The sequence below is a fragment of the Winogradskyella echinorum genome, from assembly GCF_014297365.1.
GTDB classification, from domain to species: domain Bacteria; phylum Bacteroidota; class Bacteroidia; order Flavobacteriales; family Flavobacteriaceae; genus Winogradskyella; species Winogradskyella echinorum.
Genome location: NZ_JACOQD010000001.1, coordinates 1,557,129 through 1,614,799, shown reverse-complemented (window position 1 = coordinate 1,614,799; position 57,671 = coordinate 1,557,129). Strand labels below are relative to the sequence as shown.

Annotated in this window: 42 protein-coding genes and 1 tRNA gene (2 of these 43 cut by a window edge); 5 read left to right on the top strand and 38 right to left on the bottom strand. The window is 33.4% G+C overall.

Annotated features, from left to right (window positions below):
- The 20 genes from H8K90_RS07130 to H8K90_RS07035 form a co-directional block, all read right to left on the bottom strand.
- Positions 1–300, bottom strand: partial view of an efflux RND transporter periplasmic adaptor subunit gene (locus tag H8K90_RS07130; RefSeq protein WP_186845221.1) — the start only. The gene continues 858 nt to the left of window position 1, outside the view; the window shows 300 of its 1,158 coding nt (coding positions 1–300); it begins with the start codon at positions 298–300; the stop codon falls past the left edge of the window.
- Between the two features lie 23 nt (positions 301–323).
- Entirely contained in the window at positions 324–1,583 is a 1,260-nt protein-coding gene (locus H8K90_RS07125; RefSeq protein WP_186845220.1) for an ABC transporter permease, read from the bottom strand.
- Positions 1,584–1,585: 2 nt separating this feature from the next.
- The gene (locus H8K90_RS07120; RefSeq protein ID WP_186845219.1) at positions 1,586–2,830 is read right to left on the bottom strand and encodes an ABC transporter permease; all 1,245 of its coding nucleotides are present in this window, start codon (positions 2,828–2,830) and stop codon (positions 1,586–1,588) included.
- On the bottom strand, positions 2,823–3,524 hold the full coding sequence (locus H8K90_RS07115) for an ABC transporter ATP-binding protein (protein ID WP_186845218.1): 702 nt from the start codon (positions 3,522–3,524) through the stop codon (positions 2,823–2,825). The genes H8K90_RS07120 and H8K90_RS07115 overlap by 8 nt, the downstream gene beginning before the upstream one ends.
- A gap of 126 nt (positions 3,525–3,650) precedes the next feature.
- Entirely contained in the window at positions 3,651–3,878 is a 228-nt protein-coding gene (locus H8K90_RS07110; RefSeq protein ID WP_186845217.1) for a hypothetical protein, read from the bottom strand.
- Between the two features lie 3 nt (positions 3,879–3,881).
- On the bottom strand, positions 3,882–4,430 hold the full coding sequence (locus tag H8K90_RS07105) for a DUF420 domain-containing protein (RefSeq protein WP_186845216.1): 549 nt from the start codon (positions 4,428–4,430) through the stop codon (positions 3,882–3,884).
- Positions 4,431–4,475: 45 nt separating this feature from the next.
- On the bottom strand, positions 4,476–5,231 hold the full coding sequence (locus H8K90_RS07100; RefSeq protein ID WP_186845215.1) for an SCO family protein: 756 nt from the start codon (positions 5,229–5,231) through the stop codon (positions 4,476–4,478).
- Positions 5,224–5,946: a hypothetical protein gene (locus tag H8K90_RS07095; protein WP_186845214.1), complete on the bottom strand. Its 723-nt coding sequence runs from the start codon at positions 5,944–5,946 to the stop codon at positions 5,224–5,226. The genes H8K90_RS07100 and H8K90_RS07095 overlap by 8 nt, the downstream gene beginning before the upstream one ends.
- Positions 5,947–6,036: 90 nt before the next feature.
- Complete coding sequence (locus tag H8K90_RS07090) at positions 6,037–6,486, bottom strand: cytochrome C oxidase subunit IV family protein (protein WP_186845213.1); 450 nt, start codon at positions 6,484–6,486, stop codon at positions 6,037–6,039.
- Between the two features lie 21 nt (positions 6,487–6,507).
- Positions 6,508–7,509 carry a cytochrome c oxidase subunit 3 gene (locus H8K90_RS07085; protein WP_186845212.1) on the bottom strand — a complete coding sequence of 334 codons (1,002 nt, stop codon included), beginning with the start codon at positions 7,507–7,509 and terminating at the stop codon, positions 6,508–6,510.
- A 36-nt stretch (positions 7,510–7,545) separates the two neighbouring features.
- The gene (locus tag H8K90_RS07080) at positions 7,546–8,136 is read right to left on the bottom strand and encodes a cytochrome c oxidase subunit 3 (protein WP_186845211.1); all 591 of its coding nucleotides are present in this window, start codon (positions 8,134–8,136) and stop codon (positions 7,546–7,548) included.
- Entirely contained in the window at positions 8,137–9,030 is an 894-nt protein-coding gene (gene cyoE / locus H8K90_RS07075; protein ID WP_186845210.1) for a heme o synthase, read from the bottom strand. It lies immediately after the preceding gene.
- Positions 9,031–9,174: 144 nt separating this feature from the next.
- The gene (locus tag H8K90_RS07070; RefSeq protein WP_186845209.1) at positions 9,175–11,286 is read right to left on the bottom strand and encodes a gliding motility protein RemB; all 2,112 of its coding nucleotides are present in this window, start codon (positions 11,284–11,286) and stop codon (positions 9,175–9,177) included.
- 124 nt (positions 11,287–11,410) lie between these two features.
- Complete coding sequence (locus tag H8K90_RS07065) at positions 11,411–12,208, bottom strand: energy transducer TonB (RefSeq protein ID WP_186845208.1); 798 nt, start codon at positions 12,206–12,208, stop codon at positions 11,411–11,413.
- Positions 12,209–12,321: 113 nt separating this feature from the next.
- Positions 12,322–13,050 (bottom strand): energy transducer TonB, encoded by a 729-nt coding sequence (locus H8K90_RS07060; protein WP_186845207.1) that lies wholly within the window; start codon positions 13,048–13,050, stop codon positions 12,322–12,324.
- A gap of 65 nt (positions 13,051–13,115) precedes the next feature.
- Positions 13,116–13,478, bottom strand: a complete 363-nt coding sequence (locus H8K90_RS07055) for a VanZ family protein (protein ID WP_186845206.1) — start codon at positions 13,476–13,478, stop codon at positions 13,116–13,118.
- Complete coding sequence (gene gcvH, locus H8K90_RS07050; protein WP_186845205.1) at positions 13,471–13,851, bottom strand: glycine cleavage system protein GcvH; 381 nt, start codon at positions 13,849–13,851, stop codon at positions 13,471–13,473. Before gcvH ends, H8K90_RS07055 begins: the two co-directional genes overlap by 8 nt.
- Before the next feature lie 60 nt (positions 13,852–13,911).
- On the bottom strand, positions 13,912–21,318 hold the full coding sequence (gene sov, locus H8K90_RS07045; RefSeq protein WP_456294440.1) for a T9SS outer membrane translocon Sov/SprA: 7,407 nt from the start codon (positions 21,316–21,318) through the stop codon (positions 13,912–13,914).
- Positions 21,319–21,323: 5 nt separating this feature from the next.
- On the bottom strand, positions 21,324–21,905 hold the full coding sequence (gene ruvA, locus H8K90_RS07040) for a Holliday junction branch migration protein RuvA (RefSeq protein WP_186845203.1): 582 nt from the start codon (positions 21,903–21,905) through the stop codon (positions 21,324–21,326).
- Positions 21,906–21,982: 77 nt separating this feature from the next.
- Positions 21,983–24,265, bottom strand: coding sequence for an NADP-dependent malic enzyme (locus tag H8K90_RS07035; RefSeq protein WP_186845202.1), 2,283 nt, complete (start codon positions 24,263–24,265; stop codon positions 21,983–21,985).
- Between the two features lie 107 nt (positions 24,266–24,372).
- Between H8K90_RS07035 and H8K90_RS07030 the strand changes: the two genes are divergently transcribed.
- Positions 24,373–26,739, top strand: coding sequence for a DUF5686 family protein (locus tag H8K90_RS07030; protein ID WP_186845201.1), 2,367 nt, complete (start codon positions 24,373–24,375; stop codon positions 26,737–26,739).
- Between the two features lie 2 nt (positions 26,740–26,741).
- Here the strand turns inward: H8K90_RS07030 and H8K90_RS07025 are convergent, their stop codons facing one another.
- The 4 genes from H8K90_RS07025 to H8K90_RS07010 all read right to left on the bottom strand — a co-directional run bounded on the left by H8K90_RS07025 (position 26,742) and on the right by H8K90_RS07010 (position 33,553).
- Positions 26,742–28,460, bottom strand: a complete 1,719-nt coding sequence (locus tag H8K90_RS07025) for an alpha-amylase family protein (protein WP_246457546.1) — start codon at positions 28,458–28,460, stop codon at positions 26,742–26,744.
- Between the two features lie 34 nt (positions 28,461–28,494).
- Positions 28,495–29,421, bottom strand: a complete 927-nt coding sequence (locus tag H8K90_RS07020; protein ID WP_186845199.1) for a carbohydrate kinase family protein — start codon at positions 29,419–29,421, stop codon at positions 28,495–28,497.
- Positions 29,422–29,441: 20 nt separating this feature from the next.
- Positions 29,442–30,770 (bottom strand): MFS transporter, encoded by a 1,329-nt coding sequence (locus H8K90_RS07015; protein ID WP_186845198.1) that lies wholly within the window; start codon positions 30,768–30,770, stop codon positions 29,442–29,444.
- 152 nt (positions 30,771–30,922) lie between these two features.
- Positions 30,923–33,553 (bottom strand): TonB-dependent receptor, encoded by a 2,631-nt coding sequence (locus tag H8K90_RS07010; RefSeq protein WP_186845197.1) that lies wholly within the window; start codon positions 33,551–33,553, stop codon positions 30,923–30,925.
- A gap of 154 nt (positions 33,554–33,707) precedes the next feature.
- Between H8K90_RS07010 and H8K90_RS07005 the strand changes: the two genes are divergently transcribed.
- Positions 33,708–34,736 (top strand): LacI family DNA-binding transcriptional regulator, encoded by a 1,029-nt coding sequence (locus tag H8K90_RS07005; RefSeq protein WP_186845196.1) that lies wholly within the window; start codon positions 33,708–33,710, stop codon positions 34,734–34,736.
- Here the strand turns inward: H8K90_RS07005 and queG are convergent.
- The 10 genes from queG to H8K90_RS06955 all read right to left on the bottom strand — a co-directional run bounded on the left by queG (position 34,733) and on the right by H8K90_RS06955 (position 48,528).
- Entirely contained in the window at positions 34,733–35,659 is a 927-nt protein-coding gene (queG, locus tag H8K90_RS07000) for a tRNA epoxyqueuosine(34) reductase QueG (protein WP_222611320.1), read from the bottom strand. The two genes, H8K90_RS07005 and queG, sit on opposite strands and share 4 nt — an antisense overlap.
- A 38-nt stretch (positions 35,660–35,697) precedes the next feature.
- On the bottom strand, positions 35,698–36,720 hold the full coding sequence (gene ruvB / locus H8K90_RS06995; RefSeq protein ID WP_186845195.1) for a Holliday junction branch migration DNA helicase RuvB: 1,023 nt from the start codon (positions 36,718–36,720) through the stop codon (positions 35,698–35,700).
- 135 nt (positions 36,721–36,855) lie between these two features.
- Positions 36,856–38,649 carry a cytochrome c oxidase subunit I gene (locus H8K90_RS06990; RefSeq protein WP_186845194.1) on the bottom strand — a complete coding sequence of 598 codons (1,794 nt, stop codon included), beginning with the start codon at positions 38,647–38,649 and terminating at the stop codon, positions 36,856–36,858.
- A 32-nt stretch (positions 38,650–38,681) separates the two neighbouring features.
- Positions 38,682–39,749 carry a cytochrome c oxidase subunit II gene (locus H8K90_RS06985; RefSeq protein ID WP_186845193.1) on the bottom strand — a complete coding sequence of 356 codons (1,068 nt, stop codon included), beginning with the start codon at positions 39,747–39,749 and terminating at the stop codon, positions 38,682–38,684.
- 25 nt (positions 39,750–39,774) lie between these two features.
- Positions 39,775–41,151: a quinol:cytochrome C oxidoreductase gene (locus H8K90_RS06980; RefSeq protein WP_186845192.1), complete on the bottom strand. Its 1,377-nt coding sequence runs from the start codon at positions 41,149–41,151 to the stop codon at positions 39,775–39,777.
- Between the two features lie 22 nt (positions 41,152–41,173).
- Complete coding sequence (locus H8K90_RS06975; RefSeq protein ID WP_246457544.1) at positions 41,174–41,725, bottom strand: c-type cytochrome; 552 nt, start codon at positions 41,723–41,725, stop codon at positions 41,174–41,176.
- 1 nt (position 41,726) lies between these two features.
- The gene (locus tag H8K90_RS06970) at positions 41,727–42,266 is read right to left on the bottom strand and encodes a DUF3341 domain-containing protein (protein WP_186845191.1); all 540 of its coding nucleotides are present in this window, start codon (positions 42,264–42,266) and stop codon (positions 41,727–41,729) included.
- 8 nt (positions 42,267–42,274) lie between these two features.
- The gene (nrfD, locus tag H8K90_RS06965; RefSeq protein WP_186845190.1) at positions 42,275–44,023 is read right to left on the bottom strand and encodes an NrfD/PsrC family molybdoenzyme membrane anchor subunit; all 1,749 of its coding nucleotides are present in this window, start codon (positions 44,021–44,023) and stop codon (positions 42,275–42,277) included.
- Positions 44,024–44,052: 29 nt separating this feature from the next.
- A complete protein-coding gene (locus tag H8K90_RS06960) occupies positions 44,053–47,172 on the bottom strand; it encodes a TAT-variant-translocated molybdopterin oxidoreductase (RefSeq protein ID WP_186845189.1) in 3,120 nt (1,039 codons plus the stop codon).
- Positions 47,173–47,196: 24 nt separating this feature from the next.
- The gene (locus tag H8K90_RS06955; RefSeq protein ID WP_246457541.1) at positions 47,197–48,528 is read right to left on the bottom strand and encodes a cytochrome c3 family protein; all 1,332 of its coding nucleotides are present in this window, start codon (positions 48,526–48,528) and stop codon (positions 47,197–47,199) included.
- Positions 48,529–48,696: 168 nt separating this feature from the next.
- Between H8K90_RS06955 and H8K90_RS06950 the strand changes: the two genes are divergently transcribed.
- Entirely contained in the window at positions 48,697–49,077 is a 381-nt protein-coding gene (locus H8K90_RS06950) for an SPOR domain-containing protein (RefSeq protein ID WP_186845188.1), read from the top strand.
- Between the two features lie 71 nt (positions 49,078–49,148).
- Here H8K90_RS06950 and infB read toward each other — a convergent pair whose 3' ends face one another.
- The 3 genes from infB to rimP form a co-directional block, all read right to left on the bottom strand.
- Entirely contained in the window at positions 49,149–51,860 is a 2,712-nt protein-coding gene (infB, locus tag H8K90_RS06945) for a translation initiation factor IF-2 (RefSeq protein ID WP_186845187.1), read from the bottom strand.
- Between the two features lie 87 nt (positions 51,861–51,947).
- The gene (nusA, locus tag H8K90_RS06940) at positions 51,948–53,180 is read right to left on the bottom strand and encodes a transcription termination factor NusA (protein WP_186845186.1); all 1,233 of its coding nucleotides are present in this window, start codon (positions 53,178–53,180) and stop codon (positions 51,948–51,950) included.
- Between the two features lie 12 nt (positions 53,181–53,192).
- Positions 53,193–53,657, bottom strand: coding sequence for a ribosome assembly cofactor RimP (gene rimP / locus H8K90_RS06935; protein WP_186845185.1), 465 nt, complete (start codon positions 53,655–53,657; stop codon positions 53,193–53,195).
- Between the two features lie 154 nt (positions 53,658–53,811).
- Between rimP and H8K90_RS06930 the strand changes: the two genes are divergently transcribed.
- On the top strand, positions 53,812–54,636 hold the full coding sequence (locus H8K90_RS06930) for a universal stress protein (RefSeq protein ID WP_186845184.1): 825 nt from the start codon (positions 53,812–53,814) through the stop codon (positions 54,634–54,636).
- Positions 54,637–54,812: 176 nt separating this feature from the next.
- On the opposite strand, the gene H8K90_RS06925 is transcribed toward H8K90_RS06930, so the two are convergent.
- Positions 54,813–54,886, bottom strand: a tRNA-Gln gene (locus tag H8K90_RS06925).
- A gap of 148 nt (positions 54,887–55,034) precedes the next feature.
- Between H8K90_RS06925 and H8K90_RS06920 the strand changes: the two genes are divergently transcribed.
- Positions 55,035–57,671 carry the 5' portion of a glycosyltransferase family 117 protein gene (locus H8K90_RS06920; protein ID WP_186845183.1) on the top strand. The gene runs 774 nt beyond the window's last position, so only the first 2,637 of its 3,411 coding nucleotides appear in the window; it begins with the start codon at positions 55,035–55,037; the stop codon falls past the right edge of the window.

Here is a 57,671-nt window from a genome sequence, read left to right as displayed (position 1 = left end):
TAAATTAGATACATTTGGTATTACTTTAATCTGAGCAATTAAATCACCTTGTTTAACGTATTCGCCAGCTTCAATAAAAATCTCTTCAATAACACCAGAAATATTAGGCTTTATTAAAATTTCTTCTTTTGGAACAATGCTACCAGTCGCTACAGTTTTAACTATAATAGTTTCTTCTGTTGGTAACTCTGAAGTATAAGTAATGGGATTTTCTTGATTTTTTTGCCATAAATAATATAATGCTGCGCCAAAGACAACAACAATTAATATTAGTGCGATTACGGTTTTAGTTCTTTTCATGGTTATGTATGATTGATATAAATTTATTCTATTCTTAAAGCGTCAACAGGTTTCATTTTGGTAGCACTATTTGCAGGAATTAAACCTGCTAATACACCTGAAACAATTAATATAATTAAAGCGGTAAATACAACTTGCATACTTACACTTGGATTTGCAAAATTATCTACAGGACCAGCATTGTCTAAAATGGTATTCATTACCCAAATAACCAGTGCCGAAAAGGAAATACCAACCATACCAGATAGTATGGTTAAAATTAAACTCTCTTGCAAAATTTGAGATTTTATAGTCCATGGACTAGCACCTAAAGCACGTCTTACACCGATTTCTTTGGTTCGTTCTTTTACTACTATAAGCATTATATTACTTATACCTATTATCCCAGACATCAACACAAGCGCACCAACAAAATAACCTACAAGTGAAAGTATTGTAAAGAGACCATTTACACGCCCAAATTGTTCTGATAAATCGAAATGACCAATTGCACGTTCGTCTGTTGGATCTATTTTATGTCTTGATTTCATTAAATCAAAAACTTGCTGTTTTAAGGATGTTATAGTGACACCATCTACTGCAGTAATCGCCATCCAACCTACATTTTCACCTCTATTAAAGGCTTGCCCAAATGTTGTAAAAGGCATATAAATGGTACTAGCATCTTGCTCTCCATCTCCTTGACTATTACTCATTTTAAATGTACCAACTACCAAAAAGTTAACGCCATTAACTTTTATATATGTACCTAAAACTTCTTCATCTTTATCGTACATACCTTTAACAACTCCTGTACCAATAACACAGACTTTTCTTTTGGCTTCAATATCTGAATAACTGATAAATCTCCCCTGAAGAATATCCATAGGTTGTTGCTTAATATATTCTGGATAATCTCCATAAATTTCAAACGCACCAGTTTTAGTACCTCTAGTTACATTGTTTGCTCCTCTAAAGCCACCTAATTGATTTCTAGGAGACACATATTTTATATTGGGAATTTCGGACTTAATTGCGGCAACATCGCTTATTTTGTAATTAAATCGACGTCCTTTAGGTAATCCCTTGTACGGTTTTGACGTGCTTTGAGCCCACATAAACATAGAGTTAGTGGCAAAGTCACCAAAATCTGCAGTAACACCATTTTTTAACCCATTTGTTAGCGCCAATAGCAATACTAAAATTGTGATGCCCCAAAAGACACCAAATGCTGTTAAAAACGTTCTAAATTTATTAGCGTTTAAAGCTTCGAGTATCTCATCCCAACGGTCTTTACTAAACATAATTATTCGTCTCTAAGTGCTACAATTGGTTTAATCTTCGCTGCTCTGTATGCTGGAATAAATCCGGCTAATGCACCTGCTATTACTAATAAAAATACCGTCGTTATTGCTATATTGAAATCTACTTGTGGGTATTTTATAAAGTCACTCTCTATTTGCGGTCCTACGAGTTCTAATAACCCAAGCCCGAGAATTAACCCAAACAAACCTGCTAACATAGTTACAAAAACTGCTTCTTGTAAAATCATTCCAACGATAGACATTGGTAGTGCACCCAAAGCCTTTCTTATACCAATTTCTTTTGTACGCTCTTTTACTATAATAAGCATAATGTTGCCAACACCAACGATACCAGCGATAATGGTTCCAATACCTACAAACCAAAAAACCGCCTTTATAGTGGCAATTAATGAATAGATTTTTTGCGCTTCTTCAAGTGTATTATTCACTCTAACTGCACTGACATCATCTGGCGCGACTGTATGAATTTCTTTTATTTTCTTCTCTATACCAAGAGCAATAGCATTTGAGATGGCTACAGCTTCATCAAAATTATCTGCCATTTTTACGGTAAATGCCATATTTCTGATGTTCTCTCCTGCATTAAATACTTTTTGAGCTGTTGACACAGGAATATAAACTTGGCCTTCTTCACGGTCTCCACCTGGATCAAAAAAGACACCAATAACCTTAAAGTTCATTCCATATATCTGAATGTTTTTATTTATTGGATCTTTACCTTTAAAGAGGTCTGTTTTAATTTTGTTACCTATTACAGCTACTTTTTTGCTCTCGTTAATATCGGACTGACTAATAAAGCGCCCAGAACCCATATCTGCATTTTCAATAAATTGGTTATCTGGTAGTGTACCTCTAACACGATAATTTCCTGTTTCGTTATTGTATGTAACCATTCCTCCCCAAATAGCGTAATCTTTTGTGCGATATTCAAAGTAGTCATCGTATTCGTTTTCAACGGCATCGAAAGTTGAATTTTTGAGTTGAATATAGCGTCCCGGATTTAAGCCTTTATAACCTTTGGTTGTTACACCTGTCCATACTGAGACTCTATTGGTTGCATCTTGTTCAAACTGTGATTTTACACCATTGGCTATACCTTCACTAAAACCCAAAAGTATAACTAATATAAATATACCAGAAGCTACCGAGAGCCCTGTTAAAAAAGTACGCAGCCTGTTTTTACGTAAAGTTTCAAATATTTCTTGCCAACGTTCTATATCAAACATGCTCCGAAGCTCTAACTTGTTTTACAGTACTATCGTCTATAATTAATCCGTCTTTAAGATTAACTATACGCTTTGTCATATGTGCTATATCATCTTCGTGCGTTACAACTAGGATGGTTTTTCCCTCGTCATTAATTCCTTGAATAAGCTCCATAACTTCGTAAGAAGTTTTAGTATCTAAAGCACCTGTTGGCTCATCTGCCAGTAATACTTTAGGATCACTTGCTAATGCTCTAGCAATCGCGACACGCTGTTTTTGACCACCAGAAAGTTCGCTTGGTAAATGGTGAGACCATTCTGCCAAACCTACTTTTTCTAAATAATGCATCGCTCTTTCTGTACGTTCTTTCCTCTTTATGCCCTTGTAATACAATGGCATCGACACATTATCTAATGCGCTTTTATAATTGATTAGGTTGAAAGATTGAAAAATGAATCCGAGAAATTCATTTCTATATTTAGCTGCTATTTTTTCATTAAGATTTTTAATAGGAACATTATCAAGAATGTATTGTCCCTCGTCAGCCTCATCTAACATTCCTAAAATATTCAATAATGTAGATTTACCAGAACCTGAAGATCCCATAATAGATACGAGTTCTCCTTCTTTTACATCAAAGTTAATGCCCTTGAGTACGTGAAGCGAATTGCTTCCCATATGGTAAGATTTGTGTAAATCTTTTATTTGAATCATAATGCAGTTGGTTAACGAATGCAATTTTAACGAAATTCGAAGGTTTTTTATGCCAACAAATTGTTAATACCTTATAAACAGATACCATTAAGACTTTGTGATTAAGAAAATGTTACACCCTTGCGCTTATTTTTTTAAGCTTTTAGATTTACTGTATTTTAAATAGATAAAATATGCTATTGCTGCTACCAAAATGTATGGTATAGCCATTAAAAAAATAATACCATCATTAATACCTTCTGCGGCTGATTGGTCTTCACCACTTTCTAGAACAGCCCTACACATTGCACATTGTGCATTTATCTTTAGAATAAAGAAAAAAGAGAAGAAAAAAAAGACTGCTTTTTGTTTCATTAGTTAAACATAATAGGGAGAAATCATTAAATACACAACGACTCCTGTTACTGCAACATATAGCCATAATGGAAATGTGATTTTAGCAATTTTTTTATGGCGTTCTATACTATTGGTTATTGCTCTTACATAGGTAATCAGGACAAATGGAATAATAACAATAGATAATAAAATATGTGTTATTAAAATAAAGTAGTAGATATATTTAATAAATCCTTCTCCTCCAAATTTGGTAGAATCGCTTGTCATATGATATGCTATATACATAAGCAAGAACGCTAAGGATAATAGTATGGCAAACTTCATTAAACGCTCATGCAGTTTTCTGTTTTTATTTTTAATCGCCATTACAGCTATAACTAAAACTACTGCTGTTACACCGTTTACTGTAGCATATATTGGAGGCAAGAATGTTAATGGTTCTACATCGAAGCCTAAACTACGCAGGTTAACTCCAAATAAGGCTGCTACTGCAACCGGAATAATAATTGAAAGTGCAACAATCCACTTATTATATTTCTTTTCTTGTTCTAAATCTTTATTTGTATTCATAAGTTTTTACAATAAACCTTTTGACTTGTCTCTAGGCGATAAAATTTACTCTTGCAATAATTTAGTAATGTCTTCTTTTAAAATTGTTATTTCTTGCGAAATTCCATCTTCATCTACACCAACAGCTTCTGGTACTAATCCGTTATAAAAAATTAAAGGATTTCCGAAATCATCTTTTCGAGAACGAATAAAACCTTCTTTATCTATTAAGGCAAAATTCCCAGAATGTTCAAAACCACCTTCTACCGTTTCGTCTTTTGCTGTGTATAAATTAAAACCTTCGTTAGCTAATTTATAAATAGCTTCTTCATTACCTGTCATTAGGTGCCAATTAGGATTCGTAATTCCGTACTTCTCTGCATAGGCTTTCAATACTTCTGGAGTGTCAACCTCTGGAGTTATAGTAAATGAAGCCACCCCAAAATTTTCAAAACCTAGAAACTGGTTTTGTACTTCTACTAAATTACGATTCATAATTGGGCAAATGGTTGGGCAGGTTGTAAAAAAGAATTCTACTACATAAACTTTACCTAAGTAATCTTTGTTAGTAATTGTTTCACCTTCTTGGTTTGTAAAACTAAATGCTGGTACTTTTTTAGGTTTACCATTAATCTCTAGATACGCTAAATCACTTTTATTTGATTTTTCTATACTAGTTGTAGATACATCTTCACTTCTACTTCCATTTCTAGTAATATCGTCTTTATTGATACGATCAATTATTTTAGGAATAAAAATAATTCCAAAAACCAAAATAATAAATGCTATACCTACGTATGAATAGTTTGTTTTTTTACTCATTAGTTTGTTTTAAATCTTTTGTTCTTCTCGTATTTGAATCATCGAATTTGCCTTTGCGTTTTTGACGGTATTCTGTAAACAGAATTCGCATATCATCACTCATCATATTCTTAATTTCGGCAACTTGAATAGTATTATAAGAATAGACACTAAAAGTCGGTTTATTGGCTTCTATTTCCTTTTCATCTCTACCATCAATACGTCCTCGTTGGCTTAAGTCTTTATCAATAATAAAGACATTATCCGTTGATAAATCTTGTTTTAGGTTTTCTTGAGTTTTTAGACTATTGTAAAGCATTTTTATTTCACCTTCTGTACCGAACACATAATGCCAAAACTTTAAATCTTCATAAGTATTAATTTCTTTCTTAAGTTCTTTAACATCATCCTCTGTTCCTTCTGGCACCACAATTACTATCTGAAATTTTTTAAAGCCCTTAAATTTGTCATATACCAGTTCTTTTAAATTAGAAGCTGCTATGGCATTTTGCAATGGCGTTTTACCTAAAAATCCTAAAACCGTGATATGGTCTTTAAACACAATGCTGTCAGTACGGTCTGAATAAAAGTTATCAATATCAGCAACAGTAAGATTTACAACGTTTAAGGGTTCGTAGTTGTGCTTAGCAGGATATAACATAAGCAAAAAAGCAACTGGTAAAAAGAATAAAATACCTAGAACAATATTACGTTTTGTGTTGCTTGTTTTCTTCATATTGCAAAAATAAAAAAGGTGGTTTAGAAAAACCACCTTTTAATATCATTTAACACGTTTTACTTCTCTCAGAGAAAGTAATTTTTATGTTTAAAAATCTCTTTTGATTAATGGATGCTCACCTGTAAAGTATACATCAAATACATAACCACCTTCTTGTAAAAGAATGAATATTAAATAGCAGATTAAGAAAACTCCTGTCCAAACAACCATTTTTCTCATACTGCCTGTTTCATCTCTCATGTGCATAAAGTCCCAAGTAATGTAATATGCTTTTACAATTGTTAATACGATGAATATTAAATTTAATGGCTTCATATATACAATAGGTGAAAAAAGAATATTACCTAAAGTAGCTAAAAAACCACCTTCAAATGGATCCATCCATGTATGCATAAACATATCTGGTTTGTATATACCTAATACCACTTCTACTGCTGTTACAATAGTAAGGAATATTAGTACTCCCCAAATTTTACTTGTGTTAGACTTAAATTTTACTAAGCCTCTAAATATTTCTAATTTATGTTCGTGTGCCATAACTTATTCTTATAAAATCTTTTAAACTAGGTAGAAGAAAGTAAATACAAATACCCAAACTAAATCGACAAAGTGCCAGTATAAACCAACTTTTTCTACCATTTCGTAACTTCCTCTACGCTCATATGTTCCTAGAATAACATTAAAGAAAATAATAATGTTAATCACAACACCAGAAAATACGTGGAATCCGTGAAATCCTGTAATGAAGAAAAAGAAATCTGCAAAAAGTGTAGTACCATATTCATTTACATGAAGGTTGGCACCCTTTACAACTAATTTACCATTATCTTTTATTTGCTTTAATGATTCTGCTCTAGACAACACCGTCTTATGACCTTCATCATTAATTTCTTGAGTTCTTACTAAGATGTTATCATTCGCTGCTAAACCAGTGTATATTTCATTTACTGAATAAGGCGGCAAAGTCTCTTCAGTTACAAACCAAAGGCCGTTTTTACGCTCGTGCTGAACTCTATCTCCTGCCTGAACTGCCGCAAAGTCATCTATAGAAATTCGCTTAAATTTTTCTTCACCATCAACGGTTACGTACTCACCAAACTGTAGAATATTTCCTCCTTTAGTTTGTACAGCTCCATAATCTCCTTGAATAAATGTTGCCCATTCCCAAGCCTGAGACCCAACGAATATTGCTCCACCAATAATGGTTAAGAACATATACAAAGTTACTTTGGCTTTGTTCATATGATGACCAGCATCTACAGCTAGTACCATTGTTACAGACGACATAATAAGAATAAACGTCATAAATGCTACATAGATCATTGGCAGCTCCTGACCATGTAAAAATGGTACGTGAGTAAACACCTCATCTGCAATTGGCCATTCCTTTATAAACTTGAATCTTGAAAAACCATAGGCTGCCAAGAAGCCCGAAAATGTTAATGCATCCGATACGATGAAGAACCACATCATCATTTTTCCGTAACTTGCTCTTAAAGGCTTATTGCCTCCTCCCCAAGTTTTTCCTTCTGTACCAGTACTTTCTACTGTAGAATCCATAGAATTTATTTAAATTTTAAGATTGGACAAAAATAATCAAATTATATATCTAAAAAAATATAAAAACAAAAAGAGCACAAGCCAAAGTACATCTACAAAATGCCAGAAATTAACTGCGAGTTCAAAACCCAACATATTGTTGGAGTTATACTTTTGTTTAAAATGATTATAAATTACGACAACTATACATATTAACCCAGCAATAACGTGAGCTATGTGCACAATTGCTATTAAATAGATGAACGAAATTGTAACATTACTTGTTGGCCCAGTAAAATTATAACCAGCTTCAATAATCTGACCAAATCCTACAAATTGATTGTATACAAATGCAACACCTAACACTAAGGTTGCTAATAACCAGACCGTTACCATTTGCCTATTATTTTGTCTAAGTGCACGTTTTGCTAATATAAATGTGAAGCTACTTACTAAAATAACTACAACACTTATTATAAAAGCATTTGGCAATTGAAAATCGTTTAACCAATCTTCACGCTTTCTACTTACTATAAAGGCACTAATTAAACCTGCAAAGGACATAATTAATGAGCCAATACCAAACCAAAGCATCATCTTTTTAGATCTCGCTCTTTTCTCTTCTTGAGTTCCTTGTGTTAAATCCATTTATCTTAAAAATTTATCAGCCACATATATAATCTGCAACATTGTAATATAAAATACACTAGACAACATTAACTGTTTCGCAACTTTTACTGTTCGCACTTTAAATAATTTAAAGGCATAAAACAACATCACCATTCCTAGAACAAACACCAAAACGGCACCAATTATAGACAGTTTTAAATCACCTGTAAATCCGAATACAGGAATTATAGATGCAATAATTGTCCATACACTATACATAATAATCTGTACTGCAGTGCCTTTATCTGGCTTACCTGTAGGCAGCATAAAGAAGCCTCCTTTTTTGTAGTCTTCAAATAAAAACCAACCTATGGACCAAAAATGCGGAAACTGCCAAAAAAACTGAATTGCAAATAAAGTACCAGGTTCAATACCAAAACCATTACGAGCTGCCACCCAACCTAACATAAAAGGAATAGCACCTGGTAATGCTCCAACAAAAACCGATAATGATGTTTTAGTTTTTAATGGAGTGTAAACACTTGTGTATAAAAAAATAGATATCGCTCCCCACATTGCTGTTTTTGGGTTAATAACATATAGAGTAATTATACCTAAAATGGTAAAAGTCGTTGCGATGATAAATGCTGTATTTACAGTCATTCGACCAGCTGGTATAGGTCTATTTTTAGTGCGATCCATTAATGCATCTAAATCGCGCTCAATAATTTGATTATAAGCATTTGACGCTCCAACCATAAAATAGCCACCTAAAGCCAATAAAAAAAGTGTTGTAAAGCTTATGGTTTCTGCACCAAGAAGATATCCAGCAATAGAAGAAAACACCACACTAATGGATAAACCCATCTTAGTGATTTCTTTAAAATCAGTTACCACAGAAGCTGTTGATACCGAAGATTTTGTGCTACTCAAAAGGTGTTCTATTTAGTTCTATTCTTTGCGAGTGCAAAGATAGTTTGAAATTTAATGATGAGCAACGTAAATTATTAGTTTTATACAATACTATTATTGAACTTCTAACCTAATCAATTTAGAAAATTTGGAGGAGATTTCTATCTAAAAATCATTATACCAATTAAACAAATCTGTTCTTACACCAAAACTAAACCAAAGCGTATTAGATTTCATTGTTGTAGGTGTTATGGCTTCAGGATTAAAATCTCTATATATAATATTTGTAAAAACTTTTAGATTAGTAGCAGGATTTATTAAATAACCAGCTTGTAATTCTGTCATAAAACTATTGGTTTTGTTACCTTGACCTATTTTAATGCCTGTATCAGCCACTCTAAAGTCTTCATCCCCATATATATTACCACCATAATTAAAGCTATCTTCATCAGTATTAAAATCGAAACCACGTTGGCCAATTATAAATTTAGCATCCCCAAACCAGCGTTTGTAATTATATCTACCAATTAACACCAATTCTCTAAAATTTGCGCCCCAAAGATGGGCCATTGGTTGATTGTTATGCGCATAATTTAATACAACTGTATTATGAGCATAAGTATATGGCCTAACTTGATTATATTCGGCTTGAAGCAATAAATTATCTAGATTAAATGCGTTAAAATATTTTGCTCCTATCTGAAAACCTAACTTATTTTTCCAACTTTTCTCACCACCTGTAACATCACTAACAGAAAATTCATCAATTAAAAATTGACCATATAGATTAACTTTATTATTCCACTTATACTTACCAGATAAACCTAAGATAGCATTACCATTACCTTGACCCGTTTGAAACTCAATAGCTCTAAAAAATATAATAGGATTTAAATAGTTTAGATCAAAACCTCTATCATTAGAATTTTGCCACATTACAGATTCAAACAAACCTATATTTAAACGTTTAGAGACATTCCAGCTGAGATAGTGATTAGCCATATATTTTGTTCTAAAGGTTTTATCCTCAATTACATCTTCTCTAACATCTCTTAAAGACATCCAAGTACTCGTATATTTTATTTTCCAAAACTCAATATTTGTTTTAAAAAATGGATAAGGGCTCGCAACATCACTTTGAAACAACGAACGATAACCATCACCTATAAAATTTTTGCCATGACCAAATTGCACGTTAAAAAACTTTGAAGGTGTATAAGATAAGTAGGCTTCTGCAACAGGATAATCGTAAGAATCGTCTTTAAATCGTTTGGCAATACCACGACCAGGAATTAAAGCTGGATCTGGACCAAATGCCCTAATATTTTCTGCATATGTATTAAAGTAATCCGCAAAACGTCCTTGACTTTCGTAAATTGAAGTTGATAAATTAAAATGTTTTCCTAAACCAGCCTGAATAAAAATACCTCGAGTATTATTCCATGTAGAACTAAATTCTGCCTCACCATCCTTACCGACCTGTAAGTCTAGAATTGGATCTACGGTAAACCAATAATCCTTGCCTTGCACACTTACTAAATGCTCGTTGTATAACTTTCTACCTATCCAAGAATCCGTATCCTTAGCTAAGTTTTCCTTTTCTGCTTTTATATCGTAATATTTGGCAACATCACTATAAACAAATGGTTTTGCTGCAGTATGACTATTTGTACCTAGAGCATTCATTTCGTCATCAAATCGTGCATAGTACGAATGTGTAAATGGTATGTTTAACTCACTAGTATATTCTAATTTTTCGTAAGGTTTTATTTTAGCTTCAACAGTATCAAACTCATTTGATAAAGTAGTATTAAGATTCTCTTTACTATTTCTATCTGATTCTACCTTTACAATTTCGTCTTGCTGTCTTATAGGTTCAGTTAATGGTATTGCTATACTTATACTGTATTGCGCAAATGTTGGTTCACCATTATATGTAGCCGGTTTAATTTTTGGTAGCAAATCAAAAACACGTTTACTTTCTACTTTTAATTCTTCATAAATCGCATCAACATAAATTAGCTTAAACTCCCCTTCTTTATTAATTTCGAATAATATTTGAATATCTCCTCTATAAGATTCTTTATTCACTATTTCTGGCACATCAAAATTTTTGTAGATAAAATTATTTAAGGTGAAATTGAAGCATGATTTTAGTTGTTCTATAGCTTCAGATTCACATTCATTAAATACAGGTGGTTTTTCGTAAGTTATAGGAGTTTGAGTAAAACCTAATAGCGACATTGAGAGAATAGCAAAAAGCAAAATACGCTTCATAGAAGAAAATGGATTTAACGAGTGAAAGATACTTATTTTTTTAGTAACCCTAAACTGAAAATCGGATATTAAAAAACCGTTATTGAAGCAATAACGGTTTAGAGTTTTGTGAAGATTATTTCTATTAATCTCTAATATCAAAAATTATAGGAAGCGTATAAATTACACCTACAGGAACATTGCGTTGTAAACCAGGTTCCATTTTAGGTATTTTATTAATAACACGATTAGCTTCTTTTTCTAAAACATTGTGAGGACCTCTAATTTTTACATCAGTAACGTTACCATTTTTATCTATAGTAAATTGTGTATTGATTCTTTGTCTACCAGATAAACCATACTCAGAACCTAAATCGGTATTAAATCTTTTATTAATGAGTTTCGTAATTTTTTCTGACATACATTTTTTTCGTTTGTCATTAGTTTTGTGCCTTTCACATCCTGGATAAACTGGTACTTTTTCAATTTTTGAAAACGGCACAAAAATAAGATCATCTATTGGAGTTGCATCAACAATATCACCAGGATCGGCTATAGGATCATCAGATAAAGGGGTTGGATCTGTTACAACTAAATCTTCAGGTTCATTTTCAATATAATCATCCTCAACCTCTTTAACTTTTTCTGTTAATACGGTTTGTTTAACTGCTTTCTGCTTCTTTACCGTAACATCTGGCTCTACCCTAAACTTTTCTGCAACATCAATAGTTGCGAGTTCTGTAGATTCTACAGTGTCAAAAATAAGTTTCTTCTCTTGAAACTGCATTTCAAAAAGTGCATAAGTACCCAATAAACAAAGTATCAACCCTATTTGGAAATATAGGGTTGAGTTTTTTTGTAAATTTGCATCATGCTTTTGTGATTTCTTTACTTCAGTAGTGCTCTGACCAGCAATACCGAAGTCATTTTTAGAATTTTTCATAATACGTATTATTTAAATGTTAATATTATGATAAAGTCACAATAAGTATACCAAAAAGAAAATCCCGTCCAATTAATTTTGAACGGGATTTTTGATATTTAAAAAAGTGCTATCTAATCTTGCACTGAGAATACGATTGGAATAGAGAATGGCATCACTACCGCTTTACCTCTTTGTCTTCCTGGTTTCATTTTTGGTAATTGGCTAATTACACGTTTAGCTTCTTTTTCTAATCCTGGATGTGGCCCTCGAGCTAATACACTAGTTATATTACCAGATTTATCTACCTTAAACTGAACAAAGATTCTTTTCTTACCTGGAGGTAGACCTAAGTCACTAGCTAAATCTACATTAAACTTTTTGCTAATAAACTTGTTTACCTTATCATTCATACATTGTTTCTTAGCAGCATTTCCTTTTTTATTTTCACAACCAGGAAAAACGGCAACATTTTCAATAACGTTGAATGGTACTTCTATATCTTCTTCTACCTCTTCTACTTCTACATCCTCTACTTCCACAATTTCTGTTTCCATTTCTGTTTCTGTAGATTCAATAACCGTCTCTTCAACTTCTTCCTCATCTTCTACCACTTCAATAACTTCTGGAGCTGCAGGTGGTGGTGGAGGTGGTGGTGGAGGTGTAACAATTTGTTCTGTAATTGGCACTTCTTCTTCTAATTCATCATCTAAATTAAGAGAGTCTAATGCTATATCTTTATCGTCGTAAGACTTGTAGTTTATAGACATGTATGTAATGGCAAGCATTAGTGCAAGACCAACTGCAAAGTATATTGAACTGTTGCGACTTACATCCGATTTCAGATTCTTTTTAGGTTCCATAATATTGTGTTTATTATAACATTGCTAATTTAACTAAATAATAGTAAAAAAAACAAGGCTTTGTGTTATTTTAACTTATAGATGTTAATTTTTATTGCAATTAATGTGCCAAGGATTACTCCTAAACAGTTTGCTATTAGATCATAACTATCGTAGGTTCTGTTAGGATTTAATTGATGCTGCATCAATTCTAAAGCCGCACCAAATATAATAGTACAGCTAAAAACAATTAATGTTGCGTGTTTTTTGGGATGTGGCTTAAAGTAAGTTACCCATAAAAACGCTAATAACAAATATGCCAACAAGTGATATATTTTATCATCAAAAGAAGACCCTAAACTAGGTACACTTTTTAAGTTGATTAGACTAACAACAGTCAGCCAAATTGTATAAATTATTGCAACTGGTAAAAGTATTTTTTTAACCACTAATAAGTGCTTTGTAATCTTCTGCCGATAACAAATTGTCTATTTGAGAAGCATCAGAAAATTTTAATTTTATCATCCAACCTTCACCATAAGGATCTGAATTTACTTTTTCTGGTTCGTCTTCTAAACCTTCATTAAATTCAATTATTTCACCAGACAATGGTAAAAATAAATCTGAGACTGTTTTTACAGCCTCAACTGTACCAAAAACTTCTTCAATATCTAAAGTTTCATCTAATGTATCTACTTCGACATAGACAATATCACCAAGTTCACCTTGTGCAAAATCTGTAATGCCTACTGTAGCAAGATCACCTTCTATCTTAATCCACTCGTGGTCTTTAGTGTACTTTAATTCTGATGGTATATTCATCTTTATTGTTATAATATATTAATGAAACAAATGTAATTTTTTAATTGCTTTCATTCAAAATTAATTACCAAAATTATAACGCAGTGTAATTCCTGATCTTAAAGACGTTTGTGGGAAGGAGGTAGAAATCGCAAAATCAGAAAACGTATAATCGAAATAGAATATAGCTGATAGATTTTTGCTAAATGCGTAATTAGCTGTGTATTTTAATCCCCAAATGGTCTGCCCAGCCGTAATTTGATTGTTTTCTAAATCTAAATATCTAATAATGGTTTTATTATCTCTAACCGAAATATCTGCTTGCATATCTAAATCACTCACAATAACTTGCTTCGCACCTGCCAATTTAGAACGAATTCTTAAATCTTTAATTCTGTAACCTAAACCTAGCGTATAAACTTTACCTTGAATCTCAGTCATTAAATTATTATCAAAACTAAGCGATAAGGTTCTGTCTGTTTTAACTTCTGCTAAGACTTTTACTGAATTTTTCATTTCAAAGTCTAAACGAATTAATGGACTAAATTGCTCCTCTAAGTTAATATTACTATAAAGTGTTTCATTTTTAAAATTACCTGCCTGGTCTACTGCATCTTCATTTGCTGGTGCATCAGCAGCAAAATCATAATCTGGAGCTTCATAGTCTAAATTAGTTCTAAACTGATTTATAGTATAACGTGCTCTATATCCATGCTGAATAGAAAAACGTCTAAAATTTTTCTTAAACCATGGGATTTTCATTAAGCCGGTATATTTCAATGTCCAATTTGGAATTGGCACATCTCTAAATGCACCTGTACTAACTTTGTCTGGATTAGAACCTTGATATGCAGATAAAAACGCTGGCAAAAGAACACGTTGACTGTTTTTACCAAATCCTAAAGGATAACCTTCAGCATCTAAATTTGCAGGATCATTAATATTAATTCCAGCTTTTCTAGCTAGTCTATTCGCTATAATTAGTCTGTTTTCTCTAAAATCATCAAAGGTTGCAGACTGATTTTCGTCACTTTTACTAAATGCCGTTTTAATCATTGCCGTTGATATATTAAAGTTTCCAAACGTATTAGGCGTTAACGAAATATATTCTTGATCTTCTACCCTAAAGTTTTCTGAGAAATTTTCTGCATAGGTTCTATTACCTTGTAGGTCAATTTTTAAATCACGCATTGGCTCAACATTAACTGAGTAATCGAGCGTCTTATTTTGTGTTTCTGTATATTGTTGATTAAAATCCTGAAAATCTGTTAAATACCCTTTGTTAGCAACCAAGTCTCTAATATCTCTTTGGCTTCCAAAGGTATAACCAAGGGTCGGTCTAAATGTGCCTACAAAACCTGGAGTTGGTAAATAACCTGGCAAGTATGTACCATTGTTTTCAGTATAACCAAATTGAACACGTTTTACCATAGTAATAACATCAATTAATGTATTGTATGCTTTTTTACCAGTACTAAGTTTATTAGGATCTTTGGCTTGTTGTTCTTTATCTGTAGCAGATACATCTGTTTTAGTATTACGACTTCTTACGGTTGATGTTCTATTTCTTCCTCGAGAATTACCCTTCCTTACCAAACCTAAAGTTTTGTAAAAGGTCTCCATATTTAGGGTTGTATTTATATTATGCGTATTTGAATTTTGAATAGAATGACCTAAATCGTAAGCAACACCATCTATCTCTAATCCTTCATTTAAATCTGAGCCTTTTTGCCACTGAAAAGCACCATTGTAAGCGTAAGTTGTTCTTAAGAAACTTAGGGCTGGTATTTTATATAAAGGCAACTCGTAATTAACCTGAAGCTGTTGCGTTTGGTAATTTGGATCACCAAAATCAAAGAAGCCATCCCAAACATTGAGTTCTGGATCTTGTCTGCCATTAATACGGTCATCAATAAAATAATTACGTACAATATTAGTATTGGCAGCTGTAAAGTTTAAACTCAAAGCATCCGTTAAGTTATAATTTATTGCATATTGAAAATCGAATGTATAGTTTCTTCTAAATAATTCTTCTATACCTATATTTTCACCTCCTAATTCTACTTCTCTAAATTTTTGCTTGCTAAATTGTCGATTAATATCTGTATTAACTGAAAAACTTGATGGCAATAAATTAAGATTGAAATCTTTTAATATTTTCCAATTTTTACCTGTAAATAAGGAATCGTTCTTTTTAAAAGGCTCAATTCGTAATGGCTCAAAAGCATGACTATAATTAACACCAGCTCTTACATTTTGATCGAGTGATTTCTCGATTTCAAAATCTCGATGCTCAACTTTATTGTAAGAATAATTAAAGGTTAAATTCTCAACATCGTAAAAACGTGGTTTTGCATCACCAGTTCTTTGCTTTCGGACTCCAATAAAATTAATACTCTTTCTCTTTGTATAATTTTCATTTACCCTTAAAATAGAATCTTGATCTGTTGTATTATCTAATTGGGTTTGTAATTCAATATCCCTATAATATTCATCGTATTGTGGAGTAATAGTTTCTTCACTCTGTGAATAGTTAAATGGAATTTGCACTCCCCATTTTTTTGGTAAAAGCTGACCTAATTGCACATTAGTAACGACGTCGTATTGCTTTACATCTTCTCTACTTCGTTCATTTGGTCCTTGCTCAATGCCGCCAAAACCTACTGTACTTCTTCTTCCTGTTGCACTGATACTTGCAAAATCTGCAATGTTAGTATCCATACTCAATATCGCTGCCCAACCTCCTTCATTATCTAAATCGGACATACGTAATTCATTAAACCAAACTTCACCACATGAATTTGTACTTGTAGAACCAGAGTTTTTAAGACCTACCATAAGTACTCTTATGTCTCCGTAATTTGGATTTCCTTTTATAGCTACACGTTGTTGACCAGTAGGTAAAGGTGAAAATTCTGAAACAGGATTCTCATTGAGTTCACCACCTATGACATCATAGAATGTTGGATCGTCATTAGACAATGATTGGTCAAAAATACCTTTAGATTTTATTTGCTGAAAAACCTCTAATGGAATATTTATCTCATTAACCTCGGGCCAAATACGCTCTTCAAGACTACCTTCAGCCAAATCTGATGGCAACAATGGCACTTCTATTTGATAGAAGTTTTGTGTTAAATCATTACCCATTCTTATAAAAGCAATCAACTCTCCTTCCGCAAGAGATTGCCCTTCTTGTGGTTCTGCATGTAAAAACATACGTAAGTTTTTATACTGACGCATATCTACACTAATATTTTTAAATACACCACGAGAATCTTCAGGTTCTAATTCACAGGCTTGTAATACTAAAGATTGTTCGTTCTGTCTAACAACTGTATTGTTATTATTTAATTCTTCTCGTCTTACACCTGGTGGAATTACATAATCTCCATCATTTTCTTGCACTCCAATTATACCTACGTTAAACTCTGCATCTGCACTATTATTTGTAGGATCATTATCTAAATCTAGTGTATAACGTCTCCAATCACTACGCACTAAATCTAAGGTTGCAAAACGTAAAATCGTATTTTCTGTAAACTCTCTCAAGTATAATCGTGCAAAGCGAATAGACCTAATATCCGTAATGCCACCTATGGCGCTTGTAGGCTCATTTATTGGTAATCTATATTGATACCATGTAACATCTCTTTGGTCACCGTTTGGCAGTGTTACTGTTCTTACTTTTACATCATTAATTTGAGGGTTATTGATATTTAAGTTAGATGGATTCATATCAACTTCATATTCATAATAACTATCAATAGTATTCATTGTATTATCTCTATTGATATCCTCCACATCTGGTTGTGTTGTAGAACCTCTATTGGTATCGGTAAATACATCAGGTGTATTTCCATCTACACCATTATAATTTTTATAACGCTCTGGAATATTACCATCTGTATTTAAATAGTATCTGTAATTATCCTTAGAAGGATCTTCACCAAATTGGGCGCCAAATTGTGCAAGTTCTTCTGCATCGTCATATCCATCAAAACCAACATCTTGATTTGCACGTTCTGCTCCAGTAGTTCCAAACGTATATATTAATGATTGATTTTGAGGAACAACACCACCAAACGCAGTTGGATTTAATGTTGAAATATCACCATCTTCTGGTAAGCCGTTTTCATATTGCTTTTTACCATCTTTCAGTATATCTTCAGAAATATTACCTAAGTTTAATAATAACTTTCCGCCTTGGCTCGTTGGATTATCTAAAAATGGATCTTGTACCCAAAATTCTATATACTCAACATTGGCTTGCTCAAAATCGGTAGAAGTAATTTGCCTTGTGATACCTGCCCAAGTTTCATTTGGGTTTAAGGCTGCTCCGTTAGCCGCATTAGGATCGAAATTATAAGGTCCACGCTCTGTTGGGTAATATGATAAATCTAGTGTATTAATAACTGATGTTTGTCCTTGTACAACATCTACCTGAGGGAAAATCTCTTCAATAAATACACGTCTGGTATATAAATTTGAAACATCGTCGTCTGTAATACCATTTGGACGCTGATTACTAAAAAATATAGGGTCAATGGTGTACCAGTTTAAAAATGCTCTGCCATAACCATTTTCTATACCAGGATCTTCATTTCCAGGAATTGTAGCTGGTAAATCTTTAGGACGACTAGACAACGTCCAAGACAATGGACTCAATAAGTCTATTGCCCCTTGCGTGCCTTCAAAATCATCTATATACGCTGTGGCTTCCCCGTCAAAATCGGCGCCTTTTGGTGCTCCGGGCAATAGATAAGCAAATTCACCTCTCACTGAAAGGTTAGATGGAACATCTGTATCTATATTCGGTAATTTATTAGCCAAACGTGTTAAAAATGGCACTTCAGTTGAATAGTTACCATTAAAACCAAAAATGGTATTATTAATAGGCTCGGAATTATAATTTGCTTTCTGAGTTATTGGTCGTTCATTTAAGTTTAATAAGGTAGCACCTAAGACAAAATTTTCATTGAATTGGTGCTCTATATTTATACCAGTAAAACGCTTAGTTTGTTGTCCAAAAACCGCATTATTCTCTACTGAAACATTAATTGGAGTATTAGATGCTTTTAATGCTTCATCCAAAATCTCTACACGACCTATTTGGTAATTAACCTGATAATCAATACCCTCAACAAGCACGCGTCCTCCAGCAGTAACTTTTACAGAACCTCTAGGCACATTAAATGCTCCAAGAGGTATACCTCCACCAGAACCACTACTTTTAAAACGTCCTTTAATTTGAAATTTATTCTTTTTTACCTCATCTAAAGCTTGTGTTTTTGTTGATTTATATAGTAAATCGTAAACATACTTTTCTTGGTTAGGGTTGGTATAAATATCTTGCTCGTAATCGGTAGCATTGTTACCTGGGTTACCATCATCATCTAACACATCGAATAAATACCGACCAAAAGGCTCCGCTTTAGTAAATATAATTTTTCCATTTTGAGATAGTACAGTCATTCCTTCTACATAATCAAAGAAACCATCTCCACCCTCTTGTGGATCATTATTAAAATTCAATTTATCTAAATGAAATAAGCGTATTAAGGTAGTTTCATTTATTTCAGTATCATCTGCAGTATTTGCAGGTGTGTTATTATCAAAAGGCGGAAAAGTAGTACCTTCTACTGGTCTAATAAAATTAACTGGTGATGCTTCGGTATAAAAAATGTTTAACTTAAAGTCTTCTTGACTCAACTGATAAGCACCAGTGTCATAAATATTCTTCATCATTAAATCCCAAATTGGTTGCTCTACAGATGTCACTGCACTTTTCAACATTTTTAAGACTAAACTTTGAGGAGTACCGGTTGAAAGAACAAAACTATCATTTATTCCATCAACATTAGTGTCTTGACCATTATCAATAGTGCCATCACCATCTACATCAGCATCTGTTTGGTCATTAATACCGTCACCATCAGTATCTGTACCATTATCATCAGTTCCGTCACCATCTACATCCACATCTGCAATATCTGGAATACCATCCAAATCTTCATCTGAAAGGGTTGATGATGAATTAACACCATCATTTGCAAATTCTCCAACTTGATAAACTTCGCCTCCAAGTGTATATTGAAACGCAACCGCTAAAACCTCATCATTAAGTAATCTTTGATTAAGCGAAATATATCCTAACTCTGAGTTTAAAACATATTCTTGACCTTCAGTTAATTTTCTTGCTGCTTCAAGTTTCCCATAATCAAAACCTTCATTTACAGGAACATTAATTCCGGTCTCAACTATGGTAACATCTCTAACGGCTTCAGTTAAAAGAGATCCTGGACCGCCTATATTAGTAGGATCAAAATCATTATTTTCATTATTTGGAAGTGCTCCTGGATTATTTACAAAGCCTGCTGGTAAAGGGTTTAATCCAATATTCTCAGCTTCGGACTCACCTAAATCCTGAAATGCTACAATATTTCTAACATTTTCGGTTTGGTTATTTCTATTAGTTACCCAAACTTCTACTCTGGTAATTTGTAGCCCTCTATTATCTATATATGGATATTGTAATAAGGCTTTATCATAATTATCCCTAAAATATTGCGCTAGATAGAAGTGTCTATTTTCATCATAGTCTCTTGCAAAAAACTCAAATTCCTCTAATGTACCACCACCTTGTGCAACAACAGATTTAGACTGTGATTGCTGCTCAGAAAACACAGCAGTAACTCTAGTTTTACCAAATTGTAATTCTGTTTTAACACCAAATAAACTTTGTGCACCAGTAATTAACGAACTATTTAATGGCATATTAACGTTACCAACTTCAATCTTACGTATAATATCGTCCTCAGTTGGTGTGTACTCTAACTTAACAAGTTGTTGAAAATCTAATGACGCTTCTGTGTCGTAATTCGCGGTTACTTGAAGTCTTGTACCTACTTTTCCTAATAGACTTAAACCAATTCTTTGATCAAAATCAAAGGTGAAATTAGTTCTGTTTCTTGGAGAAAACGTAGGGTTATCTTGTTTAGAGAATAAAACACCTAAGTCAACATCTACCGAACCTTGAGGGACTACATTTATGGTATTACCTCCAAATATAGTTTCAAACAATCCTGAATTGACATAAAACTCTGGTAACAAATTTTTCTGATCCTCTTCTGTTCCTTCTTTTTTTCCGGAAGCAGCATCAGCCATTCTCTTATAATATTCTTTTAATTGTTCCTCCAACACGAGTTTACGAAACTCTTTTGGTGTTAAAATTAAGGGGTAATTGATATTAAAATTTCCTATTTTTTCTGTATAGATATAACGATCTAAAATAGGATCGTAAGTATATTTTGAAACAATGCTATTGGGATTTGGCATATTTAGCTTACCAAAGGCAAATGTTGTTTTTGTAGAGTCTTGCGCTTGCTCTGTTTCTTGCGCACCAACAGTAGCACTCATTAGCATCATAAAAGCCAATAAGTATAAAAAACTAAAGGAGTTGAGTTGCGTATTGTTAGTTATATTCAATTGCATTATAAGTTTTTTAGAGCTTCTTTAATAATTTGCTCTACAAGGGCATCTGGTTGTGTTTTCAAAATTCTATCAACCACTTTTTCTGATTGTTTTTTGTTAAAACCTAAAACATCTAAAGCAGATAACGCCTCATCTTTGTGTGTATTGTTTGGTATTAAAGAAAGTTCGTCAATACCATAGACTTTTAACACTTTATCTTTTAAATCTATAATGACTCTTTGTGCTGTTTTTGCACCAATTCCCTTTACACTTTGTATTAAAGCCACATCACCACTAGCTATACCTTCTTTTACTTGTTCTGGTGTTAAAGAAGATAACATGGTACGTGCTGTATTAGCACCAATACCACTAACAGATATTAATAATTTGAATATTTCGCGTTCAGCTTTTGAAGAAAACCCATAAAGGCTATGTGAATCTTCTCTTACTTGAAGATACGTATATAGTTTCAAGTTTTCTCTGTCTGGAATTTGCGAAAACGTATGAAGTGAAATATTAATAAAGTATCCTACACCATTGCAATCTATAACAACATCCGTCGGATTTTTTTCTACAAGTTTGCCCTCTAAGTGTGTAATCATTTATTACTATAGGTTAATGTTTCAAATGTAATAAAATTATTTTCATTACAAAGGCTTCATAAAGCCCAAGAAAACAACTATTTCTGCTGTTTTTTTTCACGCTCTTGTGCATCGATAACCGAAATAGCTGTCATGTTTACAATTTCATCTACACTTGCACCTAATTGTAATATATGAACTGGCTTTGCCATACCCATCATAATTGGACCAATTGATTCTGCTTTATTGAGTTCCTTCAACAATTTATACGTAATATTTGCTGAATCTAAATTTGGAAAAATAAGCGTATTCACTTTTCTACCTGCCAATTTTGAAAACGGAAAAATGTCTTGAAGCATTTTAGAATTTAAAGCAAAATCTGCTTGTACCTCACCATCTACAATCATATCAGGATACGCTTTATGTAAATACAATACAGCTTCTTTTACTTTTTCTGCACGAGGATTTTCTGATGATCCAAAATTTGAATACGATATCATAGCTGTTACAGGATCTATACCAAACATTTTAGTAACTCTAGATGTCATACGTGCTATTCTTGCTAAATCTTTAGCAGTTGGGTTAATGTTTATAGATGTATCACTTAAAAACATTGGTCCTCTCTGTGTCATCATTACATTGGTAGTGGCTACTCTAGAAACCCCTGGAGCCATACCTATTAATTCTAACATAGGCTTTACAACTGAAGGATAATTGCGTGAATATCCTGTTATCAAGGTATCTGCGTCACCTACATTTACCATCATTGCAGCATAATAATTACGCTCTCTCATTTTCTTTTCTGCAGAATATATTGTAACTCCTTGTCGTTTACGTTTTTCCCAATATGCTTTAGCATAACGGTTTTTTCGTTCTAATTCTTCGTCTGATTTAGGGTCTATAATTGGCACATCAGCATCAAACTCAATCTCTTCCATGAGTTCAATAATGGTTTCTTTTCTACCCAAAAGAATAGGATGAGCAACACCTTCATCGTAAGCAATTTGTGCCGCTTTTAATACATCTAATTGGTCTGCTTCAGCAAAAACTACACGTTTAGGATTCGTTTTTGCTCTACTCAATAGCATACGAACAAGCTTATTATCTGACCCTAAACGTTCGAGTAAAGAATTTTTATAACGATCCCAATCTTCAATAGGTTCTTTGGCGACACCACTTTCCATTGCAGCTTTAGCAACAGCTGGCGGAACTTCTGCAATTAATCTTGGATCAAATGGCTTTGGAATGATATAATCTTTACCAAAAGTAAGACGTGTTTCTGCATAAGCAATATTAACTTGTTCTGGCACTGGCTCTTTTGCTAATTTAGATAAAGCCTTAACAGCAGCCATTTTCATAGCTTCGTTAATTTTAGTTGCTCTTACATCTAATGCACCTCTAAAAATAAACGGAAAGCCTAAAACATTATTTACTTGATTAGGATGATCACTTCGGCCAGTTGCCATAATTATATCATCTCTAGTATCTATTGCTAATTGGTAGTTAATTTCTGGAACCGGATTTGCCATCGCAAATACTATAGGGTTTACAGCCATTGATTTTAGCATCTCTGGTGATACTATATTAGGTTGAGATAAACCTATAAACACATCTGCATTTTCCATAGCTTCAGCTAACGTATCAATTTTGCGATGTGTAGCAAATTCAGCTTTTTGAGATGTAAGATTATCTCTATTCTCTCTAATAACACCTTTGCTATCTAACATTACGATGTTCTCTCTAAGTGCACCACATGCTTGGTATAATCTTGTACATGATATAGCAGCTGCACCAGCACCACTTACAACAATTTTTACATCCTCAATCTTTTTTTCCGCAATCTCGAGAGCATTTATTAATGCCGCAGCAGATATTATTGCTGTACCATGTTGATCATCGTGCATTACAGGAATGTCTAACTCTTCCTTTAAGCGACGTTCAATTTCAAACGCTTCTGGTGCTTTTATATCTTCGAGATTAATACCACCAAAAGTTGGTGCTATATTCTTAACTGTTGCAATAAATTCTTCAATGTTTTCTGTATCCACTTCGATATCAAAAACATCTATATCTGCAAATATTTTAAAGAGTAAGCCCTTACCTTCCATAACAGGCTTAGAAGCTTCTGGACCAATATTTCCTAGCCCTAAAACCGCTGTTCCATTAGATATTACAGCAACCAAATTACCTTTAGCGGTATATTTATATACATTTTCAACATCTTTTTCGATTTCTAAACATGGCTCTGCCACACCAGGTGAGTAGGCTAAGGACAAATCGCGTTGCGACGCATACTTTTTTGTTGGTACTACTTTTATCTTTCCTGGAGTTGGCTTTGCATGATATACTAAAGCCTCAATACGTTTACTTTGTTTACTCATAATCTGAATGGATTAAGACGCAAAGATAAGTATTTGAACGTTTGTTATAAATATCTAATTGATTTAAAAAAATTCCGTTATTTAGTAACTTATAACACATCCCTTCAATGAAATATTTCTTTTTATTTCCTTTGCTTTTATTGAGTTTAAATATTCATGGTCAATCCCATAAAAAATTCACACTTATCGATGATACAACAGAAAATGTTATCCCTTTCGCTAATGTATTGTTTAGTGAGGTCGATTATAAAGGGACATCTACAGATATTGATGGAGTTTTTTATATACCTCGTGATATTGAAATAATAACTATTAGTTATGTTGGTTATGAAACCAAAACCTTAAGGTTAAATAAAATCACATCTCAATTTATTAGGTTAAAATCTAAAGTTAGCGAGTTAGATGAAGTTGTAATTGATGGCGAAAATCCTGCACATCGTATTATTAGATTGGCTGTTGCTAGTAAAGATCTTAATAATCCTGAAAATTTAAACTCGTATACCTACAAATCTTACGACAAGATTATTATAACAACTGGAAACCAAAAAAAGGAAAGGGATACTATTAGAGAAAAACTCGATAGTATTATGAAAGGTTCTTATTTTTTTATCACAGAGACCATTGCCAAACATAAATATCTAAAACCAAGATTCTCTGAAGACAGTGTTATAGCAACAAGATCATCCGGATTTAAAAACCCTCAATTCGCCATGTTAGCGAATGCTTTTCAGCCATTTTCTTTTTATGAAGAACATATTTCATTGTTTGAAACGAATTACCTGAACCCTATTTCTAAAGGTAGTACACGTAAATATAAATTTAGGCTTAAAGAAGAATATATTAAAGGCAATGATACTGTTTTCGTAATTTCCTTTGAACCGAAAAGCAACAGAAATTTTGAAGGTTTAAAAGGCTTTCTACAAATCAATTCTAATAAATATGCTGTACAAAGCGTGGATGCTACGACATTTAATTCTGGAAAAATTAATGTTACCATTCAGCAGAAATACAATTACATTGAAAATTCGTATTGGTTTCCTGAACAATTAAATTTTGAAATTAATGTAGGAGAAGGTTTTGGAAGCGCTAAGTATGTCGGTAAAAGCTATTTGTCGGAAATTAAACCTAATGCATCATTATCTAAAAAAGATTTTCCATTTTTTTCTGTAACATTACCTAAAGGAGCGAGCTCTAAAGGCGATGACTTTTGGTCACTAAACAGAAGAGACACCTTAGACTTTAGAGAAAAAAGAACTTATGCTTTTATAGATAGTTTAGGTGAGAAAATAAAAATAGATAAGATTTTTAACTTATTACCTAGTCTGCTTAAAGGACGTATTCCTTTTAAATATGTTGATGTGGATATAAATCAACTACTACGATATAATAAATACGAAGGAAATAGAATCGGGTTGGGTTTGTATACAAATGACGATATTTTTAAAGATGTCTCCATTGGTGGTTATGCGGCTTACGGTTTTAAAGATAAAGCCTGGAAATATGGTGGAGATCTTTTAATTGAAGTTCCAGGAAAAAAGGATATTTCTATTCAGCTAAAATATGTAAACGATTTACGCGAAACAGGTAAATTCTCTGGTAATAGCGTTGAAAACCCCTTTGTACAGCGCAACTGGATTGCTAGCCAAATGGATGGCATTGAAGCCTACAGTATTAATACCAACATGAAACTCTACAGAAATATAAATTGGTCTTTAGGCTTTAATACGGCCAAAGTTACTCCGCTTTATGATTATCAATTTGTGTATAATGGCTCTTCAATTACCAATTATACAAACTCTGAAATAAATCTGGGTATTGGTTACCACGTAAAAGAAAAGCTGGTTAACAACTTTGGTATCACAACCAGAATGCCTAATGATGCACCTGTGTTCAACCTTATTTATTCGAAAGGATTAAACGGAACTTTTGACAGTGATTTTAGATATAACAAATTACGATTTACGTTAGACCATAGTTTTAATACCAAAGGACTTGGTAAAACAACTTACCGTTTAGATTTAGGTTATATAGATAGTACACTCCCTTACGGATTATTGTTTACTGGAGAAGGCACTTACGATAAAGATATTCCTTTTGTTGTTCGAAATTATTTTCAAACAGCTGTGCCTTATGAGTTTTTGTCAGACAAATATGCGCATCTATTTACTACACATAATTTTGGAAGATTGTTTAATAACAAAGGTTATCTTCAGCCAGATGTTTTATTGCACAACAACTTTGGAGTTGGTCGTTTAGATAATGCTTCATCTCATCAAAGTATAGCTTTTAAAACCAAAGAAAACATTTTTCTTGAAACCGGTTTAGAGCTTCAAAACCTTATTAAAATACCTCTTATGGAATTAGGTTATTTTGGAATTGGAGTTGGTGCCTTTTACCGTTATGGATATCATCATCTAGAAAAATCCAGTGATAACTTTGCCTTTAAATATTCTATGGGTTTTAGCTTTAAGTAAAGCTAAAAACTTAGCACTTTATTTTCCAATTCATTTTTATAGGTAACGGTAAACTTGTAAGTCTTAAGGTTTGCATTTAATTGCGCCATATGTCCGTTGTTTTTCCAAACTACATCAATTTCATTTTCTAAAGATTCATTGATTTTTATATTACCTAAAAATGCTTTTGAAGTATTTCTTAACCGAATTAACTTTAGCTGATTATTAACAATATCAGTTTTAAGCCCCTTTTTAATAGTATCTAGAGATAATGTCGTTCTATTAATTTCTTTATGTCCTCCACTACCAGCTTCGTCTGCAGCCTCATAATCGTTTTTTCCAGCAAAAATATCTAGATACCATATTTGCGGAATACCTGGCATAAATAACTGAATAGCTCGAGATAATAATAATTTTTGTTCATTTTCACCTAATGCGCTAAAGAATGTGGCATTAACTTGATAGTAAGAAATCTTTTTACCAGAAGGGTCATATAAATTTTTTACTCTACCTCCACGATCCATAATCGCATTCATTATATCTTCTATCTCTTCATCTTCTAATAAGCCTTTGTTATATGTACCATTAACTTCTTTCCCTTTTAAATCTAAAACAGGAATTCCATCGTGGCACCCTAACATGTTTACAGTCTTGTAATCTTTATCAATTATTTCTTTGGCCCACTTTATCAAGGCTTTATTTTTACCTTTTTCTAGCGTATGAATAACTAATCCTGGCAAGAAAAAATCATATATTTGGTAACCTTTCTCGGCAACCTCATCGTGTAAATCTAACCCATATTCTGCATGGATTTCTGGCAAGAGTATTAATTCATTTTTTTTGGCAATTTGGTTAATGCGCTCTAAATGTTCCCAAGTACCTGGCTTATTGAAAAAGTTAGATTGTCCAACTTCTTTATGCAAATATGCAAAGGCATCTAATCTCAAAATTTTACACCCAAAACGCTTTACCTTAGCTAGTGTTTCTTCATAAAAATCCCAAACCAATTCAGAATTTGCATTAACATCCATCTGACCCAAATAGGTGCAGTTGCGGTCTACTACGTTTTGTATTTCGTGTTTTAAATGATTGAAATTCTTAAAGTCTATAGAACTAAAATCTTTATTTTGCTCTATAGCCTTATTAACCTGTTCTACTATTATTGTTTTGTCGACATTATTTAATTCTTTAATACTATTTAAATCAGCTTCAGAAATTTTATTGTAAGTAATTTGCTGATAAAAAGTATTCCAATACGGTTGTTTAGACCCATCTGGAAAAGGTACTTTTAAAATAGGTAAGCCTGATTTTCTCATGAATAACTTATTGAGAAATTCTTCTTTGGGGATTATAATTCCATCTTCATTTTTTGTCCCGTTACCTTCCCAAAAGGTATTCCAGTTAATAAAAAAGTCTTTGTATTTAGAGTCTTCTCCATGCTGTAATAAATCTTTAAACTGAGGTGAAGCAACAGATAAATGATTTAATACTATATCAAACTTTAGCATAATATTTAGCTCATTCAATGCCATTAAATCTTCTTCTGAAACTAATTCTTTATTAAGGTTATAGTCAATTACAGAAAAACCTCTGTCTAAATCACTATTGAAAAAAGTAGGTAGTACATAGAATAAAGAAAATGCATCTTTAAACTCGGGCATTTTAAGCATTTTAATTGTATCGCTTAATTTGTTACCAATACTATCTGGATATGCATTTAGCATTACACCATTTGAAATCATATGGCTCATTTTTTAGATTCTTAGTAAATAATTACTATAAAAGTTTAGATAAAATATCGATGTTATCTGGTAGTCTTCCAACGTTTTGAAGTTTTAGGGCCGCCAATTGCAAAGCAACCTCTAGACATTCCTTACTAGGCTTTTCTTTAATGTAAGCGAATAAGAATCCAGACCAAAATGCATCACCAGCGCCAGTGGCATCCATTACATTATCTACTTTTATGGCTGGTAATTGTATAGTTTCTTTATTTTTTTGAGCTAATTTAACACCTTTACTACCCAATGTTAAACATATTGTGTCGACTCCTTCGTTATGAAAAAATTCAAAAATTTCATTGTGTGGTAATTTGCGCTCAAAAAGCCTAAGCATATCGTCCTCACTAATTTTAATTAATGGATTAAATTTGCAATACGCTGAAATTACTCTTAGCGCTTCCTCTTTATCGTCCCAAAGCTCATCGGCATAATTAATATCAATACTTAACTGACAGCCTAAGTTAAAAGCTTCTTCAGCTTTTGTCAATATAGTTGATTGAGCAGGGTTTTTACTAAGAGCAAAGCATGTAGTATGAAAAATATTAGTATATTTTAATAGCTCCCTAGAAATTTGATCTTCTAAAATAAAATAATCCGCCTCGCGATAAGGTATAAATTCTGGTGTATTTTGAGTTCTAGAAACAAAGATTACACTAGTTGGTTTTTTCTCTATTTTAGAAATGGATTGTGTATTTACATTAACTTCATTTAATCGTTCAAAGATGTATTCGCCAAAACCATCATCGCCAACACTGGCTACCATTTTAGAATTTAATCCTAACCTTGCCGAATTCATGGCCACATTAGTAGGTGAACCTCCTAAATACCTATGATAATCTCTCGTATTATTAATTTGAACATCTTTTTGATGTCCGATAAAATCTATTAGGACTTCGCCTACACATAGAATGTCTATGTTTTTCATAATAAATTTAGATTAGATTTTTAGTGACTTGTTGATGGTGGTATAATAGTATCTGATGTTTTTTTATTCTTAATAAGCATCGTCAAAACGGCGCTAATGATTAAAAGTACTCCAGCAAATGTTATAGCTTGACGTGGATCATTATTTAAAAAATGTTTTAAAATATAACCGAATGATACAGTTTGCAAAATCATTGGTACAACAATCATCATATTAATAATTCCCATATATACTCCATACCTTTCTTTTGGAATTTCGGAAACTACCAACAAATATGGTATACCCATCATACTTGCCCATCCAATACCAAAACCTGTTATTGCAAAAAATAATAAGTTTTTGTTTTCTATATGAGGGAAAGCTAAAAAACCTATTGCAGCTATAAGTAAACAAAAGGCATGCACCCTTTTTGCACTGTACTTTTTCGCAAAGCCAACTAAAGCAAATGCTACCAAAAAAGTAACCACATTGTACCAACCGTTAACGAGACCTGTCCAGCTTACTGCCTCACTATAAGCTTCTTTATTATCAGGTGTTGCATTCCAAACAGAAAGGGCAACACTTTTTGATGAATTTTGCCAGTAACAGAATAAAGCATACCATTGAAATAAATATACCAATGCTAACTGCCACATTACTTTTGGCATATCTTTTATGGCGGCAAAAATTTCTATCAAGGGCCCTAAAACACTTCGTTTTTCACTTTTTAATTTTGCCAACTCTTCATCAGTTGGTGGAATTTCTTTTGTTTTACTAATACTCCATAATATTGAAGCTATAGAACAAAACGCTCCTAAGAAAAAGGAAGCATATACCCAAGTTGGTAATGACCCAGTCATTCCTATAAAAATCATAGGAAAGATAAACAATGATAAATTAGCTAAAACTTGCCCCAAACCAGTAAAGAAGCTTTGCATTTGAAAACCTAAAGGTTGTTGCTCATCATCTAGATTATCTGCAATAAGAGCTCTGTAAGGTTCCATTGCTGTATTATTACCTGCATCTAAAATCCAGAGTAAACCAGCAGCCATCCATAAACTACTACTAAACGGGAAAGCTAATAGAGTTAAACTACATAAAATTGCTCCAATTAAGAAAAATGGCTTTCTTCTTCCGAATTTTGGACTCCATGTTTTATCACTTAAAGCACCAATAATAGGTTGAACTAATAATCCTGTAACTGGCCCAGCGAGATGTAATATCGGAATTTGATCTGGACTAGCACCTAAGAAATCATAAATTGGTGTTACAGCACTTTGTTGTAGACCAAAGCTATACTGAATTCCGAAAAACCCAACATTCATATTGAGTATTTGCCAGAAGCTTAATTTAGGTTTTGTCTTTAACATAGTTCTGATTTATTTTAAAAATTGTTGTTAATTTGATACCCTCAATTAGTCGTTTTAAGAAAAGAGCCAGTGATAAATATTTAGCACTGACTCTTTTTTACCAATCAATCAAACTTAAAAATTATTATTAACTCAAATAATAAATTCTTTTCTTAAAATTTATATTGTAAAGATAATGTTGAAGAACGACCACTAATAGATCTTGCTCTTACTAATCTATTACTACCGAAAGCACCATCACCATTTCCTTCAACCTCAGTAATACCTACAGTGTCAAATAAATTGTTTACACTTAACACTAAAGAAAGTCCTTCAGTTAAACCAGCTCTTCCAATTAAATTAAAATATGCATATCCTGGCATAACTAAATCATTATCATCTTGAGCATAAGATTTAGATGTTCCTAAAACACTTAATGCTACTGAATGTCTGCTATCTGCACCGAAATTATAAGAAGGCGAAAAATTATAAACAAAATCCGCTTGTCTTCTTGGTGTATTACCTTTATTAGCTCCACCATCAATTTCTGCTTTTGTCCAAGTTAAAGAACCGTTTACATAGAAGTTCTCACCAAAAGCTAAAGCTGTTTCTGCTTCGATACCCAATGCTTTAAATGGGTTACCAACAGTTCTATTTAATTCATTACTAATTCCTTCTTCAGTGTTACTCATAAAACCTGTTAGATTAAGGACACCATTTTTAAGTCTTTTCTTGTAACCAACTTCTAGTTGAGAAAGTTCATCAAATTGAACATCACCTTTACCATCTGTTCCATAAGTATTTCTATCTGCAGCTCTACCTGAAGCACCTGCACTATATCTTGCAAATACTGCAGAACCATCATCTATTTTATAATTTAAACCAGCAGAATATGATACAAAGTTGTAATCATCATTAACGATTTGTCCATCTGCACCTGATACGATTGGTACAACTTGCTCAATACCTTGTATAACACCATCACCATTGTAATCGTAAGAATCAGTACTAGTTGGACCTGCCGCGATATTACCATTAACCTTAACATTCTCAAAACGCACACTTCCATCAAAGTTTAACTTGTCATTAATGTCAGCATCTATACCAACATACGGTGAATTCACTGTATGCACAGTATTATACTTACGTTGACAACAGTTACCCCAAACTGGTGTACCATAAGAATATTGACCATTTCTTGAGAAACCATCAAAATCAGCTAACCTTGCATCTCCTCCTCCTTTAACTTCAGAAAGAAAAGAGCTCCATTGCCATCCTATTTTAGTATTTTGTGTTGCAGTAAATAAACCAGCAGTAACACCAACATTATCGCCAATTTTTTTAGACACTTTTACGTCACTAAAAAAGTTACTTAAATCATCTACAGTTACATCGAACATATGTATAATTTGTGCTAATCCATTTGATGGATTAAAAGCTTCTCTAGCACCATCTGCATAAACTAATGGTTCTGCACCAGCACCTGCAGCATCTCTGGCAGTTGCCTCGATATCTGCAACTGTACCAACAGCAGCTGTAAATGGAGCAACCCATTGACCACTATTATTAGAATATCTTGCTTTACCTGTTAACGTCCAATCGTTAGGTAATGTAAACGAGAATTCAGCACCAATTGATTTTGATATTGGGTTATTACCATTCCTAACATCATTAGTATGATTTTCACCAGTAAATGGAGATGTACCTGCACTTTGCTGTAAATATGCTGATTGCACAGCATCTGATGTTATATCAAATCCAGGTAAGTTAGAATATGTAGGATCGTCATTATCACCCTCTAATAGCATTGGCATTGGTAAATACATTACTGATTTGTCATTTAAAAATTTGGTATACACACGTACATAACCACTTTCAAATCGTTTAGTAATATTTGCTTTAAATTGTCCACCTTTATTTCCTTGGTAACCAATTTCTCTTGGTCCTTCACCATTTCTCATAAATCCACCAATATGATAAGACAAACCATTACCTAATGGTGTACCATATTCAAAATCTAATCTGCTTGTCTGGTAATCCACTCCAAATGTAGTCGCTATAGAACCACCTTCTGTAGAACCAGTTTTACTAATCATGTTGATAATACCTGCAGGACCATTTGAAGTTTGCGTAGATGCAGAACCACCTCTTATAGCTTCAACTCTTGCTATATTTGAGTCTATTCTTAAAAAATTATCAGAATTTCCAAAAGATGTATCACCAAATAAATTTAATGGTAAACCATCTTCTTGAATTTGAAAATATCTTGAACCACCAGAAGAAACTGGTACACCACGCACATTAAAATTGGCATTACCTTCACCACCTGATGATTCTGCACGAATACCTGGAACATTTCTAAAAAGTTCACCAGCACTTCTTGGCGCAGCTTGTTCGATTAGTTTAGCGTCTATTGTGGAAACAGAGACACTCGACTCTAGTTTAGATTTTGGGTTTACAACACCTGTTATCACCACCTGATCTAATGATTCCGCATCCTCCGCCATAGTAATATCAACAGTAATGTCACTACCATCAATTGTAATAGATTTTTTAAATGTTTTAAATCCTAAATATGAACCTATTATTGTATAAGTTCCGTTTTCTACATTAGAAATTATATAATTTCCATCCATATCAGATACAGCACCTTTTGATGTACCTTCTAAAATTACATTTACACCAGGAAGAGTCATACCTTCAGTATCTTTAACGATACCTGAGATACTGCTTTGCGCAGAAACCACCACTGTTATCATTGTAAACAGTAATAGCAAATACATTTTGTTGTTTATTGATTTCATTTCATCAAGTTGTTTAATTAGTATTTTATTAGCTTAATATTTGTCAAATTTATATTTATGTGTAAAAAAAAATAAAGAATTCTCATCGAAAACGTTTTCGTTTCACCGAAAACGTTTTCGATTTTATTATATTTGCTATTATTTTTCTTCTATTATGAAACCCGTAACCCTAAAACAAATTGCTGAAACATTAAATATGTCTGTTTCAACAGTTTCAAAAGCCCTAAAAGATTACCCAGATGTTAGTAAAAAGACTAAACGCTTGGTAAAGGAAACTGTAGATCTTCTCAACTACAAACCAAATGCATTTGCAGTTAATCTCAGAACTAAAGAATCAAAAACAATAGGTCTTATAATTCCTGAAGTTGTACATCATTTTTTTTCAAGTGTAATTAAGGGAATTATTGCTAGAGCTGAAAAAAAAGGTTATCTGGTTATAATTCTTCAATCCAATGAATCTTATGAACTTGAAAAGAAACAAATTGATTTATTATTAAGCAAAAGAGTAGATGGCATCCTTATTTCTCTTGCTAATGGAACTGGTAATTTTAAACACCTTAATGATTTAATTTCACAAGACTTACCTCTGGTAATGTTTGACAAAATTGCAAAAATCGTTAATTGTTCTAAGGTTATAATTAATGATCGTAAAGCAGCTTATACGGCTACACAGCATTTAATTGACACTGGCTGTAAGCGTATTGCACACTTTAGAGGGCCACTTTTACCACAAAATTCAATTGATCGTTTTTTAGGTTATAAAAAAGCTCTAACAGATAACGGTTTGCCTTATGATCCATCTTTAGTCTATATCTGTGAATGTGGTGACAATAGCTTTGAAGAAGGTAAAGAGAGTGCGAGAAAATTGTTAAACGACCATACAGATGTAGATGGTATTTTTATTAATACAGATATGGTGGCTATTGGTGCTATTACTGAATTTAACAAATTAGGAATTAAGATCCCTGAGGATATTTCTGTCGTTGGTTTTAGTAATTGGTTTATGTCTTCTGTTATATCACCTACTTTAACCACAATCAACCAACCTGGATATGAAATGGGTAAAGAAGCCTTTAAACTTTTATATAAGGAGATTAAAAACAGAAAACAAAATTCACCTATAAAATTAAAAACTATAGAATTAGAAACAAAGCTTATTAAAAGAGGTTCAACAAAAAACTAGTCTTTAATAAAATCAATATTCCGCTTCAACCCAGAAAACTTTGTACGCTTTACTGCTGATTTTTTAAACACTTTTCTAAACGTATCTTCTGTAATTTCTTCCCAGTCTTTTTTGGTCATGGATAATAAATCTGGATGTGGATTGAATAAAGGTTCACTATGCGATTTAGAAAAGCGATTCCAGGGGCAAACATCTTGACACACATCACAACCGAACATCCAATCATCAAATTTTCCATTAAATTCTGTTGGTATGTTTTCTTTGAGTTCTATGGTGAAATACGAAATACATTTGCTACCATCAACCACATAAGGTTCCGTTATGGCTTCTGTTGGGCACGCATCAATACAGGCTGTGCACGTGCCACAATGGTCAGTTACTGGATAATCGTAATCTAATTCTAGATCAATAATTAATTCTGCAATGAAATAGAAAGAACCGACTTGTTGGGTTAGTAAATTGGAATGTTTCCCAATCCAACCTAAACCCGATTTTGCAGCCCAAGCTTTATCTAAAACTGGTGCTGAATCTACAAATGCTCTGCCACCAACCTCACCAATTTCATCTTGAATAAACTGTAATAATGATTTTAGTTTGTCTTTAATAACGAAGTGATAATCTGTGCCATAAGCATATTTTGAAAGCTTATAGGAATCTTCGGTTTGAATTTCAGAAGGGTAATAATTCAGTAGCAGGGACACTACACTTTTAGAACCTTCTACTAATAACGTTGGATCTAAGCGCTTATCGAAATGGTTTTCCATATAACGCATTTCGCCATGAGCATTATTCTTCAACCATTTTTCGAGACGAGGTGCTTCTTCTTCTAAGAATTCAGCTTTACTAATACCACAAGACAAAAATCCGAGGCGTTTGGCTTCGGATCTAATGAGTTCTGTATATTTAGTTTTGTTGTTTATCATTATGGTATTCTGAAACGAATTCAGAATAATAAATTGGGCTAAAATAAACCTCCTTGAGTCGGTCCTTTTATTTTCCCTAAATGCTTATATGCTTGTTCTGTTACCTCACGGCCTCTTGGTGTGCGCATTATAAAGCCTTGTTGTATTAAAAAGGGTTCGTAAACTTCTTCTATAGTTTCTGTACTCTCACTTACAGCTGTTGCAATTGTACTTATTCCAACAGGCCCTCCTTTAAATTTATCGATAATAGTAGTTAGGATTTTGTTATCCATTTCATCCAAACCATGAGTATCTACATTCAATGCTTCAAGAGAAAACTTTGCAATTTTAATATCAATTTTACCATCACCTTTTATTTGCGCAAAATCTCTAACTCTCCTCAATAAAGCATTTGCAATTCTAGGTGTCCCTCTGCTACGTCCGGCAATTTCAATAGCTGCTTCCATAGAAATTGGAACATTTAATATCGATGCACTACGTTGTACAATCGTGGTTAATAAATCTGTTTTATAATATTGAAGTCTACTGCTTATTCCAAAACGGGCTCGCATTGGAGCTGTAAGTAAACCAGAGCGCGTTGTAGCACCAACTAAAGTAAATGGATTTAAATTGATTTGAACTGTTCTGGCATTTGGGCCAGACTCAATCATAATGTCAATTTTATAGTCTTCCATAGCTGAGTACAAATACTCTTCTACAATTGGGCTTAAACGGTGGATTTCATCAATAAATAATACGTCACGATCCTCTAGATTAGTTAGTAATCCAGCTAAATCACCTGGTTTGTCTAAAACTGGTCCAGAAGTGACTTTTATGCCAACATCTAATTCATTAGCTAAAATATGAGCTAAAGTAGTTTTTCCTAAACCAGGAGGTCCATGAAACAACGTATGGTCCAAAGCTTCATCTCTTAGGTTAGCAGCTTGAACAAATACCAGTAAATTTTCTAATACCTGATCTTGGCCTGTAAAGTCTTCAAAAGTTAATGGTCTTAACTTTCTTTCGACATCCAATTCTTCAGGACTAAAATTATCGTTAGATGGATTTAGGTTTTCGTTCATAGCATATTCTCTGAAAACAGGAATCTCATTAAATTAATATTCAATACTCAAATATAACGAAAAAGCCTTTCTGTTTTCAGAAAGGCTTTAATATTGTGAATCACTTTAATTGATATCTCATTTATTAAAAGGGATTTAATGATGTAGTTCCTCTTCACCTTCTTTCATTGGTACATTCTGAGGTACAAAGTCATCATCGTGTCCTGGCTTACTGTAATCATAAGACCATCTGTAAACATGAGGAATTTTTCCTGGCCAGTTACCATGTATATGTTTTACTGGTGCCGTCCACTCTAAGGTGTTAGATTTCCATGGGTTCTGTGGTGCTTTTTTACCAAAGAACATACTGCTAAAGAAATTGTATAAGAATACCAATTGGAAAATACCACCTACAATAGCAAACATTGTTATAACAACATTGGCATTTGCAGTATCATCAAATAATGGGAAATTTGAGTTTGTATAATAACGTCTTGGTAAACCAGCCATACCTATAAAGTGCATTGGAAAGAATACACCATAAGCACATATTGCTGTTACCCAGAAATGCAAATAACCTAGGTTTTTATTTAGCATTCTACCAAACATTCTAGGGAACCAATGATAAATACCTGCAAACATTCCATAAAGAGCAGATATACCCATTACTAAATGGAAGTGCGCTACTACAAAATACGTATCGTGTACATTAATATCTAACGCACTATCCCCTAAAATAATTCCTGTTAATCCACCTGTAATAAATGTAGAAACTAACCCGATTGAAAACAGCATGGCCGGATTCATCTGTAAGTTACCTTTCCAGAGAGTGGTTATATAGTTAAATGCTTTTACTGCAGAAGGAATGGCAATTAATAAGGTTGTAAATGTAAATACAGAACCTAAGAATGGATTCATTCCTGAAATAAACATATGGTGACCCCAAACAATTGTAGATAAGAATGCAATTGCTAAAATTGAAGCAACCATGGCACGATATCCGAATATTGGTTTACGTGAATTTGTTGCAATAATTTCTGAGGTAATACCTAATGCTGGTAATAATACAATGTATACTTCAGGGTGACCTAAGAACCAAAATAGGTGTTCAAATAATACAGGTGAACCACCTTGATAATGTAATACTTCGCCTTGAATAAATATATCTGATAAGAAGAATGATGTTCCAAAACTTCTATCCATTATTAATAATAGCGCTGCAGATAATAATACTGGGAATGAAATTACGCCAATAACTGCCGTTACAAAGAATGCCCAAATTGTTAATGGCAATCTTGTCATTGACATACCTTTAGTACGTAAGTTTATTACAGTAACAATATAGTTCAATGAACCTAGTAGAGATGATGCAATAAAAATTGCCATAGATACTAACCATAAGGTCATACCCATACCAGATCCTCCTTGCGCCATAGGCAATGCCGAAAGCGGTGGATAGATTGTCCAACCTGCTGCTGCAGGACCTGCTTCTACAAATAACGAAATAATCATTATTACACTAGACAAGAAAAATAACCAGTAAGAAACCATATTTAAAAAGCCCGATGCCATGTCTCTTGCACCAATCTGCAATGGAATTAAGAGGTTACTAAATGTACCACTTAAACCTGCAGTTAATACAAAGAAAACCATTATAGTACCATGTATTGTTACGAGTGCTAAATAAATATCTGCATCCATAACACCTCCTGGTGCCCATTTACCTAATAAAGCTTCAAATAATACATTTGGCTCTTCTGGCCATGCAATTTGCATACGGAACATTATTGACATTAAAACACCAATAACACCCATTATTGTACCTGTAATAAGGTACTGCTTTGCAATCATTTTATGATCTTGACTAAATATATATTTAGTTACAAAAGTTTCTTTATGATGATGTACGTCGTGATCGTCGTGACCGTGTGTATCTACTGTTGCTGACATAATCTCTTTATCTATTTCTTAAAATGATTTTATTATTTGTTTAATGAATTAGCAAAGGTTTTTTGCTCTTTCATCCATGCATCGTATTCTTCTTGTGTCTCTACAATTATCTTCATTTGCATATTGTAGTGTGACTTCCCACAAATCTTATTACATAATAATAAGTAATCAAATTCATAAGGATCTAGAGCCTCTTCACCATTTGCAGCTAACTCTTTACTTTTTTCAGATCTAATTGCATTGATATTTTGAACCTTATCAACTATATCTGGGTTTTCACGCATTTCTGCAGTTGTAATTGTTGGGGTAAAACCGAATTGAGTTACCATACCTGGTACACAGTTCATCTGAGCTCTAAAGTGAGGCATATAAGCAGAATGCAATACATCTTGAGAACGCATTTTAAATAATACAGGTTGACCAACTGGTAAGTGTAACTCTGATACTATAACATCATCTTGCGCATTAGGGTCATCTTCTGCAACACCTAATATATTTGCTTTATCTAAATCTATTAATCTTACGTTAGCTTGACCAAGTACATTATCCGCACCACCATATCTCGCTTTCCAGTTAAACTGTTGTGCATATAATTCAATTACCATAGGATCTTCATCCTCGTCAATATTCATTATATCATTCCAGGTAAATAATCCATAGATGATTAAACCAGCTAAAACAATTACAGGAATTATGGTCCATACAAACTCTAAAGTGTTGTTATCTGCGTAGAACAATGCCTTTCTACCTTTTTCACCTCTATATTTAAAAGCAAAATAGTGTAACAAAAATTGTGTAACGGTTTGAACTATAAAAATGAGAACCATTGAGATAATCATTAAATTATCTATTTCTGGTCCATGCGCAGAGGCTGCATTAGACATTAATGGTAAATCACCTAAATACCAAAAACTAGCTATGGTAATTACATAGATGAATACTAAAAATCCCATCATTAAGTAGCCATTAAGTTTGTTGTCATTATCGTCCGCAATTTGCGTATTAGATGAACCAACTTGAGCTAAATCAAAAATCTTTATCATTTGCCATAAGGCAACTGTTACAAAGAGTACAATTATAATCGTTAATAAAGCAGTCATTATCGTTTCTGTTCTTTTTTAATAATTAATAATGGAAATGTTCACTTTCCTTAATAAATGGATTTCCTTTTGCAAGCAATGGATATTTACCGAGAGACCAAAATACAGTCAGTAAAAATAAACCACCAAATAGTAGTATTGCTCCTATCTCTGGCACACCTATAAACCATCTATCACCAACAGTTGCAGGCATAATCATATTGAAAACATCTATATAATGTCCACAAAGAATTACAATACCAGCCATAACTACGAACCAATTGATTCGCTTATAGTCACTATTCATTAATAATAATAAAGGAAATACAAAGTTCATTGCTAACATCCCAAAAAATGGAAGTTTATAATCTGCAATTCGAGTTGCAAAATAAGTTACCTCTTCAGGAATATCTGCATACCAAATTAACATAAACTGTGAAAACCATAGGTAGGTCCAGAAGATACTTATCCCGAACATAAATTTGGCTAAATCATGTATATGGCTATCATTTACAAACTCTAATAAGTTTTTAGATTTTAAGTATATGGTTACTAAAGCAATTACAGTGATTCCACTTACAAACATACTTGCAAATACATACCATCCAAATAATGTACTAAACCAGTGAGGGTCTACACTCATTATCCAATCCCAAGACATCATAGATTCCGTATAAATATAGAATACTAAAAATGCTGCAGAAATTCTGAAATTCTTCTTAAAGTTTCTATTATCATTTATATCTGCGTTATCTTGAGCAACCGAAAACTTTCTTGAAAAATAACGGTATACAGACCAACCAGCTAAAAAGATGATTCCTCTAATAAAAAATCCTGTTTTATTTAACCATCCCGATTTACCAGCAACTAATTTATCGTAGTTTTCATGGCCAACTTCTGTAACTCCATCTTTCAACCATACAAATAAATGACTGTCTGCAACAAATGCAATCAATAACACTAAAATACCACCAGGTAATACATAAGATGTAATACCTTCCATTACTCGAAATAATACTGGCGACCATCCGGCTTGAGCTGCATATTGTACAGCATAAAACGCTAATGCACCTAGAGCAATCATAAAGAAAAAGAATGCTGCTACATATAATGCAGAATAAGGTCTATTGTGTATTTGGTGTAATACATGTTCTTCGTGGCTAACTTTATGCCCTTCTTCAGCGTGCGCTTCTGCACCATGAGCATCATCGTCATGAGCCTTTTCTACATGAGACTCAGATTCTCCGTGAGATTCTGTTGCATCTTCGTCACCATGATGAGCTTCACTTTTTAGTAAAGCCTCAACATCTTTTACAGTTTCATATTTATGAGAATCCATAAAACCGTAACCAACACCTAGTACTCCTAAGACTATCATTACAATAGCGGCTATTTTTAATCGATTTGAAATTTTATATTCCATTTATATAATCTTTATCTAAATCTTATTTTTTTAAATCAGCTTTTAGTTTTTCAACATAAGCTACAACATGCCATCTCTCAGTTTCACTTAATTGATTAGCATAAGAACCCATGGTATTTTTACCATAATATATCGTATGGTAAATGCTTCCTGTAGTAATATCTTTATCAGCATAACTACCAGGAATAATTAACTCCTTTTTAGCTAAAGTACCGTTTCCATCACCTTTTGTTCCATGGCAAATTGCACAGTAAATATCATATAGAACTTTACCTTGTTCATAATCAACCTGAGTTGAGTCTAATGGGCTAGTTAAATTTAATTTAGCTTCTTCATAGCCTTCTGTAGTATTATCAATTTCAAAAGGCATAAAATCACCTCTTGGAATAGTTCCTTCTGCTGGCAATTGTGCTTCTACTCCATTAGCGAAAGCATCAGATTCTTGATATGTTTCATAACCAACCGACTCATACATATTTGGCATGTACTGGTAATTTGGTCTTGAATTCTTTTGGCAAGACACAAAGCTCACCAATAGAATTGATACTACGATATATTTTGCTGCTATCTTCATATTAATGTGCATCTTCGTCTTTATCAACTATATTTATTTCAACAGCTCCGGTTTCTTTTAATAATGATGTTAATTCATTTTCATTATTATGTACAGCAATTTCCATTAAGAAATGATCATCTGTTGTTCTAGGATCTGGATTCTCTGCTTTTTTAAATGGCCACATTCTACTTCTTAAATAAAATGTAATTACCATTAAATGCGCCGCAAAAAATACCGTTAGCTCAAACATAATAGGTACAAATGCTGGCATATTTTCTAAATAACTGAAACTTGGTTTACCACCAATATCTTGTGGCCAGTCTTCAATCATTATAAAATTCATCATTGTAATAGCTACTGTTAAACCAACACAACCATACAAAAATGATGCAATAGCTATACGAGTAGGAGCTAATCCCATTGCCTTATCTAGTCCATGAACTGGAAATGGTGTATAAATTTCTTCGATATGATGTTTTTCTGCCTTTACTGTTTTAACAGCAGACATTAATACATCATCATCTGTATAAATAGCATGAATTACTTTCGAAGCTTCCATAGACTATATTAGTTGTTTAATAAATTTTTAGCTTGCCCTGACCAATCATCACGTTCTGCTCTTCCTGGGAAAGAACCTGTAATTGAATCTAACAAATCATATTCCGTTTTTGTCATCTTACTAACTTGTAAGAATGTGTATATACCAATACTATTAAGTACCTCTTCCATTTTAGGCCCAACACCACTGATTTTCTTTAAGTCATCCGCAGTTTCGGTAGAAGCATCAAAGGTTCCAATACTTCCTAAAAGGCTATTTACTTTATCGGCATTATCGCTAGATGGTAAAGTAGACTCTACTGGTTTAGTTGCTGTAATAGTCGTAGTTGCTAAATTAGATGTTCTAGCATCTGCACCTGTTCCTACCAAACTATCACCACGTTCTCTAATATTTTTGTAACGCTCACCAGATGATTTTAAAATAGTTTTTACCTCTGCTTGAGCAATTACTGGGAACGTACGTGAGTACAATAAGAATAACACAAAGAAGAAACCTATTGTTCCGATAAAGATTCCGATATCAACAAATGTTGGTGAGAACATTGTCCAAGACGATGGTAAATAATCTCTATGTAATGATGTTACAATAATTACAAAACGCTCAAACCACATTCCAATATTTACAACAATTGAGATAAAGAATGAGAACATAATACTCGTTCTTAGTCTCTTAAACCACATAAATTGTGGAGAGAAAACATTACAAGTCATCATTGCCCAATATGCCCACCAATAAGGTCCTGTAGCCCTGTTTAAGAACGCATATTGTTCGTATTCTACACCAGAATACCAAGCGATGAATAACTCTGTGATATAAGCTACACCAACGATAGAACCTGTAATCATAATTACTATGTTCATTAGCTCTATGTGTTGCACTGTTATATAATCTTCTAGATTACACACTTTACGCATAATAATAAGAAGTGTGTTTACCATGGCAAATCCTGAGAAAATCGCACCAGCAACGAAATACGGTGGAAAAATCGTAGTATGCCATCCTGGAATTACCGATGTTGCGAAATCAAAGGATACAATTGTATGTACAGAAAGTACTAATGGTGTTGCTAAACCTGCAAGAACCAAAGATACTTCTTCAAAACGTTGCCAATCTTTAGCACGACCAGACCAACCAAAACTTAATAAAGAATATATTTTCTTTTGGAATGGCTTAACTGCTCTATCTCTAATCATTGCAAAATCTGGTAATAAACCTGTCCACCAGAATACAAGTGAAACCGATAAATAGGTAGAAATTGCAAATACATCCCAAAGTAATGGCGAGTTAAAGTTTACCCATAACGACCCGAATTGGTTAGGGATTGGCAATACCCAATATGCCAACCATGGACGACCCATGTGAATAATTGGGAATAAACCTGCCTGCACAACTGAGAATATTGTCATGGCTTCCGCAGAACGGTTAATTGCCATTCTCCATTTTTGACGGAAGAGAAGAAGTACTGCAGAAATCAATGTTCCTGCGTGACCAATACCAACCCACCAAACGAAGTTAGTAATATCCCAAGCCCAGTTTACAGTCTTGTTAAGACCCCAAACTCCAATACCAGTTGATACGGTATAAATAATACAACCTATTCCCCAAAGGAATGCAACCAAAGCAATGCTGAAAACAATCCACCATGCTTTGTTGGCTTTGCCTTCTACTGGTCTTGCTACATCTACTGTAACATCGTGATACGATTTTTCTCCAGTAACTAAAGGTCTTCTAATAGGTGCTTCGTAATGAGACGCCATAATTATATACGTGTTTCTTTAATTTTTATTTATGCTTTAGATGTATTTCTCACTTTAGTTTGATACATAACATTTGGTTTTGTACCAACACTTTCTAATAAGTGATACATACGATCATCTTCTTTTAATGCTGTAATTTTACTGTCTTTGTTATTAACATCACCGAATACCATTGCTCCGTTTCCACATGCCGCAGAACAAGCTGTTTGGAATTCTCCGTCTTTAACTTCACGTCCATCACGTTTAGCATCTAGAATTGTTTTTTGTGTTTTTTGAATACACATCGAACATTTCTCCATAACACCACGAGATCTCACAGTCACATCTGGATTTAATACCATACGGCCTAAATCATCATTCATGTAATAGTCAAACTCATCATTCTTGTTGTACAAGAACCAGTTAAAACGACGAACCTTATAAGGACAGTTGTTTGCACAATATCTTGTACCTACACAACGGTTATAAGCCATGTGGTTTTGACCTTGACGACCATGAGCAGTTGCAGCAACAGGACAAACCGTTTCACAAGGTGCGTGATTACAGTGTTGACACATTACTGGTTGAAACGCTACTTGAGGATTATCAGCAGGACGTTCCATTTCACCAAAACCTCCTAAAGATCCATTGTCTCCAAATAAACCATCAAACCCTTCTTTCTTAGCGTTATCTGCTTCAAATTCATCTTGATGAGAATAGTATCTATCAATACGCAACCAGTGCATATCTCTACTACGTCTCATTTCAGATTTACCAACAACAGGTACGTTGTTTTCTGCATGACATGCAATAACACATGCTCCACAACCTGTACAAGCATTTAAATCAATTGATAAATTAAAATGATGACCAATTGAACGATCAAACTCATCCCATAAATCTACATCTGGAGATGTTACAGGAGTTTCAATATGATTAAGAGACACAACAGGAATTGCATTCCAATGTTTCTTATCTTTTGTATTAAAAATTTCTAAAGTCGTTTCTTTGATGATATCTCCACGTCCCATCAACGTATTGTGAAGCTGTACGCAAGCAAACTCATGTTCACCAGAAGCTTTACTAATAGTTACTTCTTGTACTGCATTAAAGTTTTTATATAATGGATAAGCGTTAACACCTGTTTGCATTTCAGATTTTAAACCAGCTGTTCTACCATATCCAAATGATAAACCTACTGAACCTGGAGCTTGACCAGGTTGAACTATTACTGGTACTGTAATTGGCTCTTGACCACTCACTGTAACTGTAGCATAACTACCATTTAAACCACCATTAGCGACATTCCAGTTTTTTAATTCTAATTTTTCAGCATCAGCTTGAGAAACTGTTAAGTAGTTATCCCAAGTTGTTCTTGTAATAGGATCTGGAAACTCTTGTAACCATGGGTTATTAGCTTGTTGACCATCTCCCATACCAGTTTTAGTATATAATGCTAATTCCATAGCACTACTTTTAACAGAAGAGGCTAACGCTCTAGCAGCATTTCCGCTAGGTGTTGTTAATTCTTCGTCATCACTTTCAGCAGCATCAGAAGTTACTTCAGTGTTTGTTGGCGTATTCGATGCAACAAAAACACCATCTTGTACCGCTTTATTAAAAGACGCTCCATTTAGTATTTCAGAGCTCCAAACTGATTTTAAATAATCTCTATAAGAAGCACTATTACCATTCCATCCTAATAATACTTCTTGAAATTGTTTTGTATCAAACAATGGACGAATTGTTGGCTGCATCATTGAATAATGACCAGACTTTAATTCGTAATCTCCCCAAGATTCTAAGTTATGAGGTGCAGCTGCAATATATTGGCATAATAAAGAAGTTTCATCTTGCTTCATAGAAAAAGCAATAGATAAATCAACTTTACTTAAACCTTCTTTAAAGTCTGAAGCATTTGGTAAAGTATATATTGGGTTAACACCATTCATAATAACGGCACCAACTTTTCCTGATTTCATATCAGAAACCAATTGCATTACTGCTTTATTGTTTCCTTGTCTTGTTTTTATGGTCGTTTTAGGGTCAAACGCTTTACTTTTTAAGTATTCGTTTATTTCTAATACCACAGTCTGTGCATTTACATCCTGGATTCCTGTAACCACCACAGCATTGCTACCTGCTAATCTAATTTCCTTAGCTGCTGCTTTAACTGCTGCATCTAATCCTTCAGAAAGTTTAACACCACCTGCAGAATTCCCTGTAACTTCACTGTATAATTTTACTAAAGCTAGTTTTTGCTCACTTGGCTTTAGTGGTATGCGCTTATCTGCATTTGCACCAGATAAAGACATGTTAGATTCAAATTGAATATGTCTAGACATTTTGCCATGATCTGGAATACGCTTTTTAGCGTAACCAGATTCAAAACCTCCACCTTGCCAATCTCCTAAGAAATCTGCACCAATGGAAACGACAGTCATAGCTTTAGAGAAATCATAATTAGCCATTCCTCTAACACCATACTTAGCTTGGTAAGCATCTAATGTTGCTGACTCAGATACAGCATCGTAAGACACATGTCTTACATTTCCATACTTTTCAGTAAACTCAGCAATTAGTTTATTTGTAGATGGACTAGGCATTGTTTGTGTTAAGAACACTATTGCTTTTCCATCACCTAAACCATTTAAAGCTGAAGTTGTTTCAGACATAAATGTTTCCCAAGAGATTGCTGTTTCACCTTTCATTGGTGATTTAACTCTTAGATTATCGTACAAACCTAAAACTGAAGCATTAACTCTTGCATTTGCAATACCGTTAGTTCCGGCATCCGTATTATTTTCAATTTTTATTGGTCTTCCTTCTCTTGTCTTTACTAAAACACTAGCAAAATCGAATCCGTTAGCAATTGTAGTTGCATAATAATTAGCAACACCAGGAATAATCTCTGTTGGTTGCACTACATACGGAATAGATTTAATTACTGGCCCCTCACAAGCTGCTAAAGATGCAGCTGCTGTACTGAAACCAACGTATTTTAAGAAATCACGACGCGATGTTGATGAAGACTCTAAAGATTCTTTATCACCTAAAAATTCATCTGTAGGAATTTCTTCTACAAATTCGTTTTGTTGTAGCGCCTCAACAATAGAGCTATTTTCGTTTAGCTCTTCAACACTTTTCCAGTATTTCTTGTTTGATGACATATAATTATGAATTACTTCTATTTATTAATAATGACATTTACCACATTCTAATCCACCCATCTGCGCTGCAGTTAACTGCTCAACTCCATATTTCTTAGATAGTTGTTCGTGAATTTTTGTATAGTAAGCGTTGTCTTTAACTTTTACATTAGTTTCTCTATGACAGTTAATACACCAACCCATAGTTAATGGAGCATCTTGATACATAATCTCCATTTCCTCCACAGGCCCATGACAAGTCTGACATTCTATACCGCCAACAGTTACGTGTTGTGAGTGATTGAAATATGCAAAGTCTGGTAAGTTGTGAACACGTATCCATTTCACTGGTTTAGAGTCACCTGTATAAGCAGTACCATCCCAACCAACTGCATCATATAATTTTTGAATCTCAGCATTGTAATCTACTCCATATTCTTTCCCTTCTGCCAAGGTAGCAGGTGCTACTTCTGAAATTGATTTATGACAATTCATACACACATTAAGCGACGGAATCCCAGATGTTTTACTCACTCTTGCAGAAGAGTGACAATATTTACAATCTATTCCATTATCACCAGCATGAATTCTATGAGAGTAATGTATTGGCTGTACAGGTTCGTATCCTTGATCTACACCAATTTGCATAAAATAACCGTATGCGAAATAACCACTTGCTAATAAGAAAAATATAGCAGTAACTAATACTAAAAATTGATTTTGAACAAAAGCTTTCCATATTGAATCACCACCTTTTTTTGAAGGCACTTCAATTCCTTTAGCCTCAGCAAAACGATTCAATGTGCGTTTCACTAAAATCAATGCCATTGCTAATAAGCCAAATAATACGGCTAATGCTCCCAGGATTATGTTATTTGAAACCCCACCTTCACCTTGCGTATTTGTATTTGGATCAACAGTCGGTACAACCGGCTCTGGTTTTGGCTGTGCAGTATAAGCAAGAACATCAGAAATATCTTGATCTGTTAAAGATGCCAAAGCCGTCATCGGACTCTGGTTATACTCATTATAAATTTTGTTTGCGTAAGGATCGCCAGATTTGATAACAGCGGCACTGTTACGAATCCAAGCATTAATCCATTCTCTATCTAATCCATGTTCTTCTGCTAACCTAGCTTCCACATTACGTAAAGCAGGCCCTGTCATTACTTTGTCTAGTTTATGACATGATGCACAATTAGCTAAAAATACTTTTTTTCCATTAACCGGATCGCCTTCTTGGGCTGAAAGTGAGGTTGAAAACGTGAGTAATAAAATAAAACCTAAATAAAGAATCTTTGAGGTTAAATTACGGTAGATCACCTGTTTCATATTGTTGGTTGAATTATCTTCTAAACTTTGGTACGATTTTTTCATTCAATTTGAGAACAAAACATGTTTATAAAAACTCATGCAAAAGTAATATTTAAAGTCGATTTTAGAAATGTTAGCGAACTGTTAATACATAATTTATACCAATTCTAAATAACATATTTTACCGATTTACGTTGAATATAATATCTTTGTATTTTAAAAGTAAAATTTATGACATTAAAAACCAAATACATAAGCTTCGTAATCTTTCTGTTTGCGATTTCTCTTACAGCTAATGCTCAACAAGGGGAAGTTAAAGTAACTCAAGATAGTGATATTGTTAAATTACTAGAATACAAAAAAGATATTAAGACTTCTAAAGTATTTAAAATACAAGTATATCAAAGTGTTGACCCTGATAAAGCTGAACGCGAAAAGGCCAATTTTTTAAATTCATATAGTGAGTGGACTGCAAAAATTGTATGGAACACACCAAATTACAAGGTTTGGGTGGGAAATTTTGCCACAAGAATTGAAGCTGACCGTGCACTAGTAAAGATTAAGAAAAAATATATGTATGCTAATATTCTTCAGCCTAAATCTGATGACTAAATCTGTCATTTTATAGCATAAAAAAAACCGACAATAACTTGTCGGTTTTTTTACGTCTATAATTGAAATTACTATTTCAATTTCTTCTTTATTTCTACTTCTTCGAACGCCTCAACAACGTCTCCGATTGCAATATCATTGAATCCTTTAATTTGCATACCACAATCATAGCCTTTAGCCACCTCTTTAACATCATCTTTAAAACGTTTTAGAGCCTCTAATTCACCTGTATGAACAACGACACCGTCTCTAATAATTCTAATTCCAGATTTTCTATAGATTTTACCATTCATTACCATACAACCTGCTATATTTCCAATTTTAGAAACTTTAAATATTTCTCTAATTTCAGCTGTACCAGTAACTTCTTCTTTTACTTCTGGCGATAACATACCTTCCATTGCATCTTTAAGATCATTAATAGCTGCATAGATAATTGAGTATGTTCTGATATCAATTTCTTCTTTATCTGCAATCATTCTTGCGTTACCTACTGGTCTCACATTAAATCCTACAATAATTGCATCTGAAGCTGTTGCTAATAACACATCACTTTCTGTAATGGCACCAACACCTTTATGTATAATATTAACCTGAATTTCTTCAGTAGATAATTTTTGGAATGAATCGGTTAAAGCTTCAACAGATCCATCTACATCACCTTTAAGGATAATATTTAACTCTTGGAAATCACCAAGTGCAATACGTCTACCGATTTCATCTAATGTAATATGACGTTGCGTTCTTACAGACTGCTCACGTTGTAATTGTGTACGCTTGGTTGCTATTTGTTTTGCCTCACGTTCATCTTCGAAGACATTAAACTTATCACCTGCCTGTGGAGCACCATCTAAACCAAGAATAGACACCGGAGTTGCAGGACCAGCTGCAGCTACATCCTTACCACGTTCGTCTTGCATAGCTTTTACCTTACCACTATTTTTCCCTGCTAAGACATAATCACCTACTCTTAATGTACCAGCTTGTACTAATATAGTTGAGACATATCCTCTACCTTTATCTAAGTAAGCTTCTACGACAGTACCAATTGCCGGTTTGTTAGGGTTAGCTTTAAGTTCTAATAATTCAGCCTCAAGCAATACTTTTTCTAGTAATTCTTTAACACCTGTTCCCATTTTAGCAGAAATATCGTGAGATTGAATTTTCCCTCCCCAATCTTCTACTAAAAGATTCATTGCTGCTAATTGCTCTTTTACTTTTTCTGGATTAGCATCTGGCTTATCAATTTTATTAATGGCAAATACTATTGGAACTCCTGCTGCCTGAGCATGTGAAATTGCTTCTTTTGTTTGTGGCATAATAGCATCATCTGCCGCCACAACAATAATGGCAATATCCGTAACTTGAGCACCACGAGCACGCATCGCTGTAAAGGCTTCGTGACCTGGTGTATCTAAGAATGCAATCTTTTGTCCATCTTCTAGCTCTACACCATATGCACCAATATGCTGTGTAATTCCACCAGATTCACCTGCGATTACATTTTCTTCACGTATGTAATCAAGTAAAGATGTTTTACCATGATCTACGTGACCCATTACAGTAACAATAGGTGCACGAGGCTTTAAATCTTTAGGGTCATCAACAAATTCTTCTATTGATTCTTCAATATCTGCTGTAATAAATTCTACTCCAAAACCAAACTCTTCTGCTACTATAGTAAGTGTTTCTGCATCTAATCTTTGGTTCATGGTAACCATCATTCCTAAAGACATACATGCTGAAATAACTTCAGTAACACCAACTTCCATCATAGTAGCAATTTCACTTACAGTAACAAATTCTGTTACTTTAATGGTTTTACTTTCTGCTGCTGCTATTTCTTGATCGATTTCCGTTTGTTGACGGTGTTGATCTCTTTTCTCTCTTCTGTATTTAGCTCCTTTACCTTTATTAGACTTTCCTTGAAGTTTCTCTAAAGTTTCACGGATTTGCTTTTGTACTTCTTCTTCACTAGGCTCTTCCTTAACCACTTTTGGTCTAGAATTACCTCTACCTTTTCCGCCACTACGTCTATTATCGTAGTTTGGTTTTCCACCAGAATTATTATCTCCTGCTTTACTAATACGACGTCTTTTACGCTTATTAGCATCACCTGAGGCTGCTGGCTTATCTTCTTTCTTCTTTTTAGGTTTATTAAACTGCGAAAGATCAATTTTCTTCCCTGTCGTTATTGGACCTGTAAGCTTTTTGTATTTTGTTTTTAGCGTTTCTTCTACCGGCTCTGCAGCTTTAGCTTCATCAACTTTAGCTTTCTCTTCTTTTTTTGCTGATTTTTTAACTTCCGCTTCTTTTTCTATTTTAGGCTCAACCTTTTTAACTTCAGGCTTTTTCTTTGGCTCTTCAGTTTTAGCCTTTGGAGTTTCTTTAACTTCGGCAGGTTTAGATGCTTCTTTTTTAACTGCCTTACCTTTATCCAAGTCGATTTTACCAACTTTTTTAGGACCACTTAAGTCGGCTTTTGCCTTTACTATTGGCTCTTTTACAGCTTCTTCTTCTTTTTGTTTTTCTTCAATTTCGCGTTCGCGTTTTTCTCTAAGTGCCTCTTTCTCTTTGAGTTTAGCTTCACTTACTTCTTGAGCTTTTTCACGCTTAGTAGCATCTGTCTGAAATTCATCAGAAAGCGTATCGTAAACCTCTTGCGAAATTTTGGTATTAGGACTTTTCTCTACCTCGATACCTTTGGATTCTAAAAAATCCACAGCACGATCGATAGAGATGTTTAATTCCCTTAATACCTTATTTAATCTTGTTTGAGCCATAAATTGCCTGTAATATAACTTAAATATATATGATACCTATTCAACTTCAAAATGTTAATTAAAACATTTTAAAAATATAAGATGGTATTAGTCTTCAAATTCTTCTTTTAGAATTCTGATAACTTCTTCTATAGTTTCTTCTTCTAAATCTGTACGCTTCACTAAATCAGCAACATCTTGTTCTAAGATACTTTTTGCTGTATCTAAACCAGCTTTGCTAAATTCTGAAATAATCCATTCTTCAATTTCATCAGAGAATTCTTTTAATTCAACATCTTCTTCTGCTCCTTCTCTAAATACATCTATCTCGTAACCTGTTAATTGACCAGCTAAACGAATATTGTGACCACCTCTACCGATGGCTTTTGATACTTCTTCTGGTTTTAATAGCACCTCAGCGCGCATATTCTCTTCATCTAATTTTAAAGAGGTTACTCTTGCCGGACTTAATGCTCTTGTCACAAACAATTGAATATTGTTGGTGTAATTAATAACATCAATGTTTTCATTTCCTAATTCACGAACAATTCCGTGAATTCTAGAACCTTTCATACCAACACAAGCTCCAACAGGGTCTATTCTATCATCGTAAGAATCTACCGCTACTTTTGCTTTCTCACCAGGAATACGAACTACTTTTTTAACAGTAATTAAACCGTCAAAAACTTCAGGGATTTCCTGTTCAAATAATTTTTCTAAGAACAATGGTGATGTTCTAGACATTATAATTGCTGGTTTACTTCCTTTTAATTCTACGCTTTCTATAATTCCTCTAACATTTTCACCTTTTCTAAAGAAATCTGAAGGAATTTGTCTGTCCTTTGGAAGTATAATTTCGTTACCATCGTCATCTAACAAAATAATTGCTCTATGACGAATGTGATGTACCTCTGCTGTATATATTTCGCCTTCTAATTCCTTAAAGTGCTTGTATATATTTGTATTATCATGCTCATGGATTTTAGAAATTAAGTTTTGTCTTAATGCTAAAATTGAACGACGACCTAAATCAATCAGTTTTACTTCCTCAGCAACATCTTCACCAACTTCAAAATCTGGTTCTATTTTTTGAGCCTCAGATAATTCAATCTCTTGGTTTGGTTCTTCGACTTCACCATTAGCTACAACAATACGGTTTCTCCAAATTTCTAAATCTCCTTTATCTGGATTTATAATGATATCAAAATTATCGTCATCACCATATTTCTTCTTTAATGCATTACGTAATACATCTTCAAGAATCGCCATTAGCGTAACTCTATCTATTAATTTGTCGTCTTTAAATTCTGAAAATGATTCAATTAACGCTACATTTTCCATAACTGATATGAATTAAAATTTTATTTTAACTTTTGCTTCTTTAATATTATCGAAAGCAACATTGGCTTGTTTAGCTACAGTTACTTTTCCTTTCCCTACAGGTTTTGGTTCTCGTGCTTTCCAGTTTAAAACCACACCCTCTTCATTTACTGCTGTAAGTTCACCTTCAAAATTTTGACTATCTAAAGTCTTAATTTCTAGATTTCGACCTACATGCTTGTGGTATTGTCTAGGTAAAGTTAAAGGCGTTGCTGCACCAGATGATAATACTTCTAAAGAAAAATCGTGTTCATCTCTATCTATATTATGCTCAATCGCTCTGCTTATAAACATACAGTCTTCGACCAAAACACCATTATCACCATCTATTACAATTTTAATGGCATTATCACTAGACAAACTAAAATCTATTAAGAACAAATCTTGTCTTTCTTCTAATGCCGTTTGTAATAAGTCTTCTACTATTTTCTTAAACATTATTTGATATAAAAAGAGAGGACTTTTCGTCCTCTCGCTTATTTATTTTTAGTAAACAACGGTGCAAATATACAACATTTTTATTGATTTTTCAAAGCTTCGTAAAGTGGATTTATTTTCTTAAATTTATAAGACTAACAAAAAAACAACATCAATGAATAAAATTTTAGTTCCCACCGATTTTTCAGAACAAGCGGAAAATGCATTAAAAGTAGCTGCAATGCTTGCTAAAAGACACGAAGCCGAAATCTATTTATTACACATGATGGAAATACCAATGCAACAAATAGATCCTGGTGCCGTACAAAGTGATATACCAGAAGCTTTATTCTTTATGAAGTTGGCTCATAAAAAGTTTGAAGATTTATTGGCGAGTGATTTTTTAGAAGGTATTACTGTACACGAAACAGTTAAAGCAGATATTACATTTAATGAAATTAAAGATGCTTGCAAAGAGTATGACATTGATTTAATTGTTATGGGGTCTCACGGAGCAACAGGCCTTAAAGAAATGTTTGTGGGTTCTAATGCAGAGAAAGTAGTACGAACCTCTATTGTACCAGTTTTAGTTATAAAGAACGAACACCAATCTTTTGATGTTTCTGATTTTGTATTTGCTTCAGATTTTAAAAACGACAACAAAGAAACTTACAAACAAGCTGTTGAATTCGCAAAAGCATTTAACTCTAAGATTCATCTCTTAATGGTTAATACTGCAAATAATTTTATGACCACATATGATGCCAATGCGCGCATAAATGATTTTATTGCCGGACAAACTTATGATAACTACACCATTACAATACATAACGATACAACTGTAGAACAAGGCATATTAAACTTCTCTAAAGATATTGATGCAGATTTAATTGGTATAAGCACACACGGACGACAAGGCATTGCTCATTTCTTTAATAGCAGTATTAGTGAAGATTTAGTTAACCATGCTAAAAGACCAGTAATAACCTTTAAGATTTAATTTTTATAAACCGCAATAAATTGAAAAATCCTAAGCGTAAATTGGTTAGGATTTTTTTTCTGGTTGGCTCAATAGGTTTTACTGCATCTAGGCTCTGCATAAACCACTCAACCCATTAAATTCTTAATAAAAAAGAAAAATCCTAACTCATTACTGAATTAGGATTTAAACTTTTGTTGGCCCACTAGGTTTCGAACCTAGACTCTTCGGTACCAAAAACCGATGTGTTAGCCAGTTACACCATGGGCCAATCTCAAAAGAGGTTGCAAATTTAAAACAAAGTTTTATTTGGGCAAAAAAAATCAAGAAAATAATTAAAAATACTTAACGTTAACTTAAAAACGTAGGCATTACTATAATAATTAGTAAATTCGCCAGCATTAATAAGCTAGGTTTTTATGACAGATTTTAACTTTAAAAAGTGGAATGCCATTTTAGGATGGTTTGTTTTTGCAGTAGCATTTACGGTTTATGCACTTACTATAGAACCAACTGTTAGTTTTTGGGACGCAGGAGAATATATTTTAACGTCTTCAAAATTACAAGTTGGGCATCCACCTGGAGCTCCACTTTTTCAAATGTTAGGAGCATTTTTCTCAATATTTGCGTTAGAACCTTCTCAAATAGGTATGATAATGAATATGATGAGTGCTGTTGCAAGTGCTTTTACTATTCTCTTTATGTTTTGGACTATTAGCTTATTATTAGTAAAACTAGTAAAGTATAAAAAAGAAGAAAATCCAGGTAAAGCCTATGCTATATTAGGAAGTGCGTTAGTAGGCAGTTTAGCCTTTACATTTACAGATTCTTTTTGGTTTAATGCTGTAGAGACAGAAGTATATGCTATGGCAACGCTTATTATGGCTGTAATGTTTTATTTAGCATTACGCTGGGAACAAGACATGGACACATCCAGAGGAAACCGTTGGTTAATTTTAATTGCTTTTGTAATTGGATTATCTTTTGGCGTCCATTTTATGGGCTTATTAACCATTCCTGCTATTGGTCTTATTTATTACTTTAAGAATTATAAAACCATTACCGTAAAGAATTTTATTATTGCCAATATAGCATCCGCTGCTATTCTACTTTTTATATTCAAATTATTGCTTCCATCTACACTTAAATTGTTTGGTTATTTAGAGGTGTTTTTTGTAAATTCAATAGGCTTACCTTTTAATTCAGGCACCATAATTACTGGATTAATGGTTATTGGTCTATTTTATTTTGGACTCAATTATACCAAGAAAAAAGGCATGTTACATGCAAACACTTTGGTACTTTGTCTTATGTTTATTTTTATTGGATTTTCGTCGTGGATGATGTTACCAATAAGAGCTAACGCTAATGTAATAATCAATGAAAATGACCCTTCGGATGCTCGAGAACTTTTAGCTTATTACAACTTAGAACAATATCCTGAAACACACTTGTTTTATGGCCCTCAGTTTACCGAAGTATATTCTGGTGCAGATAAAGATGAGCCTTATATAGATGATAAGAAAAACTATGAACGTGATGAAGAACTTGGTAAGTATGTTGTTATAAACGACTGGAAAGGCAGTAAACAAAATTACAACCACGAACACGCTTCAGTTTTACCAAGAATGTGGAGCAGTGAGCATGCAGAAAACTATATGATGTTTACTGGCTTAATTGAATTTAAAGCTAACCCAAATATACAAACCCAAGCCCGAAGACAAGCTTTAAATGCAGGTTTACCTGAAGAACAAGCCAATCAGTATGCGTTACAAGAAAAACGACAATTTGACCAAATCATTAATGATTTTAAAATGCGCATTGCCCAAGGTGAAATTGATTACGAAGATTACAACAATTTTTTAAAGCGCTATGGCCAACAATATTTAATTGTTGAAAAGCCTTCTTTTGGGGATAACTTAGCTTATATGTTTCAATACCAATTTGGTTATATGTATTGGCGTTATTTTATGTGGAATTTCACCGGAAGACAAAACGATATTCAAGGTAAATACGATGATTTTAATGGCAATTGGATTTCAGGAATTAAATTTTTAGATGAAATACATTTAGGTATGTCTCAAGACAATTTACCAACAGATGTATTAGAAAACAAAGCTCGTAATACGTATTATTTCTTACCATTATTACTAGGACTAATTGGCTTTTTCTTTTTACTAAATGTAGATAAAAAGCGTTTTTGGGTATTACTTGTGTTTTTCTTACTAACAGGTATAGCTATCCAATTTTACACTAATGTTAGACCGTTTGAACCTCGTGAACGTGATTATTCGGTCGTAGGTTCTTTTTACGTTTTTGCCATTTGGATAGGATTCGGTGTTTACGCATTATATGATATCTTAAAATCGAGCATTAAAACAAAATTATTAGCACCAGTAATTACCTTAGTTTGTATCATTATTGTGCCTGGCATTTTAGCAGCAAATAACTGGGATGACCATGATCGTTCTGGCAAATACACTGCCAATGCCATGGCTCGCAAGTACTTAGAATCTTGTGCACCAAATGCTATTCTCTTTACCATTGGAGATAACGACTCATTTCCGTTGTGGTATTTACAAGAAATTGAAGGAGTACGCACAGATGTACGTGTTGTAAATACTAGTTTATTTCAAACGGATTGGTATATCGATCAGATGAAACGCAAAGCTTATGAAAGTGACCCTATTCCTTCTAAATTGACTCACAAACAGTACAGAGCAGGCACTAGAGATATTACCATATATCGAGAAATAAACGAGCAAATTGCCAATGACACATTGCCTATTAAAGACTTTATGGATTTTGTTTCGAGCGAAAAACCTAATACCAAATTTAGATATGTAATTGAAAAACAAGGTGATGACCCAGAAGGTTATCCTAAATACATTTTAAATTCTAATTACTTCCCTACAAGAAATATTAGTATTCCTGTAAATAAAGCTGAAGTTCTTAAAAATGGTTTAGTACAAGCTAAAGATGCGGATAAAATAGAAGATAATCTATATGCCAGAATTGGTGGAAGTTATATCTACAAGCATAGACTGCTAATGTTA

Coding starts and splice junctions, on each gene's coding strand:
- H8K90_RS07125 (WP_186845220.1), bottom strand. CDS start 1,583: ATGTTTAGTAAAGACCGTTGGGATGAGATACTCGAAGCTTTAAACGCT.
- H8K90_RS07120 (WP_186845219.1), bottom strand. CDS start 2,830: ATGTTTGATATAGAACGTTGGCAAGAAATATTTGAAACTTTACGTAAA.
- H8K90_RS07115 (WP_186845218.1), bottom strand. CDS start 3,524: ATGATTCAAATAAAAGATTTACACAAATCTTACCATATGGGAAGCAAT.
- H8K90_RS07110 (WP_186845217.1), bottom strand. CDS start 3,878: ATGAAACAAAAAGCAGTCTTTTTTTTCTTCTCTTTTTTCTTTATTCTA.
- H8K90_RS07105 (WP_186845216.1), bottom strand. CDS start 4,430: ATGAATACAAATAAAGATTTAGAACAAGAAAAGAAATATAATAAGTGG.
- H8K90_RS07100 (WP_186845215.1), bottom strand. CDS start 5,231: ATGAGTAAAAAAACAAACTATTCATACGTAGGTATAGCATTTATTATT.
- H8K90_RS07095 (WP_186845214.1), bottom strand. CDS start 5,946: ATGAAGAAAACAAGCAACACAAAACGTAATATTGTTCTAGGTATTTTA.
- H8K90_RS07090 (WP_186845213.1), bottom strand. CDS start 6,486: ATGGCACACGAACATAAATTAGAAATATTTAGAGGCTTAGTAAAATTT.
- H8K90_RS07085 (WP_186845212.1), bottom strand. CDS start 7,509: ATGGATTCTACAGTAGAAAGTACTGGTACAGAAGGAAAAACTTGGGGA.
- H8K90_RS07080 (WP_186845211.1), bottom strand. CDS start 8,136: ATGGATTTAACACAAGGAACTCAAGAAGAGAAAAGAGCGAGATCTAAA.
- H8K90_RS07070 (WP_186845209.1), bottom strand. CDS start 11,286: ATGAAGCGTATTTTGCTTTTTGCTATTCTCTCAATGTCGCTATTAGGT.
- H8K90_RS07065 (WP_186845208.1), bottom strand. CDS start 12,208: ATGAAAAATTCTAAAAATGACTTCGGTATTGCTGGTCAGAGCACTACT.
- H8K90_RS07060 (WP_186845207.1), bottom strand. CDS start 13,050: ATGGAACCTAAAAAGAATCTGAAATCGGATGTAAGTCGCAACAGTTCA.
- gcvH (WP_186845205.1), bottom strand. CDS start 13,851: ATGAATATACCATCAGAATTAAAGTACACTAAAGACCACGAGTGGATT.
- ruvA (WP_186845203.1), bottom strand. CDS start 21,905: ATGATTACACACTTAGAGGGCAAACTTGTAGAAAAAAATCCGACGGAT.
- H8K90_RS07035 (WP_186845202.1), bottom strand. CDS start 24,265: ATGAGTAAACAAAGTAAACGTATTGAGGCTTTAGTATATCATGCAAAG.
- H8K90_RS07030 (WP_186845201.1), top strand. CDS start 24,373: ATGAAATATTTCTTTTTATTTCCTTTGCTTTTATTGAGTTTAAATATT.
- H8K90_RS07025 (WP_246457546.1), bottom strand. CDS start 28,460: ATGATTTCAAATGGTGTAATGCTAAATGCATATCCAGATAGTATTGGT.
- H8K90_RS07020 (WP_186845199.1), bottom strand. CDS start 29,421: ATGAAAAACATAGACATTCTATGTGTAGGCGAAGTCCTAATAGATTTT.
- H8K90_RS07015 (WP_186845198.1), bottom strand. CDS start 30,770: ATGTTAAAGACAAAACCTAAATTAAGCTTCTGGCAAATACTCAATATG.
- H8K90_RS07010 (WP_186845197.1), bottom strand. CDS start 33,553: ATGAAATCAATAAACAACAAAATGTATTTGCTATTACTGTTTACAATG.
- H8K90_RS07005 (WP_186845196.1), top strand. CDS start 33,708: ATGAAACCCGTAACCCTAAAACAAATTGCTGAAACATTAAATATGTCT.
- queG (WP_222611320.1), bottom strand. CDS start 35,659: ATGATAAACAACAAAACTAAATATACAGAACTCATTAGATCCGAAGCC.
- ruvB (WP_186845195.1), bottom strand. CDS start 36,720: ATGAACGAAAACCTAAATCCATCTAACGATAATTTTAGTCCTGAAGAA.
- H8K90_RS06990 (WP_186845194.1), bottom strand. CDS start 38,649: ATGTCAGCAACAGTAGATACACACGGTCACGACGATCACGACGTACAT.
- H8K90_RS06985 (WP_186845193.1), bottom strand. CDS start 39,749: ATGACTGCTTTATTAACGATTATAATTGTACTCTTTGTAACAGTTGCC.
- H8K90_RS06980 (WP_186845192.1), bottom strand. CDS start 41,151: ATGGAATATAAAATTTCAAATCGATTAAAAATAGCCGCTATTGTAATG.
- H8K90_RS06975 (WP_246457544.1), bottom strand. CDS start 41,725: ATGAAGATAGCAGCAAAATATATCGTAGTATCAATTCTATTGGTGAGC.
- H8K90_RS06970 (WP_186845191.1), bottom strand. CDS start 42,266: ATGGAAGCTTCGAAAGTAATTCATGCTATTTATACAGATGATGATGTA.
- nrfD (WP_186845190.1), bottom strand. CDS start 44,023: ATGGCGTCTCATTACGAAGCACCTATTAGAAGACCTTTAGTTACTGGA.
- H8K90_RS06960 (WP_186845189.1), bottom strand. CDS start 47,172: ATGTCATCAAACAAGAAATACTGGAAAAGTGTTGAAGAGCTAAACGAA.
- H8K90_RS06955 (WP_246457541.1), bottom strand. CDS start 48,528: ATGAAAAAATCGTACCAAAGTTTAGAAGATAATTCAACCAACAATATG.
- H8K90_RS06950 (WP_186845188.1), top strand. CDS start 48,697: ATGACATTAAAAACCAAATACATAAGCTTCGTAATCTTTCTGTTTGCG.
- infB (WP_186845187.1), bottom strand. CDS start 51,860: ATGGCTCAAACAAGATTAAATAAGGTATTAAGGGAATTAAACATCTCT.
- nusA (WP_186845186.1), bottom strand. CDS start 53,180: ATGGAAAATGTAGCGTTAATTGAATCATTTTCAGAATTTAAAGACGAC.
- rimP (WP_186845185.1), bottom strand. CDS start 53,657: ATGTTTAAGAAAATAGTAGAAGACTTATTACAAACGGCATTAGAAGAA.
- H8K90_RS06930 (WP_186845184.1), top strand. CDS start 53,812: ATGAATAAAATTTTAGTTCCCACCGATTTTTCAGAACAAGCGGAAAAT.